General features: G+C 70.6%; 53 protein-coding genes (1 of these 53 running past the window's edge). 36 read left to right on the top strand and 17 right to left on the bottom strand.

Annotated elements, in window-relative coordinates; genetic code table 11:
• Positions 1 to 666 carry the 5' portion of a MerR family transcriptional regulator gene (locus ABEA24_RS06790; protein ID WP_345429793.1) on the bottom strand. The gene continues 111 nt to the left of window position 1, outside the view, so the window shows 666 of its 777 coding nt (coding positions 1-666); the start codon lies at positions 664 to 666; its stop codon lies beyond the left edge, outside the window.
• A 171-nt stretch (positions 667 to 837) separates the two neighbouring features.
• Here ABEA24_RS06790 and ABEA24_RS06785 point away from each other — a divergent pair, with 171 nt between their 5' ends.
• From ABEA24_RS06785 to rox, 11 genes are all read left to right on the top strand, one after another.
• Complete coding sequence (locus tag ABEA24_RS06785; RefSeq protein ID WP_345429792.1) at positions 838 to 1479, top strand: class I SAM-dependent methyltransferase; 642 nt, start codon at positions 838 to 840, stop codon at positions 1477 to 1479.
• A gap of 46 nt (positions 1480 to 1525) precedes the next feature.
• Positions 1526 to 1900, top strand: a complete 375-nt coding sequence (locus ABEA24_RS06780; RefSeq protein ID WP_345429791.1) for a helix-turn-helix domain-containing protein — start codon at positions 1526 to 1528, stop codon at positions 1898 to 1900.
• A 3-nt stretch (positions 1901 to 1903) separates the two neighbouring features.
• On the top strand, positions 1904 to 2869 hold the full coding sequence (locus ABEA24_RS06775; RefSeq protein ID WP_345429790.1) for a threo-3-hydroxy-L-aspartate ammonia-lyase: 966 nt from the start codon (positions 1904 to 1906) through the stop codon (positions 2867 to 2869).
• 87 nt (positions 2870 to 2956) lie between these two features.
• A complete protein-coding gene (locus ABEA24_RS06770; protein WP_345430626.1) occupies positions 2957 to 3550 on the top strand; it encodes a TetR/AcrR family transcriptional regulator in 594 nt (197 codons plus the stop codon).
• Positions 3547 to 4377 (top strand): alpha/beta fold hydrolase, encoded by an 831-nt coding sequence (locus ABEA24_RS06765; RefSeq protein WP_345429789.1) that lies wholly within the window; start codon positions 3547 to 3549, stop codon positions 4375 to 4377. The genes ABEA24_RS06770 and ABEA24_RS06765 overlap by 4 nt, the downstream gene beginning before the upstream one ends.
• Before the next feature lie 92 nt (positions 4378 to 4469).
• Entirely contained in the window at positions 4470 to 5561 is a 1092-nt protein-coding gene (locus ABEA24_RS06760) for an NAD(P)/FAD-dependent oxidoreductase (protein ID WP_345429788.1), read from the top strand.
• A gap of 145 nt (positions 5562 to 5706) precedes the next feature.
• A complete protein-coding gene (locus ABEA24_RS06755) occupies positions 5707 to 6621 on the top strand; it encodes an LLM class flavin-dependent oxidoreductase (RefSeq protein WP_345429787.1) in 915 nt (304 codons plus the stop codon).
• 139 nt (positions 6622 to 6760) lie between these two features.
• The gene (locus ABEA24_RS06750; RefSeq protein WP_425551163.1) at positions 6761 to 7210 is read left to right on the top strand and encodes a helix-turn-helix transcriptional regulator; all 450 of its coding nucleotides are present in this window, start codon (positions 6761 to 6763) and stop codon (positions 7208 to 7210) included.
• Positions 7211 to 7224: 14 nt separating this feature from the next.
• Positions 7225 to 7635 carry a VOC family protein gene (locus tag ABEA24_RS06745; protein ID WP_345429785.1) on the top strand — a complete coding sequence of 137 codons (411 nt, stop codon included), beginning with the start codon at positions 7225 to 7227 and terminating at the stop codon, positions 7633 to 7635.
• A gap of 247 nt (positions 7636 to 7882) precedes the next feature.
• Complete coding sequence (locus tag ABEA24_RS06740; protein WP_345429784.1) at positions 7883 to 10273, top strand: ATP-binding cassette domain-containing protein; 2391 nt, start codon at positions 7883 to 7885, stop codon at positions 10271 to 10273.
• Between the two features lie 400 nt (positions 10274 to 10673).
• Positions 10674 to 12098 carry a rifampin monooxygenase gene (gene rox / locus ABEA24_RS06735; protein ID WP_345430625.1) on the top strand — a complete coding sequence of 475 codons (1425 nt, stop codon included), beginning with the start codon at positions 10674 to 10676 and terminating at the stop codon, positions 12096 to 12098.
• 187 nt (positions 12099 to 12285) lie between these two features.
• Here the strand turns inward: rox and ABEA24_RS06730 are convergent, their stop codons facing one another.
• Entirely contained in the window at positions 12286 to 12801 is a 516-nt protein-coding gene (locus ABEA24_RS06730) for a hypothetical protein (RefSeq protein WP_345429783.1), read from the bottom strand.
• Positions 12802 to 13013: 212 nt separating this feature from the next.
• On the opposite strand from ABEA24_RS06730, the gene ABEA24_RS06725 reads away from it, so the two are divergent.
• Positions 13014 to 13694: a Tn3 family transposase gene (locus ABEA24_RS06725; protein ID WP_345429782.1), complete on the top strand. Its 681-nt coding sequence runs from the start codon at positions 13014 to 13016 to the stop codon at positions 13692 to 13694.
• Between the two features lie 152 nt (positions 13695 to 13846).
• Here ABEA24_RS06725 and ABEA24_RS06720 read toward each other — a convergent pair whose 3' ends face one another.
• The gene (locus ABEA24_RS06720; protein WP_345429781.1) at positions 13847 to 15010 is read right to left on the bottom strand and encodes an epoxide hydrolase family protein; all 1164 of its coding nucleotides are present in this window, start codon (positions 15008 to 15010) and stop codon (positions 13847 to 13849) included.
• A 97-nt stretch (positions 15011 to 15107) separates the two neighbouring features.
• On the opposite strand from ABEA24_RS06720, the gene ABEA24_RS06715 reads away from it, so the two are divergent.
• From ABEA24_RS06715 to ABEA24_RS06705, 3 genes are all read left to right on the top strand, one after another.
• Positions 15108 to 15707 carry a TetR/AcrR family transcriptional regulator gene (locus tag ABEA24_RS06715; protein ID WP_345429780.1) on the top strand — a complete coding sequence of 200 codons (600 nt, stop codon included), beginning with the start codon at positions 15108 to 15110 and terminating at the stop codon, positions 15705 to 15707.
• A 521-nt stretch (positions 15708 to 16228) separates the two neighbouring features.
• Positions 16229 to 16603, top strand: a complete 375-nt coding sequence (locus ABEA24_RS06710) for a DoxX family protein (RefSeq protein ID WP_345429779.1) — start codon at positions 16229 to 16231, stop codon at positions 16601 to 16603.
• A 115-nt stretch (positions 16604 to 16718) separates the two neighbouring features.
• Positions 16719 to 17642 (top strand): RNA polymerase sigma-70 factor, encoded by a 924-nt coding sequence (locus ABEA24_RS06705; RefSeq protein ID WP_345429778.1) that lies wholly within the window; start codon positions 16719 to 16721, stop codon positions 17640 to 17642.
• Positions 17643 to 17743: 101 nt separating this feature from the next.
• Here the strand turns inward: ABEA24_RS06705 and ABEA24_RS06700 are convergent, their stop codons facing one another.
• Positions 17744 to 18946, bottom strand: a complete 1203-nt coding sequence (locus ABEA24_RS06700; protein ID WP_345429777.1) for a coiled-coil domain-containing protein — start codon at positions 18944 to 18946, stop codon at positions 17744 to 17746.
• Positions 18947 to 19303: 357 nt separating this feature from the next.
• On the opposite strand from ABEA24_RS06700, the gene ABEA24_RS06695 reads away from it, so the two are divergent.
• Positions 19304 to 20035 carry an isochorismatase family protein gene (locus ABEA24_RS06695; protein WP_345429776.1) on the top strand — a complete coding sequence of 244 codons (732 nt, stop codon included), beginning with the start codon at positions 19304 to 19306 and terminating at the stop codon, positions 20033 to 20035.
• Here the strand turns inward: ABEA24_RS06695 and ABEA24_RS06690 are convergent.
• A complete protein-coding gene (locus tag ABEA24_RS06690; RefSeq protein WP_345429775.1) occupies positions 19916 to 21517 on the bottom strand; it encodes an MFS transporter in 1602 nt (533 codons plus the stop codon). The two genes, ABEA24_RS06695 and ABEA24_RS06690, sit on opposite strands and share 120 nt — an antisense overlap.
• 131 nt (positions 21518 to 21648) lie before the next feature.
• On the bottom strand, positions 21649 to 21906 hold the full coding sequence (locus ABEA24_RS06685; protein WP_345429774.1) for a hypothetical protein: 258 nt from the start codon (positions 21904 to 21906) through the stop codon (positions 21649 to 21651).
• A gap of 96 nt (positions 21907 to 22002) precedes the next feature.
• On the opposite strand from ABEA24_RS06685, the gene ABEA24_RS06680 reads away from it, so the two are divergent.
• Together ABEA24_RS06680 and ABEA24_RS06675 are read left to right on the top strand one after the other, a co-directional pair.
• The gene (locus ABEA24_RS06680) at positions 22003 to 22596 is read left to right on the top strand and encodes a helix-turn-helix domain-containing protein (RefSeq protein ID WP_345429773.1); all 594 of its coding nucleotides are present in this window, start codon (positions 22003 to 22005) and stop codon (positions 22594 to 22596) included.
• A gap of 127 nt (positions 22597 to 22723) precedes the next feature.
• Entirely contained in the window at positions 22724 to 23575 is an 852-nt protein-coding gene (locus tag ABEA24_RS06675) for a class I SAM-dependent methyltransferase (RefSeq protein WP_345429772.1), read from the top strand.
• Positions 23576 to 23706: 131 nt separating this feature from the next.
• Here the strand turns inward: ABEA24_RS06675 and ABEA24_RS06670 are convergent, their stop codons facing one another.
• Entirely contained in the window at positions 23707 to 24408 is a 702-nt protein-coding gene (locus tag ABEA24_RS06670) for a TetR/AcrR family transcriptional regulator (protein ID WP_345429771.1), read from the bottom strand.
• A 111-nt stretch (positions 24409 to 24519) separates the two neighbouring features.
• Between ABEA24_RS06670 and ABEA24_RS06665 the strand changes: the two genes are divergently transcribed.
• A complete protein-coding gene (locus tag ABEA24_RS06665) occupies positions 24520 to 25644 on the top strand; it encodes an FAD-dependent oxidoreductase (protein ID WP_345429770.1) in 1125 nt (374 codons plus the stop codon).
• 214 nt (positions 25645 to 25858) lie between these two features.
• On the opposite strand, the gene ABEA24_RS06660 is transcribed toward ABEA24_RS06665, so the two are convergent.
• The gene (locus tag ABEA24_RS06660) at positions 25859 to 26881 is read right to left on the bottom strand and encodes an aldo/keto reductase (protein WP_345429769.1); all 1023 of its coding nucleotides are present in this window, start codon (positions 26879 to 26881) and stop codon (positions 25859 to 25861) included.
• Between the two features lie 263 nt (positions 26882 to 27144).
• Between ABEA24_RS06660 and ABEA24_RS06655 the strand changes: the two genes are divergently transcribed.
• Positions 27145 to 27987, top strand: coding sequence for a helix-turn-helix transcriptional regulator (locus ABEA24_RS06655; protein WP_345429768.1), 843 nt, complete (start codon positions 27145 to 27147; stop codon positions 27985 to 27987).
• 16 nt (positions 27988 to 28003) lie between these two features.
• Here the strand turns inward: ABEA24_RS06655 and ABEA24_RS06650 are convergent, their stop codons facing one another.
• Positions 28004 to 28444 (bottom strand): MarR family winged helix-turn-helix transcriptional regulator, encoded by a 441-nt coding sequence (locus tag ABEA24_RS06650; protein WP_345429767.1) that lies wholly within the window; start codon positions 28442 to 28444, stop codon positions 28004 to 28006.
• 87 nt (positions 28445 to 28531) lie between these two features.
• On the opposite strand from ABEA24_RS06650, the gene ABEA24_RS06645 reads away from it, so the two are divergent.
• On the top strand, positions 28532 to 28945 hold the full coding sequence (locus ABEA24_RS06645) for a nuclear transport factor 2 family protein (RefSeq protein ID WP_345429766.1): 414 nt from the start codon (positions 28532 to 28534) through the stop codon (positions 28943 to 28945).
• A 300-nt stretch (positions 28946 to 29245) separates the two neighbouring features.
• Here ABEA24_RS06645 and ABEA24_RS06640 read toward each other — a convergent pair whose 3' ends face one another.
• Positions 29246 to 29653 (bottom strand): Hsp20/alpha crystallin family protein, encoded by a 408-nt coding sequence (locus ABEA24_RS06640; protein WP_345429765.1) that lies wholly within the window; start codon positions 29651 to 29653, stop codon positions 29246 to 29248.
• 147 nt (positions 29654 to 29800) lie between these two features.
• On the opposite strand from ABEA24_RS06640, the gene ABEA24_RS06635 reads away from it, so the two are divergent.
• Complete coding sequence (locus tag ABEA24_RS06635; protein ID WP_345429764.1) at positions 29801 to 30637, top strand: universal stress protein; 837 nt, start codon at positions 29801 to 29803, stop codon at positions 30635 to 30637.
• Positions 30638 to 30758: 121 nt separating this feature from the next.
• Here the strand turns inward: ABEA24_RS06635 and ABEA24_RS06630 are convergent, their stop codons facing one another.
• Positions 30759 to 31634 carry a helix-turn-helix transcriptional regulator gene (locus ABEA24_RS06630; RefSeq protein WP_345429763.1) on the bottom strand — a complete coding sequence of 292 codons (876 nt, stop codon included), beginning with the start codon at positions 31632 to 31634 and terminating at the stop codon, positions 30759 to 30761.
• Positions 31635 to 31791: 157 nt separating this feature from the next.
• Here ABEA24_RS06630 and ABEA24_RS06625 point away from each other — a divergent pair, with 157 nt between their 5' ends.
• Both ABEA24_RS06625 and ABEA24_RS06620 read left to right on the top strand, forming a co-directional pair.
• On the top strand, positions 31792 to 32655 hold the full coding sequence (locus tag ABEA24_RS06625) for an alpha/beta fold hydrolase (RefSeq protein WP_345429762.1): 864 nt from the start codon (positions 31792 to 31794) through the stop codon (positions 32653 to 32655).
• A gap of 161 nt (positions 32656 to 32816) precedes the next feature.
• Positions 32817 to 33416, top strand: coding sequence for a hypothetical protein (locus ABEA24_RS06620; RefSeq protein ID WP_345429761.1), 600 nt, complete (start codon positions 32817 to 32819; stop codon positions 33414 to 33416).
• Positions 33417 to 33435: 19 nt separating this feature from the next.
• Here ABEA24_RS06620 and ABEA24_RS06615 read toward each other — a convergent pair whose 3' ends face one another.
• A complete protein-coding gene (locus tag ABEA24_RS06615) occupies positions 33436 to 34194 on the bottom strand; it encodes an IclR family transcriptional regulator (protein ID WP_345429760.1) in 759 nt (252 codons plus the stop codon).
• Between the two features lie 250 nt (positions 34195 to 34444).
• On the opposite strand from ABEA24_RS06615, the gene solA reads away from it, so the two are divergent.
• From solA to ABEA24_RS06555, 12 genes are all read left to right on the top strand, one after another.
• A complete protein-coding gene (gene solA, locus ABEA24_RS06610; RefSeq protein WP_345429759.1) occupies positions 34445 to 35578 on the top strand; it encodes an N-methyl-L-tryptophan oxidase in 1134 nt (377 codons plus the stop codon).
• A 38-nt stretch (positions 35579 to 35616) separates the two neighbouring features.
• Positions 35617 to 36618: a M14 family metallopeptidase gene (locus ABEA24_RS06605; RefSeq protein ID WP_345429758.1), complete on the top strand. Its 1002-nt coding sequence runs from the start codon at positions 35617 to 35619 to the stop codon at positions 36616 to 36618.
• Positions 36619 to 36754: 136 nt separating this feature from the next.
• Positions 36755 to 37864 (top strand): ABC transporter substrate-binding protein, encoded by a 1110-nt coding sequence (locus ABEA24_RS06600; RefSeq protein WP_345429757.1) that lies wholly within the window; start codon positions 36755 to 36757, stop codon positions 37862 to 37864.
• Entirely contained in the window at positions 37857 to 38987 is a 1131-nt protein-coding gene (locus ABEA24_RS06595) for an ABC transporter ATP-binding protein (protein ID WP_345429756.1), read from the top strand. Before ABEA24_RS06600 ends, ABEA24_RS06595 begins: the two co-directional genes overlap by 8 nt.
• 3 nt (positions 38988 to 38990) lie before the next feature.
• The gene (locus ABEA24_RS06590) at positions 38991 to 39911 is read left to right on the top strand and encodes an ABC transporter permease (protein WP_345429755.1); all 921 of its coding nucleotides are present in this window, start codon (positions 38991 to 38993) and stop codon (positions 39909 to 39911) included.
• Positions 39908 to 40768, top strand: a complete 861-nt coding sequence (locus tag ABEA24_RS06585) for an ABC transporter permease (protein WP_345429754.1) — start codon at positions 39908 to 39910, stop codon at positions 40766 to 40768. The genes ABEA24_RS06590 and ABEA24_RS06585 overlap by 4 nt, the downstream gene beginning before the upstream one ends.
• Complete coding sequence (locus ABEA24_RS06580) at positions 40765 to 42162, top strand: aminotransferase class III-fold pyridoxal phosphate-dependent enzyme (RefSeq protein WP_345429753.1); 1398 nt, start codon at positions 40765 to 40767, stop codon at positions 42160 to 42162. The genes ABEA24_RS06585 and ABEA24_RS06580 overlap by 4 nt, the downstream gene beginning before the upstream one ends.
• Positions 42163 to 42184: 22 nt before the next feature.
• Positions 42185 to 43165: a succinylglutamate desuccinylase/aspartoacylase family protein gene (locus ABEA24_RS06575; protein ID WP_345429752.1), complete on the top strand. Its 981-nt coding sequence runs from the start codon at positions 42185 to 42187 to the stop codon at positions 43163 to 43165.
• Complete coding sequence (locus ABEA24_RS06570) at positions 43162 to 44658, top strand: aldehyde dehydrogenase family protein (RefSeq protein WP_345429751.1); 1497 nt, start codon at positions 43162 to 43164, stop codon at positions 44656 to 44658. Before ABEA24_RS06575 ends, ABEA24_RS06570 begins: the two co-directional genes overlap by 4 nt.
• On the top strand, positions 44633 to 45598 hold the full coding sequence (locus ABEA24_RS06565; RefSeq protein WP_345429749.1) for an aldo/keto reductase: 966 nt from the start codon (positions 44633 to 44635) through the stop codon (positions 45596 to 45598). The genes ABEA24_RS06570 and ABEA24_RS06565 overlap by 26 nt, the downstream gene beginning before the upstream one ends.
• A 20-nt stretch (positions 45599 to 45618) precedes the next feature.
• Positions 45619 to 46284, top strand: coding sequence for a haloacid dehalogenase type II (locus ABEA24_RS06560; protein ID WP_345429748.1), 666 nt, complete (start codon positions 45619 to 45621; stop codon positions 46282 to 46284).
• 15 nt (positions 46285 to 46299) lie between these two features.
• On the top strand, positions 46300 to 47583 hold the full coding sequence (locus ABEA24_RS06555; protein ID WP_345429747.1) for an NAD(P)/FAD-dependent oxidoreductase: 1284 nt from the start codon (positions 46300 to 46302) through the stop codon (positions 47581 to 47583).
• A gap of 68 nt (positions 47584 to 47651) precedes the next feature.
• Here the strand turns inward: ABEA24_RS06555 and ABEA24_RS06550 are convergent, their stop codons facing one another.
• Genes ABEA24_RS06550 through ABEA24_RS06530 form a run of 5 tightly spaced genes read right to left on the bottom strand, consistent with a single transcriptional unit; the run spans position 47652 to position 56481 of the window.
• A complete protein-coding gene (locus ABEA24_RS06550) occupies positions 47652 to 49784 on the bottom strand; it encodes a WD40 repeat domain-containing serine/threonine protein kinase (protein WP_345429746.1) in 2133 nt (710 codons plus the stop codon).
• Between the two features lie 49 nt (positions 49785 to 49833).
• Positions 49834 to 50826, bottom strand: coding sequence for a D-2-hydroxyacid dehydrogenase (locus ABEA24_RS06545; RefSeq protein WP_345429745.1), 993 nt, complete (start codon positions 50824 to 50826; stop codon positions 49834 to 49836).
• The gene (locus ABEA24_RS06540; protein ID WP_345429744.1) at positions 50823 to 52310 is read right to left on the bottom strand and encodes an NAD-dependent succinate-semialdehyde dehydrogenase; all 1488 of its coding nucleotides are present in this window, start codon (positions 52308 to 52310) and stop codon (positions 50823 to 50825) included. The genes ABEA24_RS06545 and ABEA24_RS06540 overlap by 4 nt, the downstream gene beginning before the upstream one ends.
• Positions 52307 to 55231, bottom strand: coding sequence for an FAD-binding and (Fe-S)-binding domain-containing protein (locus ABEA24_RS06535; RefSeq protein WP_345429743.1), 2925 nt, complete (start codon positions 55229 to 55231; stop codon positions 52307 to 52309). Before ABEA24_RS06535 ends, ABEA24_RS06540 begins: the two co-directional genes overlap by 4 nt.
• The gene (locus ABEA24_RS06530; RefSeq protein ID WP_345429742.1) at positions 55228 to 56481 is read right to left on the bottom strand and encodes an aspartate aminotransferase family protein; all 1254 of its coding nucleotides are present in this window, start codon (positions 56479 to 56481) and stop codon (positions 55228 to 55230) included. The genes ABEA24_RS06535 and ABEA24_RS06530 overlap by 4 nt, the downstream gene beginning before the upstream one ends.
• Between the last annotated feature and the right edge of the window lie 170 nt (positions 56482 to 56651).

Genomic DNA, 56651 nt, shown 5'->3' with positions numbered 1-56651 from the left:
CCCCGTACGACGTAGCTCTTCCATGACCGATCGGATCCGCGGCAGGGGATAGTGGCTCTGGCGCAGGACCGCGATGAGGCGTGCGTCCCGGACGTCGGCGGCCCCGAAGCGGCGGTACCCCGTGGCCGGGTCGCGGCCCGGAGCGAGCAACCCGGCGGCCTCCCACACCCGCAGCGCGGAGCTGCGCACTCCCAGGCGGGCGGCCACCTCCCCGACGCTCAGTCCGGTTCGCGGCAAGGCCTCGGTGTCGGGGGCCTGCCGGGCGATCGCCTCGAGGGCCTCGCTCGCCGCCTCCAGGGACAGCCGGTTCTGGTGCAGCGTCGCGTGCTCGGCGTCGACGAGCGTGAGCGCCCGGGGGAGGTCCCCCGCATGCACCGCGCGCATGATCGCCTGTGCGGCACGGGAACCGTATCCCTTGAGGAGGGCCCGGTAGGTGACCACGGCGCGGCGGTGCCGCTCCTCGAATCGGCGGTAACCGGCGAGGGTCCGCGCCGCGGGCGGCAGGATGCCCGCCTCCTCGTAGTTGCGGATCTGCTGGGTCGAGACGCCGGCCACCCGCGCCAGGTCGACGGGGCGAAGCCCTGCCCCCTCCCGGACCGCCGATCCGTCTTGGAACCGCACCGCGTCCGCGGCGGCCACGAAGGTGCGTACAGCGTCGGGATCCACACCGACCATGGTGGTGCACAACGCTTGGTTGTGCGCTGCCGGCGGTTCGGTTGTTCGAGCACGAGCGCGAACTGGCCCCGAGCCACACCTGACACACCGCGGCTCGCGCGAAGGGTTCGCGCCCGCCCCGATGTCCTTCCCGGGGCGGGCGCCGTGCGATGCTGTTTCGCCGTGGGAGATCATGAAGGTCACGCCTCTGTCCGCCGCGGCTACGACACCGTCGCCGAGGAGTACGCGGCCGGGTTCCGCGACGAACTGTCCGGCAAGCCGCTGGACCGCGCGCTGCTGGCGTGCCTCATCGAGCAGACCGAGCCGGGCACCGCGATCGCCGACCTGGGTTGCGGTCCCGGCCACGTGGCGGGCCGGCTCGCCGAGCACGGCGTGCGCACGGTCGGCATCGACCTGTCCGCGGGCATGGTCGCGGTGGGCCGCCGGGAGTTTCCGGCCGTGGAGTTCCGGGAGGGAGACCTGCTGGCGCTGCCCGCGGCGGACGGTGAGTTCGGATCGGCCGTGGCGTTCTACTCGATCATCCATCTGCACCCCTCAGAGCTGCGGCGGGCCTTCGAAGAGGTCCGCCGAGTGCTGCGCCCCTCCGGTCTGTTCCTCGTCTCCTTCCACATCGGCGCCGAGATGAGGCATCTCGGCGAATGGTGGGGCCACGAGGTGGACATCGACTTCCGGTTCTTCGAGCCCGGCCACGTCGCCGAGGTGCTCGGCGAGGCCGGATTCACCGTCGAGACGCGGACCGAGCGTGTGCCGTACGCCGGTGAGGTCGACACGCGCCGCGCCTACCTGCTGGCCCGACGGCCCTGATCCGCTTCCGCCTCCGTACTCTCCGGTGGGGTCAGGGGCCGGGACGGTGTTCGGGGCCCTGTGCGTCAACCTCGACATCACTGCCGTCAACCAGGCGCACGCCCTGATCGGCGAGATCGCCGGCGTCACCGGCCCGGCCGCCGTGCCGACCACCATGTTCGGCGACGACATCGGATCCGTGGTGGACGCCATCGTCGACGAGCACCAACTGCGGCAGAACAAGCCCTGGACGGACCTCGGCCGGGCCGAGCGCCTGGAGCTGTTCCGCAACCTGAACGACCGGAGCGTGTTCGCCGTACGGGGCGTGGCCCGGCAGGTCGCGGCCCGGCTCGGCATCTCCCGCGCCTCCGCCTACAACTACCTCGCCGAAGCCCGAGCCGCGCCCTCACCCGACGGCGCCACCCCCTCCACGGAAGGCTGAAGGATGACGAACACACCGCCGGTCACCCTGGACGACGTCCGCGACGCGGCAGCGCGGATCAAGGGCGTCGCGCACCGTACCCCCGTGCTGCGCTCACGCACGATCGACGCGCTCGTCGGCGCGGAGGTGTTCCTTAAGTGCGAGAACTTCCAGCGCATCGGCGCGTTCAAGTTCCGCGGCGCCTACAACGCCGCCTCCCGCCTGGCGCCCGAGCAGGTCAGCAAGGGCATCGCCGCCTACTCCTCGGGCAACCACGCCCAGGCCGTCGCCCTCGCCGCGCGAGAGCTCGGCACCACCGCGGTGATCCTCATGCCGGAGGACACCCCGCGGTCCAAGATGGACGCGACCGCGGGGTACGGCGCCGAGGTCGTCACCTATGACCGCTACACCGGCGACCGGGTCGCCATCGGCGAGGCACTGGCCGCCGACCGCGGCCTGGCACTCATCCCTCCGTACGAGCATCCGCACGTCATCGCCGGGCAGGGCACCGCCGCCCTCGAACTCCTCGAGAAGGTCGGCGACCTCGACGCGCTCCTCGTCCCGGTCGGCGGTGGCGGGCTCATCGCCGGCAGTGCCACCGCCGCCAAGGGCCTGCGCTCGGACATCCGCGTGATCGGCGTCGAGCCGGAGGCCGGCGACGACACCAAGCGGTCCCTGGAGGCCGGCCGGCGCGTCTCCATCCCCGTGCCCCGCACGATCGCCGACGGGCAGGCCGCCGACATCCCCGGCGAGTTGACCTTCTCCATCAACCGGCGGCTCGTCGACGAGATCGCCCTGGTCACCGACGACCAGATCCGCGAAGCCATGCGGCTGGCCTTCGAACGTCTGAAGATCGTCATCGAGCCTAGCGGCGCCACCCCGCTGGCCGCCCTGCTGTCCGGCCGCATCGCCCCCGTCCCGCCCCGCATCGGCGTGATCGTCTCCGGCGGCAACATCGACGCCCGGCGTTTCGCCGAACTGTGCGCCTGACCGCGACGGCCCCGGCGGCATCCGGGCGGCCAACTGGCTAGTGATGCTAGGCTGATTCCTAGAGCCTCTAGGGATTGGAGGGTGCGGATGGGACGCGCCGGTCTCAGTGCCGCGAAGCTGACGGAGGCCGCCGCGGAGATGGCGGACGACGTCGGGTTCGAGCAGGTCACCGTCTCCGCGCTCGCGCGACGCTTCGGCGTGAAGGACGCCAGCCTGTACTCGCACGTCAAGAACCTGCGGGACCTGCGCGTCCGGATCGCCCTGCTCGGCGGCGAGGAGATGACCGACCGCATCGCCACGGAGGTGGCGGGCCGGGCCGGCAAGGACGCGCTCGTCGCCTTCGCCAACGCCTACCGGCGGTACGCCCTCGACCATCCCGGCCGCTACGCCGCGACCCAGATGCGGTTCACACCGGAAGAGGTCGCCGCCGCCGCCGACTCCGCCGGAATGCGCCGCAGCATCGAGCTGACGTACGGCATGCTGCGCGCCTACGGCCTGACCGAGCCGGACCTGACCGACGCGGGCCGCCTGTTGCGCGCCACCTTCCACGGCTACGTCCACCTGGAGTTCAGCGGCGGGTTCAACCACCCTCGCGAGATCGAGGAGTCCTGGGCGCGCTCGCTCGACGCGCTCCATGTCCTCCTGGAGAACTGGCCACGACACGATCGGAAGAACGGATGACGAACCCGCCCATGACCGGCACGCTCAGCGTGCCCGGCGCGACGCTCCATTACGAGAAGCGCGGCAGCGGCCCGGTCCTGCTGCTGATCCCCGGCGGCGGCGCCGACGCCGGGCTGTACGCGGGAATGGCCGCAGACCTGGCCGCCCGGTACACCGTGGTGTCCTACGATCCGCGCGGCCTGTCCCGCAGTCGTCTCGATGGACCTCTCACCGACCAGCGGGTGGACGTGTGGAGCGACGACGCCCGCCGGCTGCTGGACCTGGTCGCCCCGGACGACGAGGCCTTCGTGCTGGGTTGCAGCTCAGGTGCCATCGTCGCGGTCGACCTGCTGGCCCGGCATCCCGAACGCCTGCGCCGGGTGGTCGCGCACGAGCCGCCGCTGCTGGAACTCCTGGAGGATCCCGCCCCGCACCGGGCGCTGTTCGCCGAGGTCCGCGAGATCTTCCGCGCCGAGGGGGTCGGCCCCGCGATGGCCCGGTTCAGTGAAGGGCTGGGGGACCGGCCGGCGGAGCAGGCCACGGATCTGCCGCCCGAGATCCAGGAGATGGCCCCACGGATGCACGCCAACCTCCCGGTCTTCCTCGAGCACGTGCTGTGCCCGTTCTCCTCGACCGCGCCGGATCTCGCCGCGCTCCGTCCCGTCGCCCACAAGCTCGTGCCGGCGGCCGGGCGGGACTCGCGTGCGCAGGTGCCGCTCTACGGCCCGCCTGCCCGGCTGGCGGAGTCGCTCGGGTGCGACCTCGTCGAGTTCCCCGGCGGGCACGTCGGGGCCGTCGAATTCCCGAAGGAGTTCGCCAAGCAGCTCCTGGCGGTCCTCGACGGGTGAGGAGCGCTCGGGTGGGCGCGAGTTGCAGTTCGTAGTACGAACTAATATAGTTCGTACTACGAACTCAACTCTCGTCTGGGGGAGCGGAACTCATGACTCGTACGGTCGCGATCATCGGCGGAGGCTACGGCGGGGCGGCGGTTGCCAAGGCGCTGGACTCCGAAGCCGACGTCGTTCTCATCGATCCCCGCGACGCGTTCGTCAACGCCGCCGGGTCGCTGCGGGCGCTGACTCAGCCCGACTGGGCGCCGAACATGTTCTTTCCATTCGACACGCTGCTCACGCGGGGCACGGTGATGCGCGACCGCGCCGCCTCGGTGGACCCGGCCGGCGTCACCCTGGCCTCAGGCCGTCGTGTCGAGGCCGACTATCTGGTCCTGGCAACCGGCTCCAGCTATCCCCACCCGGCCAAGCCCGGTGCCGAGTCGACCGCCGAAGCGCTGGACGACCTCCGCCACACCCACAAGGAGCTGGCCGGCGCCGAGCGCGTGCTGATCCTCGGCGCCGGGCCGGTCGGTCTGGAACTGGCCGGGGAGATCAAAGAGGTCTGGCCGCACAAGCACGTGACCATCGTCGACCCGGCCGAGCAGCTCCTGGCCGCCTACCGGCCCGAGATGCGCCAGGACCTGCACCGCCAGCTCGACGAACTGGGCGTCGAGCTGCGGCTGGGCACCGCCCTGACGGCGCCACCGGCGACCGGGCCCGGCCGGGCCGGGGCCTTCACCGTCACCACTTCCAGCGGCGATGAGATCACCGCCGACATCTGGTTCCGCGCCCACGGCGTGCAGGTCAACAGTGACTACCTCGCCGACGGCCGGCTCACGACCCCCACGACGCAGGGACAGGTCCCCGTCACCGAGAGCCTCAACGTCCACGGGTACGACCACGTCTACGCGATCGGCGACATCACCGATGTCGCCGAGGCCAAGAGGGCCGGGTACGCGATGCAGCACGCCGAGGTCGTGGCGCAGAACATCATCGCCCAACTGCGCGGCGAACGGCCCACAGCGATCTACGCCCCCGCATCCGACCCCATGATCCTGCTCCCGCTCGGACCGCGAGGCGGTGTCGGCCAACTGCCCACACCCGATGGCCCGGCCGTCATCCCCGCGGCGACGGTCTCCGAGTACAAGGGCGCCGACCTGTTCACCGGCCGTTTCGCCCAGCTGTTCGGCTCCGCCTGAAGGGTCGGAACCCGCGGAGCCCCTCAGCCGCCGCCCGAGGCGTACGCCTGGTGATCAGGCGTCGGCGCTCACGTCCAGGGCGTTATCGCATTCGCCGCACCGAAACGCTTCCTGGTGCGAATTCCCGCTAATGGAAGGCAACACATTGTCCGTACAACAAGTCGTCTTCGGGTTCGGTGCGCACAGCGGCATCGATGACGGGCCGGAGCTGCTGCGCATGGCCGAACAGGCCGACCGCGACGGGCTCGACATCTTCTCGCTGTCGGACCATCCCTACATCGGTGAGCGCCTCGACGCGTACGCCTCCGTCGGTTTCATCCTCGGACGCACGCAGCGCCTCGCCGGCTTCGCCAACGTCACCAACCTGCCGACCCGGCCCGCTCCCATGCTGGCGCGGACGGTGACGTCGCTGTCGGCACTGTCCGGCGGCCGCATCGTGCTCGGCATGGGCGCGGGCGGGCTGTGGGACCGGATCGTCGGCATGGGAGTGCCGCGGCTCTCGCCGAGTGAGGCCGTGGACGCCTTCGAAGAAGCGATCGTCCTGGTCAAGAAGCTGTCCGGCGGCGGTCCGCCGGTCACCTACCGGGGCCGCCACTACCAGGTGAACCAGATCGAACCGGCTCCGGTGGCCGCACCTCCGGTGTGGACCGGATCGGTCGGCCGCAAGTCCCTTGCCGCCACCGGCCGGGTGGCCGACGGCTGGATCCCCGGCCACGCGGCGGATTGGCTCAGCGAACGATACCGGACGTCGCGGCCGATCATCGACGAAGCGGCGGCGGCCGTCGGCCGCGACCCGCGCCAGATCCGCACGGTCTTCAACTTCCCCGGCCGCATCACCGACCGGCCACTGCCCGCAACACGCGACCGCGACGGCCGTTGGATCGGCGGTTCCGCCGGCCAGTGGGCCGAGGAACTGACCGGAGCCGTCCTGGAGCACGGCGCATCGGGCTTCATGCTCTTCTCACCCGAAGGCGGCACGCCGGACCTCGTCTCTCTCGGCCGCTGGGCCGCGGAGATCGCCCCGGCCGTACGCGAAGCGATCGCGAAGGAGAACGGCTAAGCGTTCTAGCCGGATGGCCGCGCGAGCGGCGGGTGCCGCTGCCCGGGGCGGCCGGGGGGAACGGCGTCGAACGAGCTGGCCAGAGCGGAGTGCGGTGGGACGCCGGCGGCGCTGGCCAACCTCGGTATGACGTGGCACGATTTCGCAGGTGACCAGCAGACCCGCCGCGACGCAGCGCCTGAACGACCTCGCGCGGCTGCGTCGCGTCCGGGACCGGATCGACCGGGAGTACGCGCAGCCGCTGGACGTCGAGGCACTGGCCCGCGGGGTGAACATGTCGGCCGGGCATCTCAGCCGGCAGTTCCGGCTCGCCTATGGTGAGTCGCCGTACGCCTATCTGATGACGCGGCGGATCGAGCGCGCGATGGCGCTGCTGCGGCGGGGTGATCTCAGCGTCACCGAGGTGTGTTTCGCGGTCGGCTGCTCGTCACTGGGCACCTTCAGCACCCGCTTCACCGAGTTGGTCGGCGTGCCGCCCACCGTCTACCGGCGCCGGTCGGCGGGCACGACGGCGGGGATGCCGCCCTGCGTGGCCAAACAGGTGACCAGACCGATCAGGAATCGAGAAGCCCTGGTCAAAGGGTCGTAAGTAGCCTGACCTCCATGGATATCACCATTCACGCGTGCTTCCTCCCGCATGACGACCCGGACGCCTCGCTCGCCTTCTATCGCGACGCCCTCCGCTTCGAGGTCCGCAACGACGTCGGGCAGGGCACGATGCGCTGGATCACGGTCGGCCCCAAGGACCAGCCCGGCACGTCCATCGTCCTGCATCCGCCGACCGCCGACCCCGGCATCACCGACGACGAGCGTCGCACCATCGCCGAGATGATGGCCAAGGGCACCTACGCCCGCATCATCCTGGCCACCAAGGACCTCGACGGCGTCTTCGCGCGACTGCAGGCCGACGACGCCGAGGTCGCCCAGGAGCCGACCGACCAGCCGTACGGGATCCGCGACTGCGCCTTCCGCGACCCCGCGGGCAACCTGATCCGCATCCAGGAGTTGCGCTGAGCCGTCCGGCGACCCCATTCATGACCTGGACAGACGGCCCGTGATCGGCTGCGGCTGGGCCATGCCCGCGAGCTTTCCATGATCGAGGGCGTAGCCGAGGTCCGCGAGATCGACGCACCGCCGCAGAGGTAGGGTGACCGATTCGTCGCGCACACCGGCTTCGACCGCGTGCGCCGACCGCGCCGTACCGCTGGTTCCGCATCTCCCCGCGCCGTAAGGGCGGCCCCACCTGACAGATGGAGACACGATGAGCATGGCCCCGAGGACGGATACACAGCCGCCTGCGCCGCACGTTGCCGACAGCCACGATCTGATCCGCGTGCAGGGCGCGCGGGAGAACAACCTCAAGGACGTCAGCGTCGAGATCCCGAAGCGCCGGCTGACGGTGTTCACCGGCGTATCCGGCTCGGGCAAGAGCTCGCTGGTGTTCGGCACGATCGCCGCGGAGTCGCAGCGGCTGATCAACGAGACCTACAGCGCCTTCGTGCAGGGTTTCATGCCGACGCTGGGGCGCCCTGAGGTCGACGTGCTCGATGGGCTGACCACGGCGATCATCGTCGACCAGGAGCGGATGGGCGCGAACTCCCGCTCCACGGTGGGCACCGTCACCGACGCCAACGCGATGCTGCGCATCCTGTTCAGCCGGCTCGGGCAGCCGCACATCGGCTCGGCCCAGGCGTTCTCCTTCAACGTCGCCTCGATCAGCGGGGCGGGTGCGGTCACACTCGAGCGCGGCGGGAAGACCATGAAGGAGCGGCGCGAGTTCACCATCACCGGCGGCATGTGTCCGCGCTGCGAGGGCATGGGGTCGGTGACCGACATCGACCTGTCCCAGCTGTACGACGACTCCAAGTCGCTCGCCGAGGGCGCGATCACCGTCCCCGGCTACAAGGCGGACGGCTGGATGGTGCGGTCGTTCACGGAGTCCGGTTTCCTCGACCCCGACAAGCCGATCCGCGACTTCACCAAGGAAGAGCTGCACGACTTCCTGCACCGGGAACCGGTCAAGGTCAAGATGAAGGGGATCAACGCCACGTACGAGGGCCTGGTCCCGCGGGTCCAGAAGTCGTTCCTGTCCAAGGACGTCAACGCGCTGCAGCCGCACATCCGGGCGTTCGTGGAGCGGGCGGTCACCTTCACCGACTGTCCCGAATGCGGCGGCACCCGGCTCAGCGAGACCGCCCGGTCGTCGAAGATCAAGGGGATCAGCATCGCCGACGCCTGCGCGATGCAGATCAACGACCTGGCCTCGTGGGTGCGAAGCCTGGACGAGCCGTCGATGGCGCCGCTGCTCGCGAAGCTGCAGCACTCCCTCGACTCGTTCGTGGAGATCGGGCTGGGCTACCTCTCGCTCGATCGGCCGTCGGGCACGCTGTCGGGCGGGGAGGCGCAGCGCACCAAGATGATCCGCCATCTCGGGTCGTCGCTCACCGACGTGACGTACGTCTTCGACGAGCCGACGATCGGTCTGCACCCGCACGACATCCAGCGGATGAACGACTTGCTGCTGCGGCTGCGGGACAAGGGCAACACCGTGCTCGTCGTCGAGCACAAGCCGGAGGTGATCGCGATCGCCGACCACGTCGTCGACCTCGGTCCCCGCGCCGGCACCGCCGGTGGCGAGGTGGTCTTCGAGGGCACCGTCGACGGTCTGCGGGCCAGCGGCACGATGACCGGACGGCACCTGGACGACCGGGCCAGTCTGAAGCCGTCGATGCGGACACCGTCGGGAGTTCTGGAGGTACGCGGCGCCGGCACCCACAACCTGCAGCACGTCGACGTCGACATCCCGCTCGGTGTGCTGGTCGTCGTGACCGGGGTTGCGGGCTCGGGCAAGAGTTCGCTGATCCACGGCTCGGTGTCCGGACGGGACGGAGTGGTGTCGATCGACCAGGGCGCGATCCGCGGCTCGCGGCGGAGCAACCCGGCGACCTACACCGGACTGCTCGAACCGATCCGCAAGGCGTTCGCCAAGGCCAACGGCGTGAAGCCGGCGCTGTTCAGCGCCAACTCCGAGGGCGCCTGCCCCACCTGCAACGGCGCCGGCGTCATCTACACCGACCTGGCGATGATGGCCGGCGTCGCCACCACCTGCGAGGAGTGCGAAGGGAAGCGGTTCCAGGCATCGGTGCTGGAGTACCACCTCGGCGGCCGCGACATCAGCGAGGTGCTCGCGATGTCGGTGACCGAGGCCGAAAAGTTCTTCGGCGCCGGCGAGGCGCACACGCCGGCCGCGCACGCCATCCTCGACCGGCTCGCCGACGTCGGGCTCGGCTACCTCACCCTCGGCCAGCCGCTCACCACGCTGTCCGGCGGCGAGCGGCAGCGGCTCAAGCTGGCCACCCACATGGCCGCCAACGGCGGCGTCTACGTCCTCGACGAGCCGACCACCGGCCTCCACCTCGCCGACGTCGAACAGCTGCTCGGCCTGCTCGACCGGCTCGTCGAGTCCGGCAAGTCGGTCATCGTCATCGAGCACCACCAGGCGGTCATGGCACACGCCGACTGGATCATCGACCTCGGCCCAGGCGCCGGCCACGACGGCGGCCGGATCGTCTTCGAGGGCACACCCGCCGACCTCGTCGCCGCCCGCTCCACCCTCACCGGCGAGCACCTCGCGGCCTACGTCGGCACATGAGGTGCCGACGGCCTGGTCGCGGCCGGCGATGGCGGGGCCAGCCTGCGCGAACAGTAGGGCCAGTAGCAGGGCGGCACCGATTCCGCACGCCGTCGCGGTAAGGATTGGACGGCGTGATGCTCGGGCTTGTAGCTTGCAGTTGACCGTGACACCGCCCGAGGAGGTGAGACCCATGAACGCTGTATCGATGTGGGTGCTCCCTCTTCCCGTCACGGTCGGGCGATTGACATAGGTGTCGCCGGGAGTGCCTCGCCAACAAGGGCACTCCCGAAAGGCAACACCTATGCACTCTCAGTTCACCGCCGAGCCGTCGTCGAACGATATGGCCGAGCGCGACTTCACCGTGGGCGACGTCCCCGGACCCTGGTCGCCGGCCTCCGGTGCCGATCGCGCGCCCCTCATGTTCGACGTGATCATTGCCGGGTGCGGGCCGACCGGTGCGACGCTGGCCGCCGAACTGCGGCTGCACGATGTGCGGGTACTCGTTCTGGAGAAGGAAACCGAGCCCGTGTCGTTCGTCCGCATAGTCGGTCTGCATATTCGCAGTCTCGAGCTGATGGCAATGCGCGGACTGCTGGAGCGCATTCTCGAACACGGAAGACAGCGTCCGGCCGGCGGTCTCTTCGCCGCCATCACCAAACCCGCGCCCAAGGGCCTGGATTCCGCGCACGCCTATGTGCTGGGCATCCCGCAGCCGAGCATCGATCACCTGCTCGAAGAACATGCGATCGAACTGGGTGCGCAGGTCCGGCGCGGTTGTGCGGTGGCCGATTTCGAGCAGGACGACGAGGGCGTGACCGTCGAGCTGGCCAACGGGGAACGGCTGCGTTCACGCTATCTCGTCGGCTGTGACGGCGGGCGCAGTACGGTGCGCAAACTGCTCGGCGTCGGCTTCCCCGGCGAGCCCTCACGGTCCGAGACGCTGATGGGCGAGATGGAAGCGGGTGTGCCGCAGGAGGAGATCGCCGCCAAGGTGGCCGAAATCCGCGAGACCAATAAGCGATTCTGGCTCAGGTCCTTCGGCGAAGGGGTCTATCAGGTCGTAGTCCCCGTCGCGGGAGTCAGCGATCGCGCGGAACCGGCCACCCTCGAGGATTTCAAACAACAGTTGCGCACCATCGCCGGAACCGATTTCGGCGTGCACTCGCCGCGCTGGTTGTCCCGCTTCGGGGATGCCACCCGGCTGGCCGAACGTTATCGGGTCGGGCGGGTGCTGCTGGCCGGCGATGCGGCACACGTCCATCCACCCACCGGCGGACAGGGCCTCAACCTGGGCGTTCAGGACGCATTCAACCTCGGCTGGAAACTGGCCGCACAGATCCGCGGCTGGGCGCCGGAAACACTGCTGGACACCTACCAGGCCGAACGTCATCCGGTCGCCGAGGACGTGCTGGACAACACCCGCGCCCAGATGGAACTGCTGTCCACCGAACCGGGCCCGCAGGCCGTGCGCAGGCTGCTCACCGAACTGATGGACTTCGACGAGGTGAACCGCTATCTGATCGAGAAGATCACCGCGATCGGCATCCGCTACGACTTCGGCGCAGGCCCCGACCTGCTCGGCCGCCGTATGCGCGACATCGACGTGAAACAGGGCCACCTCTACGGTCTGCTGCATCGCGGCCGCGGCCTGCTGCTGGACCGCACCCAACGCCTGACCGTCGGCGGCTGGTCAGACCGGGTCGATTACCTCGCGGATCCCACTGCGGTACTGGATGTTCCGTGCGTCCTGCTACGCCCCGACGGCCACGTCGCCTGGATCGGCGACGATCAGCAGGACCTGGACGACCACCTCTCCCGCTGGTTCGGCAAGCCCGCCAACTGATTTCGCCTGAGCAACCGAAAAGGCCCATGAGGATGATCGGAACGGCCAGTAGCGACTGACCATCGGAAGGCTGGAGGCAGCATCAGCCCTGGCGCTCTGGCGCCAGGGTCGGCCTGCGGGGAGGGTCGGCCCTCCGAGTGACGACCGGAAGACGGCGGAAGAGCACCGAACCTGTGCGGTCACAGTCCTAGCTGTTGAGTGAGAGGGCTGTCGTGTCGCGGCTGCCGCCCAGCGCGCCGAGCGCAGTCCGGACGAGCAGGTTGACCTTTGCATCGGTCTCGTCTCCGGTGGCCGAGGAGGCCAGGGCCGGAGAGTCCGCTGGCAGGTCGTGGACCTCGTGCAGAAGGGCGAGGTAGACCCGGCGACACCAGGCGGGGTCCACCACGGTGATTGCTCCTGCGCCTCGCAGGCGAGCGAAGAGCAGGTCAAGGCCGTCGAGAACTGCCGGCGTGAGGACCGTGGTGAGCTGGACGGCGAAGCGGTGGCTGAGCTTGCGATCGAAGACGATCTCCGTGAGACGGTGCAGCACGATAAGGGGCGGCGCGGTCTTCACTCGTGCTTCTGCCAGTCCGAGCAGGTAGCGCTGGCTGAGCTGCTCGGTGACCGCGGGCCTGGACCGGCTGTCCGGCGCGCTCGCGGACGGCTCGGCGGGCGGGGTGAAAGTCACCATCCGCAAGGGCGAGCCATGGATCACCGTGCCCAAGCTGGAGCCGCTGGCCGAGCCCACCGGCCTGGCGGCGCTCAAGGAGGAGGTCGCACGTCGCTGGGGCGTCCTCGACCTCCTGGACGTGCTGAAGAACGCCGACTTCCTCACCGGTTTCACCGAGGAGTTCTCCTCGGTGGCCGCGTACGAGCGCATCGAGCGCCGTCCTCCAGCGCCGCCTCCTGCTGGCCCTCTTCGCGCTGGGCACGAACATGGGCATCCGTGCCATCGTGGCGACCGGCGAGCACGGCGAGAGCGAGGCCGCGCTGCGGCACGTGCTGATCGAGGGCCTGCTGCGGCACTGCACGGACGCCGAGATCGAGTCCAACTACGTCGACACCCACGGCGCGAGCGTCGTCGGGTTCGCCTTCACCGAGCTGCTCAACTTCCGCCTGCTGCCAAGGTTGAAGAACATCAGCAGCATCCGTCTGTACCGCCCGGACGACACTCCGCCCGGCTGGCCGGCGCTCGGCGGCTCGCTGACCCGGCCGATCCGCTGGGAGCTGATCGCGCAGCAGTACGACCAGATGGTCAAGTACGCCACCGCGCTCCGCCTCGGCACCGCCGAGGCCGAGCAGGTCCTGCGGCGTTTCACCCGCGGCGGTCCCAAGCACACCACCTACGCTGCGCTCGAAGAACTGGGCCGCACCGTACGCACCATCTTCGCCTGCGACTATCTCGCCAGCCCCGACCTGCGCCGGGAGATCCATGGCGGGCTCCAGGTCGTGGAGAACTGGAACAGCGCGAACACCGTGCTGCACTACGGCAAGGAGGGCGCCCTGACCGGCCCGGACAAGGAGCACGCCGAGACCTCGATGCTCGCCCTGCACCACGGCTCACTGATGTTGAGGCCAAGACGGTTGTCGAGCGTCTCGTACGTTTCGAGGAGGTAGAGCCCCTCGTCGCGAGATTCCACCAGAAACTCGGCCCCCGGAAACGTGATGGACCTCACGCCTTTGATAAGGCATGCTGCACCCCCAGCGCCTTTGGTCGATTCAGTGAAGCCCGAGTGATACGCGTGCGCTCCTGAGCTCGCGCGTTGGCGTCAGGAACGAAGGGTGCGCAGGCCGGTGCGGATTTCGCTGACCAGGATCTCGGGCTGTTCCAAGGCCGCGAAGTGCCCGCCCTTGTCGGCCTCGCCGTAGTGGATCAGATTGCTGTAGGTGTCTTCGATCCAGCTTCGTGGCAGGCGTGGGATGTCCCTCGGGAAGACGGTCACCGCGACCGGAAGCGTCAGCTTCGGGCCGGCGAGAGTGGCCGATTTGTTCTCCCAGTAGATGCGGCCGGACGACGCTGCGCTGTTGGTGAACCAGTAGAGGGATATCGCGTCGAGCATGTCGTCCATGCTGAGGGCGTCCTCGGCGAGCCCGTGGTTGTCGGTCTTGGACTGGAACTTCTCGTAGATCCAGGCTGCCTGACCAGCGGGAGAGTCCGCCAGGGCGAATCCGACAGTCTCCGGCTTCGTGCGCTGAAGGTGGTTCGACCCACCGAGATCGCCGGTGTAGAGGGCGAGGGCCTCCACGGCGTAGCGCTGTTCGGGCGACAAGGTGTCGGGTATCTGTGCGGGAAAGGCGTACTGGGTGTTCAGATGAATTCCGAGAAGCCCCTCAGGTTGCATGGCCCCGAGGGCGGTGGTGACGACGGCACCCCAATCGCCGCCTTGCGCGGCCCATCTTGTGTAGCCGAGACGCTTCATCAGCTCCACCCACGCGCTTGCGATGCGCGATACAGTCCACCCGGTCTCCGTGGGCTTCTGGGAGAACCCGAACCCGGGGAGCGACGGGACGACGACGTCGAATGAATCGGCGGCGTCTCCTCCGAACGAAACCGGATCGGTCAGCGGGCCGATCAGCTTCAGGAACTCGACGATCGAGCCCGGCCATCCGTGCGTGAGTACCAGCGGCATCGCGTTGGGATTCTTGGACCTGACATGGATGAAGTGGATGTCCAGCCCATCAATCTCGGTCAGGAATTGGGGGAAGCGATTGAGCTCGGACTCGAAGCGCCGCCAGTCGTAGCCGCGCTCCCAGTAGTCGACCAGAGATCTGGCGTTCTCTACGCGAACCCCTTGCGACCAGTCGCCCACCGTTTCCGGATCCGGCCATCGAGTCCTGGCCAGTCGCTGCTTCACGTCGTCGATCTCCGAATCCGGGATCGAGACGGTGAACGGGCGGACGAGAACCGAGGTCGGCGGCGTCGGTGCGGTCATTGCCTTCTTCTCCTGGGCTTCGAAGCGCAGCGCAACTCTCCGTTGCACACCAGTGTGCAATCTACTTCACTGCACACTGGTGTGCAACAATGGTGTCGTGCCCACCGAGTCCTCCCGTGTGCGCTCGATGAACGAGACACGCGATCGCATCCTCGACGTCGCCCTCGACGTGCTGGGAGAGAACCCCGACGCCGGCATGGGCGACATCGCCTCCGCTGCCGGCGTCGTCCGTCGCACCGTCTATGGTCATTTCCCCTCGCGCCTCGACCTGGTTCGGACACTCACGGAACGGGCCGTCACCGAGATGACAGCCGTGCTCACCGAAGTCAACGCCTCCGACGCAGAAGCGGACGCGGCGTGGGCCGAATTCATCGCCCGCCTCTGGCCGGTGGCGCACCGGTACCGAGTGCTGCTGGCGCTGCGCCGTGGCGAGTACGGCGAGGCGATCCACGGCCTGCTCGGGCCAGTCGACGAACTCCTCGCCGACCTCGTGAAACGGGGCCAGGACACCGACGTGTTCGCACAGCACCTGTCGGCGGGCATTCTGAGCCAGGTTGCCTACGGCGTCGTGTTCGCCATCGCGGACAGCGACCTGTCGAACGGGACCCTCGGCGCCCGAGCGGCGACGATCACGAGCCTGCTGATGCTGGGAGTTCCCGAGACGCGCGCAATCGCTCTCGTGGGCGACCAGCCCTGACCCGCAGCACTCGAGCGGAGCCGCGGATCGTCCTGCTCCGGACACGACATCGACACCGCACCCCGCCAAGAATCCGGTGAGAACAGTGTGATCGCGACGATGTGAGTGGCACGGCGCGGCTGGAGAGTGTGCCCGCGCAGACTGCCTCCCTCTCAGGCCCGTCGCCGACTTCTCACAAATGACCGGTTGCGAGAGTCTGTTTCATGTTCTGGGCGAAGGATCTCCGCCTCCAGGAACGGAGGGACCTCGGCCGCGAGCGGCCGGGCCCCGGGCCGGCGGCGGGCATCCCGCTGTACACGCCGCTTCTTGATCCGCCCCATCGTCGTCCTCCGCGTCGGCGTCTCTCACCACAACGGCACCAGAGCCGGTGCTCCCGGCCGGAAGCGACGACGCCGAACCCGACCTCCTCCCAAACCCTGCGCGCCTACCGCGGCGACCTCCTCCAGTTCAGGAGATGTCACAGGCGGGGGCTGCTGTCTCGTCGTACGGGGTGCAGGCAATCCTCGATCAAGGAGTGGATGATGAACCTCGCGCTGTGGATCGCTGCCGGGCTCCTGGCCGTAGTGGCCCTGAGCGGCGGCATCAGCAAGACTTTCGTGCCCAAGGAGAAATTGGCCGCGTTCCACGGTGGGGGATGGACCGGAGACGCCGGCGTCGGCTTCGTCAAGACCCTCGGCGTCCTCGAGCTCCTGGCCGCGGCCGGCCTGATCCTGCCCGCCGCGCTCGACGTCGCACCGGTACTCATGCCGGTGACCGCCGTCTGCTGGATCCTGCTGATGGTCGGCGCGATGATCACCCACGGCCGCCGCGGCGAATCCACGTTCGTGGTGCTTAACCTGATCTATCTCGCGCTCGCGGCGTTCATCGCGTGGGGCGGCTTCGGGACATGGCGATGACGATGATGACCGAGGAGCGTGGCTCCGCCGGCTCCAAGGCCAAGCGGGAACTCGGCCGGCGGCACCTCGAGTGCGTCGGCAGCCTCACAGCTACCGGGACAAGGATGGTGCACCAGTGAGCAGGACCGAGGAGTTCCAGGAGTTGCGGCCGCTGCTGTTCTCGATCGCCTACCGGATCCTGGGCAGCGTGAGCGAGGCCGAGGACGCGGTCCAGGAGGCCTGGCTGCGTTTTGAAGCCGCCCCGACACAACCCAGGTCGGCCAAGGCCTACCTGTCGGCCGTGGTGACCCGGATCTCGATCGACGTGCTGCGCTCGGCTCGCGTCCGGCGGGAGGAGTACGTCGGGCCATGGTTCCCCGAGCCGCTACTCGCCGACCCTTATGAGGATCCAGCGCGGTCGGCGGAGCTGGCCGACTCGGTGTCGATGGCGGCCCTGTTGCTGCTCGAGCGGCTCAGCCCGCTCGAGCGAGCGGTCTTCGTACTGCGGGAGGTGTTCGACTTCGGCTTTCCCGAGGTCGCGTCGGCGGTGGGGCGCACGGAGGCGGCGTGCCGCCAGCTGGCGGTGCGAGCGCGGCGCCATATGGCCGCAGGCCGGCCCCGCTTCGAAGCGGACCGCGAAGAGCGGGAGGCACTGGCGTCACGGTTCTTCGACGCCCTCCGCGAAGGCGACGTCGCCGGCCTGCGGAACCTGCTCTCCGCCGACGTATCGATGGTCGGTGACGGCGGCGGCAAGGCCCCGCAGCTGGCCAGGGCCGTCATCGGCGCCGAGAACGTCGCCCGGCTGCTCGCCTCCGTCTTCCCCCGGATCGCCCGGGTCGACGTGACGTTCGAGCCGCACGAGGTCAACGGCCAGCCGGGCGCGATCTTCCGCGACCGGGACGGCAAGGTGCTCCACACCCTGGCGCTCGACGTACTCGACGGGCAGATCCAGACGATCCGCCTGGTGATCAACCCCGACAAGCTCGGGCACATGGGCCCGGTCGCGGACGCCTGGGCGATCGACCGCGAAGTAAGACAGGCCCGCCGACCCACGCAATGACCGCGACAGCTGACCGCACGAGATCGAGGACGTCTCGAGAACCTCGAGATCGACCCACTGACCTGGGCGAGCGTCAGCACGCGTACCTCATGACAGGTTCGTCACCGACCGGCCGACTCCTCCGTCGACGGGGTCCCGTCGTCGCCGGTGGGCCGATCACGCGCGGCCAGTTCTTCGCGTACGGCCCGGGCCTGCAGTTCGGCTTGGGCGGCGCGCTCGCGCTGGGCCGCGGCGTCGGCCCTGGCGGCGTCCCGGTCATCGCGCAGTGCCTCGCTCTCCGCGGCCAGGCGATGGACCTCGGCGCGCGCGCGTTCGGCCTCGCGCCGTAGCTCCTCGACCTGCAGCGTCAGTGCCCGGCCGTCCCGCTCGGCGCGGTCGTTGAGCGCGGCCATCGCCGCGGCCTTCTGCTGGGCCTCGGCGGCCTGGCGTTCGGCGGCCTCGACGCGCTGCCAGGCGGCTCGCGCGTCGCCCTGGGCGGCCTGAGTCGCGGATTGCGCCGCAGCCAGTTCGGCGCGGCACTGGGCCAGCCGGGCGGTGAGCTGCTCGCGGGCCTGTCGTTCTTCCTCCAAGTCGTCGGTGGCCGCCTCCAGTCGCACGGCCAGGGACTGTTCGGCCTGGCGGGCCAACGCGGCCGCGCGTTCGGCGTTCACGGCGGCCTGCCGGTGGGCGGCGATCGTCTCGGCGGCCTGCTGCTTGGTCTGCGCCGCCTCGGTATGCGCCTGGGCGGCCGCCTGTTCGGCGTCGGCACGTGCCGCCCGGTCCTGGTCACTACGGGCCTCCGCCTGGGTGGCCCGTTCCTCGGCCTGATCGGCGTGGCGGCGCGCGGCCTCGGCCTCCTGACGAGCGGATTCCACCTCGGCCTTGGCCTCGGCGACCTGCGCGGTGGTGACACCGGTGATGGCCGCGAAGCCCTCGATGGCCTTGGCCAGGACCGCCTGGGTCTCGGTCATCGCCGGGACGGCCTCCTCGGCCACCGCCGCCACCAGCCGCAACGGGTCGCTGAGCGCCTCGGCGAGGCGGGCGTCGCGCATGGCCTGGGCGCGTTCCTTGCAGTCCTTGGGCGGCGGGCAGTACAGGCGGCGCCGGCCGCCCTTGTAGCGGCCGTCGGGGCGGCGAACCGGCTCGGGCAGAGGGGACCGGCACACCTGGCACCTCCCGTGCGGGGCCGCCTCCTCCGGTTCCCGGCTCGCCGCGTCGGCGTCCTCCTGCCGACCGCCGGAACCTGGCGGGGGAGCGGGGGAGGAGCCGACGGCGGTGTCGCCGTCCGGCGTGGACTCTCCGGCACTGGTCAAGGCGTCAGTCACGGGGAAACACTAGCAGGATTCGTTTTGCGATACTCGAAACTCGTTTCACGTTGGCCACAACTCAATGATGTGACACTCGATGAGTGAATGAGAATGACTGTTATCAACCATTCGCGGGCAGAGGCCCGCGGTTCACGGCCCCAGCAAGGTGTCCCGGCTCGCCGCATCTGATGCCGGCTCAGTGAAAGTGATGCGAGACCTGCGGGGGCCCTGCCACGATCGTGCGCGGGTGATGACGCCTTACGCGGATCAGGGGGAGCCTTGCCGTTGGATGCCGAGGCGTGGCAGCACCAGTGGTGGATCGATCCTCGGGAGTACGCCCGGCATGAGGCTCGCCGTGGCCGCCGGTTCGCGTTCGTGAACCTCGTCCCGACCCGCACCGCGCTCGTGGTGATCGACATGGTGCCGTTCTTCGTGTCCGAGAACCCGTACTGCCGCGGCATCGTGCCGAATATCGGCCGCATCGCCGATGCCCTTCGAGGAGCGGGCGGTACGGTCGCCTGGGTCCTTCCCGCAGTCGGCGAAAGGACGCCGGTGCTCGATGAGTTCTTCGGGCCGGAGACAGCCGAGGCCTACCGCGCGTCCGGCGGGACGGGGCCACTGCCCGAGCGGCTGTGGCCGGAACTGGTGGTCCGTCCCGGTGATGTGCTGGTGGAGAAATCCGCTCCCAGCGCGTTCTTCCCCGGCCGTTGTGTCCTTCCGGGACTGCTGGAAGAGCGCGGGGTCGACACCGTTCTGATCAGTGGAACCGTCACTAACGTGTGCTGCGAGTCCTCCGCTCGCGACGCCGCCACTCTCGGACTGCGGGTCATCCTGGTCGCGGATGCCAACGCGGCACGATGCGATCGGGACCACAACGCCACGCTGCACACCGTCTACCGTTCCTTCGGCGACGTGCGCTCGACGTCCGACCTGCTCGAGATGATCCAAGTTGTACCCGGTGGCCGGGCGGACGACGAGCTTGGACGGTCATCGGGCGGGGGCGGGCTCGCTGGCCTCTGCATCGTGAGAGGGTGCTGCGGGGGTGGTCTTCTTCGGGCCGCGCAGGGCGACGTAGACGAAGAGTGCGCCCATGACGGCGACGCCTGACCACATGGCCTGCTGCCATCCGTCGACGAAGGACTGCTGGGCGGCATGAAGCAGGCTCTGTGCGTGCGAGCCGGTGCTGGGCGCCACCTCGGCGGCGTTGGCGATGCCTTCGCGTGCGGTGTCTGCGGCACCCCGCGGGATGCCGTCGAGCCTGTCGTCGATGGCGTTGCGGTAACCGGCGGACAGGAGCGCGCCGAGCATGGCGACGCCCAGTGCGGTGCCGAGTTCGCGGGTGACGTCGTTGAGGGCGGAGGCCACGCCCTGCTTCTCGCGCGACAGGGAGCTGGTGATGGCCTCGGTGGAAGGCGTCATCGACAGGCCCATGCCGGTGCCCATGGCGAGCATGCCGGGCAGGATGGACAGATATCCGCCGTCGACGGAGACGAACATGGCCATGAGGGCCAGACCGAGGGCGGCCAGCGCGATTCCGGTGGCCATCGTCGAGCGGGCGCCGATACGGGCGGCGAGCGTGGGGGCCAGGCCGGAGGTCATCATCATCATGACGGCCATGGGCATCATCGCGACCGTGGACAGCAGACCGGACCAGTCCAGGACAGCCTGGAAGAAGGGAAAGAGGACCACGGCGATACCCGCCTGCACGCCGAAGACGACCAGCAGCGTGATCGACCCTCCGGCCAGGCCGCGCTCACGGAACAGACGCACGTCGAGCAGGGAGGCATCGCGGCGGCGCAGCTCCCAGACGACGAAGCCGATGCCGGCGATGAGGCCGACAGCGAGGCTGATCAGCGTCACAGCGGCAGTCCAGCCGCGCTCGGGGCCCTCCTGCAGGACGAAGATGAGCCCCACCACGGCGACGGCGGAGATCAGCGCGCCGACGGTGTCGAACGCGTGGCCGGACCTCTCACGGGAGTTGGGAACCGACCTCAGCGTCATGGCCAGGGCCACGACGACCAGGGCCACCGGCAGGACGAACAGCCAGCGCCAGTCGGCGACGTCGACAAGGAGCGCGGAGAGGAACATGCCCAGAATGCCGCCGCCTCCGGCGACACCGGTCCACACCCCGATCGCCTTGCCCCGCTGCTCTTCGGGGAAGGTGGAGGTGATGACGGCCAGGGTGATCGGCATGATCATTGCCGCGCCGATACCGCTGACCAGGCGCGCGGCGATCATTACCTCGGCCGTCGGGGCCAGACCCGCCGCGACGCTCGCGACGCCGAAGACGCCCAGCCCGGCGATCAGCGTGGGCTTGCGGCCCAGGCGGTCACCGATCGCTCCGAGGGGGAGCAGCAGCGCGGCCAAGGCGAGGGTGTAGGTGTTGATGATCCACAAGATGGTGCTCTGTGAGGCGCTGAACTCCACCGCCATGTGGGTCTGGGCGACGTTCAGCCCGGACACCGAGGCGATGACGGCCATCAGCGCGATCGAGACGGCGATCAAGATCGTGCGCAGCTGGCGTGCGTCCGGCGTGCCTTCGCCTCTTGCGTGTTCGGCTGCCCCCGGGGCGGGCTGGTTCGTACTCATCGTTTCCTCTCAAAAAGGGCATGCGAAGTCAGCGCCGGAGTAGGGCCGGTCGCCGTGAAGGTGTGGGCTGGCCGCCGCGCGCAGCGCCGGCTGCGCTCGCGCGTCGGGTTCAGCGGCTGAAGAAGGGCGAGTCAGGCGATGGCGATGTCGCCCTGCGCTGCGGCGAGGGCCGCATCGGTGTCCGCGGTGGCCAACAGGGCGTTGATGTGGGAGCCCGCCAGCGTCCCGGCTGCGGCGGAGGCGTCGACCTGGGCCGTGAGGTCGGTGGCGTTTCCGGCCACCCACACGCCCGGAATCTCGGTGGTGCCGGTGACTTCCTGGACCGGAGTGTCGATGACGCGGATGTTGCGGTGTGCGTCGCTCGTGTACGCGGACGTTGCCTCAGACATGGCACCACCCCTTTCTTCGTAAGCGGTCCTCGTCGTTCCGGACGGTCTACGAACGACGCTAACCCCAACTTGCATCAAGGGCATACCATGTTGCCTATGAAGCAAGAAGATGGAGAGCTGGACAGCCTCGTACGCAAGCGGATCCGCGCTTTGCGGGTCGCGCAGGGCTGGTCCCTGGAGGAACTGGCCACTCGCGCGAACCTCAGCCAGTCCTCGCTGAGCCGGATCGAGAACGGTCAGCGCCGCCTCGCCCTGGACCAGCTCGTCACCCTCGCCCGCGCCCTGGACACCACCCTCGACCAGCTCGTCGAGACGGCCGCCGACGATGTCGTCACCAGCCCGATGATCGACGGCGCCCACGGCCGGATGCGCTGGCCCGTCAAGGGTGACCCCGGCATGAGCGTCGTGCGCCAGCGAATGACCGAACCGCCCCCGGACAACCCCGCCCGCATGCGCGCCCACCCTGGCCGCGAATGGCTCGTCGTCCTGTCCGGCACCGCCGTTCTCATGCTCGGCCACCGCCGCTTCCGCATCGAGACCAACCAGGCCGCCGAGTTCCCCACGATGATGCCGCACGCCATCGGCGCCGAAGGTGGTCCATGCGAGATCCTGGGCATCTTCGACCGCGACGCCCGCCGCGGCCACCAGAAAGAGGGCCTCGACCGCGACGCGCAGGGCAACAGCGACTGACCGTGCGGCTCGCCCGGCGAAGCCGAACATCGCGTGATCTTGCATGTCAGGCAGCACATCGGGGCATTTTCTTGCGTTAGCGGAAAGAGGTCGTGCCGCACGCGCATGACTGTCCTACGGTGCCGGTATGACCCAAGCCCACCAGCAGCACGGCCACCACCACGAGCACAGCGACGGCGGCCAGGCAGAGATCCTCGACCTGGACGCTGAGGTCCTGGCCGAGCACATGGCCTCCATCACCGCGTGGCTCCCGCTGAAGACCGACCCCCGCCAGATCGTGGACCTGGGCTGCGGCACGGGAGCGGGGACCTTCGCCCTCCTCGACCGTTTTCCCGAGGCGCACGTCACCGCCGTCGACACCTCGGCCGGACACCTCCAGCACCTGCGCGAGAAGGCTTGCGCCCGCGGCGTGCAGGAACGCGTGCACACCGTGCAGGCCGACCTCGACGCCACCGAATGGCCCGACCTCGGCACACCGGACCTGGTGTGGGCCTCGGCCTCGATGCACCACATGACCGACCCCGACCGGGTCCTGCGCAACGTCCACGAACTGCTCGCACCCGGCGGCCTGTTCGCCGTCATCGAGCTGTCGGGCTTTCCCCGCTTCCTGCCAGAGGACGCCCCCGAGAACAGGCCCGGCCTCGAAGAGCGCTGCCACACCGCGACCGACAGCCTCCAGGCCGAACACCTACCCCACCGCGGAGCCGACTGGGGACCGATGCTGACCACCGCCGGATTTTCCGTCGAAGGCGACCGCACCATCACCGTGAACATCGAAGGCGACCGCGGTGACGCGATCGGCCGCTACGCCCACGGAGGTCTCCAGCGCATCCGCGGCGCCGCCGCAGCGGAACTTGACCCCGAGGATCTCGCCGCGCTCGACGAACTCCTCGACACCGACAGCCCACACAGCATCCTGCGCCGCAACGACCTTGCCCTGCGCACCGAACGCACCGTCTGGGCCGCCCGCCGCGCCTGACATCCAACCCTGGTCGCGTACTCACCAACGAGGACCGACGCGGCCTGACCGCGCTGTTCTGGTCGAACATCGACCCGTACGGCACCTTCCGTCTCGACATGGTTCGGGAGCGGAGGGCCCGATCGAGGTGGCTACGTGGTGGGCGGGTGGACCGCTGTGATGCCGGCGAGGATGAGATCGATCCCTGCGAGGAACTCCGCCTGATCGTCATGGGCGCGCATCTGGTCCGCGACGGCCCGGGTGAACGGGAAGTCGTCGGGGTCGAGCTCTTTCCACGCCCTCGACGTGGCGTCGAGGAACTCGCTGCGATCCACGCCAGGGCCGAGTACGCGGCCGTTTGCGGCGTTCTGGCCGGCGGCGCCGAGGATGTAGTGCATCAACGCGGAGGTCGCTGTGAACTGGCTGCCCTCGGGCACACCCAGGGCACGGACCTGCCGACCGATGCTTTCGAGGATCCGCGGCGCCACCGCCCCCCAGGGGCTGCGGGAGAGCTGCGTAGCGAGCTGCGCGGCGAGCCACGGGTGTTCGTCGATCGCGTCGAACAGGCCGAGCGCGACGGCGCGGATCTCCCCCTGCGGCGAGTCCGCAGACTCGGCGGGCTCGATGGCCAGAGCGGCGGCGACGACGGTGTCGGTCGCGGCGTCGAGTAGCTCGCCCTTGTTCGCCACATGCCAATAGATCGCCCCGGGCCCGGTGACAAGGCGCTCGGTCAGCGCCCGGAACGTCAGCCCGCCCTCACCGGTCGCGTCGAGCAGCTCGACGGCAGCCTCGAGGATGCGCTCGCGGGTGAGCGCCTCTGTACGCCGCTCCGACTTGCGCGTCCGTGATGCCATGCCACCATTTTGACATGTCTGGAACGTTGTTCCAACATGGCGACTGGAACAACATTCCAGAGATGGTCCGCCGGGCCTCACCCGGCGGCCTCGATCCCGAGAGGGGCCACCATGCACACCCCCGTCACGATCATCGGCGCCGGCCTCGGCGGACTCACACTGGCCCGCGTCCTGCACGTCCACGGCATCCCGGCGACCGTCTACGAGGCGGAGCCCTCCCCGACGGCGCGCGCGCAGGGCGGGATGCTCGACATCCACGACAACAACGGCCAACCGGCTCTCCAGGCGGCGGGCCTGATCGACGAGTTCCACGGCCTCATCCTTGAGGGCCGCGAGGCGATACGGGTCCTCGCCCCGGACGGGGCCGTTCTGCTCGACGAAGCCGACGACGGCACGGGTGGACGCCCCGAGGTGCAACGCGGCGAGCTGCGACAGATCCTGCTCGACTCACTACCGGCCGGCACCGTCCGGTGGGGCCACAAGGCCGGCAGTGTCCGTGCCCTCGGCGACGGTCGCCACGAGGTGACCTTCGCCGACGGCACCACCGTCGTCACGAGCCTGCTGGTCGGCGCGGACGGCGCGTGGTCACGGGTCCGGCCGCTGCTCTCCGACGCCACACCCGAGTACGCCGGCATATCGTTCATCGAGACCTACCTGCTCGACGGCGACACCCGGCACCCTGCCAGCGCGAAAGCGGTCGGCGGCGGATCGCTGTTCGCGCTCGCGCCGGGGAAGGGGATCCAGGCTCACCGGGAGAGCGGCGGGACCCTCCACACCTACGTGGCGCTCCGCAAGCCGCAGGACTGGTTCGCCGGTATCGTTTTCCCCGATTCCGCCACGGCCGCCGCGCGGATCGCGCAGGAGTTCGACGGCTGGGCACCGGAGCTCACCGCGCTGATCACCGACGGTGAGACCGCACCGGTCCTGCGCCCCATCAACGCTCTGCCGATCGAGCACCAGTGGGATCGGGTGCCGGGGGTGACCCTGCTCGGCGATGCCGCCCACCTCATGCCCCCGTCCGGCGAAGGCGCCAACCTGGCCATGTACGACGGCGCCGAACTCGGCAAGGCCATCGCCGCGCACCCCGACGACGTCGAGGCCGCGCTCACCGAATACGAGCGGGCCCTGTTCCCCCGCAGCGCCGCGGAGGCCACCGAAGCCGTCCGCCTCCACGAGCTCATGTTCGGCGACAACGCACCTCAGGGCCTGATCAACATGTTCACCGGACACGAGTAGCCCCAATAAGGCATTCGCCGTCGTGTGGGTCTCGGGACATCGATGAACCGGCCAAGACGAGGCGCGATCTCGGTCCGCCTCGCAGCATCATGGCCGTGAGGTGCTCCTCCTCGGTCGCCGGTCTCGGGAGCCCCCGGCTGTCCGGGCCGCCGCGCGGCACGGCGAAGCGGCGACCCGGACCGGTCGGCGGTCCTGCCGTCGGTGGCGGGACGCGTCAGGCGGCGGTGCGTTCGCTGATGGGTCGGCGGCGGAGGCTCTCCTGCTGGAGAGCCGGCGGCACGTATGCCTGGTCGAGCCTGCCGACGTCGGTGCCGGGCGGGACGATCTCGTCGATCCGGTCGAGGACGTCGTCGGTGAGTGCCACGTCGATGCCGGCGAGAAGGTCGTCGAGGTGGCTCATCGTGCGCGGCCCGACGATCGCGCTGGTCACGCGGGGATGAGCGATCGCGAACGCCATGGCGAGGTGGGTCAGCGGCAGGCCCGCCTCCTCGGCGAGCGAGATGAACTGCTCGACGGCGTCGAGACGGCGCTCGTCGTTCAGGTGCTTGACCAGGCCGGCGCGGCGGAGTTCGTTCTGCCGCCCCTTGCGGACGCGCCCCGTGAGCAGCCCCTGCCCGAGCGGACCCCACACCAGCGTGCCCACCCGATAGCGCTGAGCGACCGGCAGCACCTCGCGTTCGATGCCGCGGTTGAGCAGCGAGTACGGCGGCTGCTCCGTGTGGAAGCGTTCCAGACCGCGCCGCTCGGCGACCCACTGGGCTTCGATGATGTCGGACGCCGGCATCGCGGACGTCCCGATCGCACGGACTTTCCCGCTGTGGATCAGGTCAGATAGCGCGGAAAGCGTCTCCTCGACGTCCGTGGCGGGGTCCGGCCGGTGGATCTGGTAGAGGTCGATGTGGTCGGTCTGCAGGCGGCGCAGCGAGTTCTCGACCGCGGTCACGATCCAGCGCCGCGAGGCGCCCTGTTGATTGGGGTCGTCACCCATCGGGCGGCTCACCTTGGTCGCGAGGACGACGTTGTCCCGTCGCCCCTTGAGCGCCTTGCCGACGACCTCTTCGGAGTCGCCGTACGCGTCGGCGGTGTCGATGACGTTGATTCCCGCGTCCAGCGCCCTGTGGATGATGCGGGCCGAGTCGTCGGGGTCGGCGTTGCCGATGGACGTGGCGAACATCAATGCGCCGAGCGCATAGGGGCTGACCTTGATACCGGTCCGGCCGAGCGTGCGGTACTGCATGCGAGATCGTCCTTTCTCCGCAAAAAGATCTAGATGGTCGGCGACGCCGGCAAATCCACGGAAGGCGGATGTAGCTGTCGTGCGGGGCCCGCATGGGGCACGCGACGCCTCTCCGGTGCTCGTCTCGTCGCACCTGCGGGGCGCCGCCGATCCGCCGAGTCGGCTTCCAGCGTGCGGCGGTGCGGGCGCCGGCGGGAGAGACGTCCTTATCCGGGGACGGGCCGTCCCTGGCTGCGTCCGGCGTCCCGGGGCATGGTGAAGGTGTGGACAGAACCGAACTGGCCGACTTCCTGCGCCACTGCCGTACCCGACTCGCCCCTGCCGACGTGGGGTTGTCGCAGGGCGCGCGGCGCCGCACGCCGGGACTGCGCCGCGAGGAGGTGGCGCAGCTGGCAGGCATGTCCACCGACCACTACACGCGACTGGAGCAGGCCAGGGGCTCACGCCCGTCCCGCCAGATGCTCGCCGCGGTCGCCCGCGCGCTGCGGCTGACCGGCGACGAACGGGACCACCTCTTCCATCTGGCCGGCGAGGAGCCCCCACGCAACCGGCCGACCACGGAGCACGTCCGCCCCGGCCTGCTTCTCGTCCTCGACCGGCTGACCGACACTCCCGCCCAGGTGGTGAGCGACCGCGGCGACATCCTCGCGCAGAACGCGATGGCCAAGGCGCTCCACGGTGACGCGTCCGCCCGCCCCGAGGCGGAGCACAACGTCGTCTGGCGCTACTTCACGGACCCCTCCGCACGGGAACGCTTCCCGGCCGAGGACCGTGACCGTGCCGCCCGCGTAGCAGTGGCGGACCTGCGCGCCACACTCGCCCGCCGCCCGGACGACTCGAGGCTGGCAGGGCTCGTACGCCGGCTCCGCGCCCGCAGCGAGGAGTTCTCGGCGCTGTGGGACACCCACCACGTCGCCGTACGCCGTGCCGACGTCAAACGCTTCCTGCACCCGGTCGTCGGCCTACTGGAGCTGGACTGCGAGGTACTGCTGAACCCGGAGCACGACCAGCGGCTGATCGTCTACACCGCCCGTGCGGGCGGCAGGTCGTACGAGCGCCTGGAACTGCTGCGCGTGGTCGGCCTCCAGGATCTGACCCGCGGCTGAACCGCTCCGCCGGGTCTCAGCCCCGTTGGTGGTGCGTGAGCAGTTGAGTGAGCAGGCGGGTCAAGGTCTGCCTGTCCTCGGCCGGAAGCGGTCCGAGTAGGTCGTCCTGCACCTTGTCGAGTGCTCGGTCCATGCGTCGCAGTTGCCGAGCACCCGCCGTGGTGAGGGTCACCATGTTGCGCCTTCGGTCATCCGGGTCCGGCGTCCGCTCGACGAAACCCTGCTCGGCCAGTTCGTTGATCGCCGCCACCACGTCGCTGCGGTCCATGCTGCACCGGCGACCGAGCTCGGCCTGACTGGCCACCCCGAACTCGTCCAGCGCGGCCAGGATCCGGTAGTGGTACCCACGCGCACCCACCTCGCCGAAGCCGTCGGACGCCAACCGGTGGGCGTGCACTGCCAGCTGGCCGAGGAGCCAACTCGGCTTCGCGGTCAGGCGTGCGGGGGTCTCTTCCACGACAGTCACCATACATCGTTGGCGCGGCCAATGAATCTATGTATAGTTGGCAGCGCCAATGTTGGAGTCACCAACGAAAGGAACGTCATGTCCACCGACACGCTGACCGCCGACCGTATCGAGATCGCCGACCTGTTCACCCGCTTCGCGCGGCTGCTGGACGAGGGGCGGTGGGAGGATCTGGACACCGTCTTCACCGACGATGTGGCGGTGCACTCGCCGCGTGGGGGCGAACTCCGCGGCATCGACAAGGTCCTCGACTTCATGCGACAGGCTGAGGTCGAGGGGGAGCACACCCAGCACACGACCACTGACCTACTGGTGGACGTCGACGGCGACCAGGCGGCTGCCTCGGCGAACTCGATCGTGTACTACTACCGCGACGGCCAGGCACCCCACTTCACAGGCGGCCTGCGACAGCACTTCACCGCGGTACGGACGCCGGCGGGCTGGAAAATCCGCGAGGTACGGATCATGCCCGCCTGGACACGCGAGAACTGATCGCTCTCCGGGAAGCGGCAGAAGCACGCGCTCGACGACGCCGTCTGCTCGTTTGCGGCTCGTGACACGGTCCTTACCGGCACCCCATGTTCGTGGGCGCCGTGCCGTTCGTGTGACGAGCCGGTTGAGCGACCAGCCCGTACGGTCACGGCCGCCCCGCCATGGCGGGCTCTGCGAACAGTCGTATCTCGGACAGATCGGTGATCACGACATCCGCACCGTGTTCGCGGAGCGCGGCGGCGGCCTGGCCGGCTCGCGGGATCGCCCCACGTGCCTCGACGGCGCCCGGCCAAGCGGGCCTCAGCGCTCGATGGCGATCCTGCGGGTGGCCTCCTTGGCCTCCTGGAGCGGCACGGTGATCGTCAGCACGCCCTTGTCGTAGGTGGCCTTGATGTCTTCTTCCCGTGCGTTCTCCGGCAGCCGGATGTGACGTTCGTAGGTGCCGTACCGGAATTCAGAGTGACGGCGTCCCTCGTGTTCTTCCTTCCGCTCGGCGCGGATCATCAGGATGCCCCGCGAGACGCTGATCTCGACGTCGTGGTCCGGGTCGATGCCGGGAAGCTCGGCCCGGATGACGTACTTGTCCTCGTCGACGTAGTCCTCGATCCGGATGGCCTGGGCGGTGAAGGGCCGCAAGGTGGTGAACGGCATCTCCAGCAGATCGAACAGATCAGGAAGTCTGGCCTCTCTGCGCGCTGGTGTTCCCATGGGAACCTCCTCACCTCGACTCGCACCTTCATTTCAGACGAATCGCCGGCAGGACCCTAGGGGCCGATGGCGGCCGCTTCGGGGCCGTTGGTCCCTGCCCATACGGGGCCGCCGCTGATGGGGTGGAGGTGATCTGAGGAGGTTGAGATGGACGCAGAGTCGGCGGTTAAGCCTGTGGTCGTCGGCGTGGACGGTTCGGAATGCAGCCTTACTGCGGTCGATTGGGCGGCGGACGAGGCGGAACTGCGCCGTTGCCCGCTCCGGATCGTTTACGTGTTCGCCTGGCCGTTGCTGTACACCCCCCTCGGCGCGCCGTTGCTGAGCTCGCAGCTGGACGAGCTGATGGAGACCGCCAGGCAGGTCGTTCACACGGCGGAACGTCGTGCGCAGGCCCGCGTCCATGAGATCGGCGTCGAGTCAGCGGTGATCGACGGCGGGCCCATCCCCGTTCTGCTCGAAGAATCGGCCAGGGCGTCTTTGGTGGTGGTCGGCTCGCGTGGCCTCGGCGCCGTCGGAGCGCTGTTCCTGGGGTCCACCGGTGTGGAGCTGGCGGCACGAGCCGCGTGTCCGGTGGTCGCCGTACGCGGACGAGAGCACAAGGCACAGCGGGTCGTCGTGGGCGTGGACGGTTCCGACACCTCGCTGATGGCCCTGTGGTGCGGGTTCGAGGAGGCGGACCTGCGTGCGGCGGGACTCACCGCGATCCATGCCGTCCACCGTCAAATGGACGAGGCGGACGGCCACATCACCGACGCGGTGAACCGCCTGCGCGAACGCTTCCCCGGCGTCCCCGCCGAGCTGACGACCGTGATGGCGCACCCGGCCGAGGCCCTCATCAACGCATCCGCCGACGCCGATCTGCTCGTGGTGGGCTCTCGGGGCCGGGGCGGCTTCCGGGGCCTGATGCTGGGTTCGGTGAGTCAGGCCGTGCTGCACAACGCGGACTGCCCGGTAGCCGTCCAGCGAGCGGGCAAAGCCCGCTGAGCGCTCGGTGACCCCGTACCGCGCGGCGGCGGGTCAGCGGCTGTCGTCGTCCGGGCCGATGCGTTCGTGTGTCACGCTGCAGGCCCCTGTGCTGGGGAAACGCCGGTCGGCGCGGAGTGTCTCATGAACGATCGTTCGCGGACGTGCGCGTCGCGGCGGTGTCGTGCCGATGCTGCGGGCCGAGCACGCGCAGCATGTCGAGCGCCTCGGTCCCGCCCGGCGGCGGGGTGAAGATCCGCAGTCGCTGGTCCGCTGCGGGCGTCGCCAGCACCTCACAGTCGAACTCGATCATGCCGAGCTCGGGATGCATGAGCCGGTACGGGTGTGACCTGCGCACCGCGACCTCGTGCCGGTCCCAGAGCGCCGCGAACTCGGCGCTGGCCGCGCGGAGCCGCGTGACGAGCGCGCGGGATGCCGCGTCGTCCCCGCGGTGGGCGACCGCAGCGCGCAGGTCGGCGACCAACTGCCGGGCGTGCTCCTCGTGCTCCTCGGCCGCGAAGTGGCTCCGCACATCCGGCTCGGTGAACCAGCGCAGCACGATGTTGCGGTCCTCCTGGGCCACCGTGCACACGCACCCGAACAACGCCTTCGCCATGTCGTTCTGCGCCAGCAGGTCGCCCAGATCGCTCAGGATCTGGACCGGAACGCTGTCCAGCCGGTCGAGGAGGTACAGCATGCTCGGCCGCAGGTACTCCCCGGCTCGTGCCCCCTCCGGCGGGCGGTGCCCGGCGAGCAGGTACAGGTGGTCCCGCTCGTCGGTGGTCAGCCGCAGCGCGCGCGTCAGCGCGGCCAGCATCTGAACCGAGGGCTGCGGGCTTCTGGCCTGCTCGAGCCGCATGTAGTAGTCGGCCGACATCATGGCGAGCGCCGCGACCTCCTCGCGGCGCAGTCCCGGCGTACGCCGCCTCGGCCCCTCGACCAGACCGACGTCCCGTGGACTCAGCCGCTCTCGGGACCGGCGCAGGAAATCGGCGAGTTCGTCGCGGTGCATCCCCATATCGGTAGTGATATCACCGCTCGTCGAACACGGCGGCGTCACCGTGGGACCGTCGATCCTAGGGAGACCGCTCCGTTCCTGAGCCGCCGCCGACGAAGGCATAGTCGCGGTGTGGCCGTCAAGGGCCTGTTCGAACGAGGAGAACGGTGGTCTCACGATGAAGGAATCCGTGCTGGAAGTGCCCGGCGCGCGGCTGCGCCATTTCGTGCGTGGCACGGGCCCCCTGCTGGTGCTCATCGCCGGAGGCCATGGGGACGCGACCGTGAACGAAGCTCTCGCCACCCACCTCGCCGACCGGTACACCGTCCTCACCTACGACCGCCGTGGCCTGTCGGGAAGCACCACCGATGAGCCCGGACTGACGCTGGCCACGCATGCCGACGACGTCTCCCGCCTGCTCTCCGCTCTCACCACGGAACCCGCCTACGTCTACGGCAGCAGCCTCGGCGCCCTGATCTCGCTGGAGCTCACCATCAGGCACCCCGGGCAGGTCGGTGTGGTCGTCGCGCACGAAGCGCCCACCACCCAGCTGTTGCCGGAGCCCGAGCGCGCTCTCGCCATCCAGGACCTGCTCGCAGCCGAGGAGGCGTTCAAGGCGGAGGGCGCCGTCCCCGCCCTGCGCAGGTTCGCGAAGTTCGCCGGCATCGACCCGACAGACCGTGAGCCCGACGTCGAGGTGCGCAGCCCGGGGCCGGAACAGCTGCGGAACGTGGAGTTCCTCCTCACGTACGACGTGCCGGCCATACGGACTCATGTTCTCGACCTGACCGAGCTCAAGGGCTCACCCGCCCGTATCGTGCCCGGTGTCGGTGAGAACTCAAGCCACATCTGGCCGCACAGGTGCGCCAGGTTGCTCGCCGAGGGATTGGGGACCGCCTACGAGACGTTCCCCGGCGGGCACAATGGATACGTCTTCCGCCCACGCGCGACCGCGGAGCGGCTTCACCAGGTGCTCAACGACCAGAGGCCTGCCGGACCCTCGGGTCTTCGGTCCGGGGGCTCATCCGGGGCTCGATCGTGATGCCCTTATCCAAGCTCGCGCCCGCCTACCAGTCCTAAGCCGGTGGCGCTCATATGCCGCCGGAACGCCCAGGACGAGCGCCGGCGGGAAGCCGCTGGTCTCGACATGCGATATCGTCCCGGGGCCATGGAGATCGCTGGCGCCGTCATGACGGAGACGGCATGCGGACGGCCATGACCCGCGCACTCGTGATTCTTGCCGTTGGGGTCATCGTCATCACCGGATTTGCCGCGTGGAACCCACTGAAATATGTGTACCTGCAGCCGGTGGGAACAGCGTTTCCGGTCCTGCCCGTCGGTGTCGCCCTGCTGCTCGCCGCACCAGCGCTGAGATCCGCCTCCCGGCAAGGCCACAGCGACCTGAGGAAGACACTGGCTCCTGCCGGTGTCATCGTCGGCATTGTCCTGCTCGTCATTTCGCTGCTTTACATCGTTGTGACCCGGGAGCCGGCAAGGACCGTCGGCCGTGTCGTCTCGCCGGATCACCGGTACACAGTGCTCATCCGAGAAGATGTCGCCGACGGGTCCTTCCTGCACACCGTGGCGGTGCTGCGGACCACGGATGGCCTGCTGTCGAGGCAGACCCCGGTCCTGTTCAGCTGCCCGAACGGCTGGAGCTACTCGACCCCCGACATCAGATTTGCCGGCCCCAACATCATCGACCTGAGATATCCCAACGGCGACGTCAGGCAAGCGACACTCGACCGAACATCCTTCACCGTTCACCCGGTGACCCGGCTGGGTTGCGACCACGGCCCTTGAGGCGGCGTCGAGCGGCCTGTCAGGTCCCGGTCATTCCACCGAGGCGGCGGGTGCTGATCTCCGTGGCCGTGTCGGCGATCAGCCGGCCGAGCTCCGGCAGCCGGTCCGGTTCGAACCGGGAGTCGGGCATCGAGACCGCGAGGGTGGCCAGGGGAGTGTCGTCGGCGTCGAGGATGGGTGCCGCGATCGCGGCGACGTCGGGCCGGTACTGGTTGCGGTTGAGCGCGTATCCGTCCCGTCGCACGCGCTCGAGCTCGGCACGCAGCTCCGCCGGGTCGGTGATGGTCGCCTCGCCGTAGCTTTCCAGCCCGTGGGCGATGAACTCCTCCACCTCCGCGGCGGTGAGGTGGGCGAGGATGGCGCGTCCGGTCGCGGTGGCGTGGAGCGGTGAGGTGTCGCCGATCTCGTGGAAGGTGCGCACCGTCCGGTCGCAGTCGACCCGGTCGACGACGACCATGCAGTCCAGCCCGTCCGGGACGGAGAGGTGGATCGTCTCGTTGAGCGCCTGCCGGAGCCGGACCATGGGCTCGCGGGCGGCGGCGAACAGGCTCGCTCCCTGCAGGGCGGCCGGACGGACCGCGAGCACGCGCGCGCCGATCTCCCAGCGGGTCGTGTCGCCCCGGCTCGCCCGCAGCCATCCCGCCTCGTGCAGGGTCACGAGGGTGCGCTGGACCGTCGACTTGGGAATCCCGTAGAGCTTCGCGAGCTCTCCCACGGTCACCGGCTGATGCTGGGCGACCGCCTCCAGCAGCCGCAGGCTGCGAGTGACGCTTTTCATTTCCACGAGGTTTCCCCAGTTAAATCCCGGTCTCCGGCGAAGAGACCTCTTGACTTGATCTCTGGCAACCCTCAAGCTTGTGCCAAATAATAGCACGGCATGCCACATAGTGGCACGGACCTTCGGGTGACACACCTTCGTCTCCGGGCTCCCGGCGCGGCGAACCCGCGCGCGTTCCCCTTCGAATACGCCTCTTCCCACGACACGAGCAAGGCTCTGTCCACCTCTCGAGACGATGAGGAGTCCCTCCGTGGTACCCAGGAAGCGCGTCGCCGTGGTCGGTGTCGGGACGATGGGCAGCCAGGCCGCCTGGCGGCTGGCGGCCCGCGGGGCCGAGGTCGTCGGCTTCGACCGCTTCGCTCCGGGCCACGACCGCAGCGCGGCCGGCGGCGAGACGAGGATCTTCCGCAGCGCCCATTTCGAGGACTCGCGTTATGTGCCGCTGCTGAAGCACGCCGACACGCTGTGGCGCCGGTTGCAGGACGAGAGCGGCCGGGAGCTGCGCCGTCTGACCGGTTGCCTGCTGATGGGACCGGCCGAGCATCATCAGATGCGCACGGTGCTCGAGTCGATCGCCGAGCACGGGCTCGAGCACGAGGTGCTGGACGCCGAGGCCCTTGCCAAGCGGTTCCCGCAGTTCCGGCTCGAGGACGGCGACGCCGCGGTCCTCGACCGGGGCGCCGGGTACGTCCGTCCCGAACTCACCGTCGTCACCGCCGCCCGCCAGGCGGAGCGGCTGGGCGCGCGCATCCACCGCTACACCCCGGTTCGCGAGATCGTGCCCGCGGGCGGCGGCGTCGACGTCCGTACGGACGACCGCACCGAACGCTTCGACGCCGCGGTGGTGACCGTCGGCCCCTGGGTCAACGAACTGCTCCCCGGCCTGCCATGGGAGGTGGACGTCCGCCGGCTGATCAACGCCTGGTACGTGCCCACCTCCGACGCCTGGTCCGGCACCGAACGGCCCGCGTTCATCCGGACCGCGCCGACCCACTGCTACGGCCTGCCCTCACCCGACGGGATATCGGTGAAGATCGGCCTGTCCCGGGCGCTGCACCGGCCGGTGGACGATCCGAACCAGGTGGACCGGACGGTGCGGCCGGAGGAGCTGGAGGTGTTCACCGGCCTGCTGCGGCGTCACCTGCCCGACCTGCACCCCGATCCGATCCGGCTGTCGGTCTTCATGGAGGGCTACACCGACAGCAGCCGGCCCCTGGTCGGGCCGCTGCCCGGCGCCTCGAACGTCGTGCTGCTGGCCGGTTTCTCCGGTCACGGCTTCAAGCTGTCGCCCGCGATGGGCGACATCGCCGCGGACCTCGCGCTGACCGGGACCACCGACCAGCCGATCGACTTCCTGTCCACCGTCGGCCGCGCGGCGGCCTGACCCGTCCCGCCGCGAGCAGACCCGAGAAGAGGAGTGAGATGACGACCTCAGCGCACGCGACCGGCCACGGCGATCTGACCGTCGGCCCGCTGCGCGCCGAGCCCGGGGCCAAGGTCCGCGGCAGCGTACGGGCCGACCTCGGCTCCACGGCCGTGGACGTGCCGGTCACGCTGGTGAACGGGGCACAGCCCGGCCCGACCGTGGTCATCACAGCGGGTGTGCACGGCGGTGAGTTCACCGGAGTGGACGCCGCGACCCGGCTCGGCGCCCTGGTCGAGCCCGACGAGGTGCACGGCCGGCTGGTGATCTGCCCGGTGGCCAATCCTCCGGCGGTCTACCACGGGCGTCTCGGCGTGTCCCCGCTCGACGGCGTCAACATCAACCGGGTGTTCCCCGGCGACCCGGAGGGAGGACCGACCGAGCGGCTGGCCGCCTGGATCTTCGGCACGCTGATCGCCGGCGCCGACGCCTACGTCGACCTGCACAGCGGAGGAATCGACGAGACGCTCCGCGACTTCGTCGGCTACCGGCTCACCGGCGACGCCGACCTGGACGCCAGGACCCGGGCGATGGCGCACGCACTCGGGATCGAGGACGTCATCCTCGGCCTGAACGCCGAGGGCGGCAACAGCCACGCGGCCGCCGCCCGCAAGGGCGTTCCCGCCGTCCTCGTCGAGACCGGCCGGCTCGGCGAGCGCGGCCCGGACGTGGCGCGCTCCCTGACCGAGTCCCTGTACCGGCTGCTGCGGCACCTGGGCGTGCTGCGGCGGGACGCGGCCCCCGAGCCGCCGCCGGTCCGCGAATGGGTCTGGGGCGGAGCCGTGACCGCCGAGGTCACCGGCCTGTGGTACCCCGATTCCGGGACGGGGGACGACGTGAGCGCCGGTCAGGTCATCGGCCGCGTCATCGACCCCGCCGACGGCCGCGAGCACAAGGTCACCGCCACGGCGACCGGCCGGATCTTCTACGGCATGCACGGCCTCACCGTCGCGCCCGGCGCCGAACTCGCGGCGATCGCCGCCCCGTACAAAGGCGCGTGACCATGGCCCGCTTCCTCCCGGCAGGCGGCCGGTGCCCGCCTCCCGCCTTACCCCGCCCGCACACCACGCGCGACCACGGCAGGGACCACATCGGGGACAGATCGGGACAGACGACAGCAAGCCGGAGGTATCAGCGATGAAAGAACCACGGATCGACCGGAGGGCGTTCCTCCTCGGAGTCGGCGGAGTCGCGGCGGGCATCACCGCGACGTCGCTGACCGGATGCGGCACCGGCACGAGCCGTTCGGCGGGCGCCGCAGCCGGCGGTGGCGGCGGTAAGAAGACGATCGTCGTCCGCAACAGCGGCGGTACCTACGGCGACGCGAACCAGAAGGCGATCTACGACCCGTTCACCAAGGAGACCGGCATCACCGTCAAGGTGGTGAACATCGAGTACGCCCAGATGCTCGCCCAGATCAAGCAGGGCCGGCCGCAGTTCGACGTCATCGACGACTCGATGGCCGACTTCGTGCTGTTCGGCAAGGAGAACGCCCTGCAGAAGCTCGACCAGGATCGGCTGAAGAACTTCAAGGGCGCCGGCATCGCGACCAACCTCGTCACGCCGAACGCCATCGGCAAGAACTACTGGGCCAGCGTGATGGCCTACCGGACCGACGCGTTCGGCGGGAAGAGTCCGCAGTCGTGGGCGGACTTCTGGAACGCCAAGACCTTCCGCGGCAACCGGTCGCTGCAGAGTCAGGACGCGGACCTGCCGGAGCTGGAGTTCGCGCTGCTGGCCGACGGCGTGCCGCTCGACAAGCTGTACCCCATCGACGTGGACCGCGCGTTCAAGGCCATGGACCGGATCAAGGGCTCGGTCAAGAAGTTCTGGGACACCGGCGCCCTTCCCGGCGTCCTGCTGGGCCGCAAGGAGGTCGTCGCCTCCAGCGTCTGGCACGGCCGGCTCGACGCTCTGATCAAGCAGGGTCAGCCGCTGGCGTACCAGTGGAACGGCGCGCGGCGGCAGAGCAACGGGTGGGGGATTCCGAACGGGGCCGCCAACACCGACGCCGCCTACCAGCTCATCGACTTCTCCCTGCGGCCCGACGTGCAGGCGCACTTCGCCACGATCTACCCGATGGGGCCGGTCGTCCAGGCGGCGTACAAGCAGCTGCCCGCCTCCGTGAGCGCCAACCTCGCCAGTTCCCCGGAGCACCTGCACACCGGGTTCGACCTCGACGTCGACTGGTGGATCAAGAACCAGGACGCGGTCATCAAGCGCTGGCGGGGGTGGGCGCGTGGCTGAGGCCGGAGTGATGTCGCAGCGCGGGCCACGCGCCGGCGCCGGGACGCTGGCGGGAAGCGGCAAATCGCTGTCCGCCAGCGGGCTGCGCAAGACGTACGCGGGCGTCGTCGCGGTCGACGAGGTGTCAATGGAGATCGAGGCGGGGGAGTTCGTCACCTTCCTCGGGTCTTCCGGTTCGGGCAAGACCACGACCCTCATGATGATCGCCGGGTTCGTCGAACCGGACGCCGGCGTCATCAAGGTCGGCGACCGTGACGTCACCCGCCTGGCCCCGCAGAAACGAGGGCTCGGGTTCGTCTTCCAGCAGTACCTGCTGTTCCCGCACATGACCGTCGCGGAGAACATCGCCTTCCCACTGCAGCTGCGCGGACTGTCCAAGGCCGAGATCCGCCGTCAGGTCGGGCAGGTCCTGGAGATGGCCGGGCTCACCGGCTACGGTCGCCGGCGCCCGCGCGAGCTGTCCGGCGGGCAGCAGCAGCGGGTCGCCCTGTGCCGGGCGCTGGTGTACCGGCCGCCGGTGATCCTCATGGACGAACCGCTCGGCGCCCTGGACAAGAAGCTGCGCGACCAGCTGCAGACCGAGATCAAGAACATCCAGCGCGAACTGGGCCTGACCGTCATCTACGTGACCCACGATCAGGAGGAGGCCCTGGTGCTGTCCGACCGGATCGCGGTGATGCGCGACGGCCGCATCGACCAGTTCGACACTCCGCGGGAGCTGTTCGAGCGGCCGCGGACCGCGTTCGTCGCGGACTTCCTCGGCGCGGCCAACTTCCTGTCCGGCCGCCTGGAGGAGCACACCGCCGAGCACACCCTGGTCCGGCTCGACCACGGCGGGATCCTGATGGCACGGTCGCATTCGTACGCGCCCGGCCATCGGGTCCAGGCCGCGGTCCAGCCCGGCCGGGTGGGCCTGTGCGCGCCGGCCGACGGGTTCTGTACCGGCACCGTCGAGACGGTCACCTATGTGGGCACGCTGGTCCGGGTCGGGGTCCGGCCGCACGGCGCCGAGAGCCTCGTACGGCTGGAGCTCCCGGCGGGCCGCGCCCCCGTCGCCGGAGAACAGGTCGGGCTGACCGCCGAGGCCGGCGACGTGACGCTCTTCGCCGAAGAGAGCGGGTGAGCCGTGGCCGGATCCGTTCTCGCCCCCGTGCCGACCTCCGCCGCGCCCACCGCCAAGGGCCGCCTGCGCCGCTCGCTGCGCAGCCGCCGCACCCGCTCGGGCCTGCTCAACGGCGCGCCCATCGTCGTCTACCTGCTGGTCCTGTTCGTCTACCCGATCCTGAGCACGCTGCTGCTCAGCGTCAAAGGCGCACGCGGCGGCCTGACCCTGCACTGGTACGCCGACGCCCTCAGTGGCGCGAACCTCGGTGTCCTGCTCACCACCCTGCGGATCTCCGCCGAGACCTCGCTGATCAGCGTGGTCATCGGGTTCCTGCTCGCGTACGCGATGTCGCGTCTGCGTCCCCTGTGGGCCGGCCTGATGATGCTCATCGTCGTCGTGCCGCACTTCATCAGCGCGCTCGTGCGCACGTACGGCTGGATCATCCTGCTCGGTGACCACGGCGTGGTGAACGGTCTGCTCGTCGACCTGCACGTTCCCGGCGCGCCGTTCCAGCTGCTCTACAACGAGATCGGCGTCATCATCGGCACGACGTCCGTGATGCTGCCCTACACGGTCCTGCTGCTGTACGCCGTGATGCGCGGCGTGGACCGGCGGCTGCTCGCCGCCGCCGCCAGCATGGGCGCGGGCCGTCTGGTGACGTTCCGCCGTGTCTACCTGCCCCTGGTCGCGCCCGGCCTGGTCAACGCCGCGGTGCTCAGCTTCATCCTCTGCCTGGGCTACTACCTCACCCCGGCGCTGATGGGCGGCACCAAGCAGACGGTCGTCGCGGCGCTCATCGACGACCAGGTCATGAAGCAGAACCAGTGGAACGGCGCGGCGGCGCTCGGCGTCATCCTGCTGCTGCTCACCTTCGCGGGGCTGTCGCTGCTCCGCCTGGCCAGGGCGATCGGCGCGAACGCCAGGCAGCGAGGTGCGGCATGATCGGGCTGCGTAGCACCTGGACTGGGCGGATCTGCCTCGCCGTCGCCTCCACCGTCATCCTGCTGTTCCTGGTGATGCCGATCGTGGTGATCGTCGTGACCTCGTTCGGCAACGACGCCCTCGGCTCCTTCCCCCCGCACTCCTGGACGCTCAACTGGTACCACCAGCTGTTCGCCCCCGGCAGTAAGTGGCCCGGAGCGCTGTCCCTGAGCGTGCTCGTCGCCGCGATCACCACGGTGTTCTCCCTGGTGCTGGGCGTCACCGCCGCGACCGCGCTGGTCCGCAGCGACCTGCCCCTGCGCTCGGCGGTCTACGGGCTCGTCCTGGCGCCGCTGGTCATCCCGCAGGTCGTCATCGCACTCGGGCTGTTCCTGCTGTTCGACCCCGCCGCGATGCTCGGCAGCCCGATCGCGATCGCCCTCGGCCACACCGTGCTGGCCTCGCCGATCGCGGTGCTCATCCTGATGGCGACGCTGCGCGGCATCGACGAGCGGCTGGAGGACGCCGCGGCGAGCATGGGCGCCGGCCGGCTGACCATCTTCCGGCGCATCACCTTCCCGCTCGCCGCTCCGGGGATGGTGGCCGCCGCGGTGTTCTCCTTCATCACCAGCTTCGACGAGTTCTTCATCTCCCAGTTCCTGTCCTCGGTCGACACGACCACCCTGCCGGTGCAGGTGTTCAACGTGCTGCAGTACGACGTCGATCCGACGGTCACCGCGATCAGCGCCGTCCTCATCGCCGTCGCCGTCCTCGCCCTCGCGCTGGTCGGCGTGGTGCGCCGGCTGGGCTCGGGCCGGGAGAACGGCCTGCTCCCCGTCGACTCGGCCGCGGCCCTCCCCGGAAACGAGGTTCCATGACCGGCCCCGCAACCGAATGGCCGGCCATGGCCGCCCGGCACCTGCTGCTGAACATGACGCCGAACGGCTCGCTCGGTCGAGGCACGGAGGTGTTCGTCCTGCGCCGGGGCGACGGGCCGTACGTCGAGGACGCCGACGGACGGCGCTACATCGACGGACTGTCCGGCCTGTACTGCTGCCAACTCGGTTACTCCTACGCCGACGAGTTCGCCGACGCCGCGAGCCGGCAGGTCCGCGAGCTGGCCTTCAGCCCGCTGTGGTCCGCCTCGGCGCATCCGGCCGCCATCGAACTGGCGGAGCGGCTCGCCGCGCTGGCCCCCGACGGCATCGGCCACGTCTTCTTCAGCGGCGGCGGCGCGGAGGCCGTGGAGACCGCCTGGAAGATGGCGCGCCGGTACCACGCGCTGCGCGGCGAGCCAGGCCGCACGAAGGCGATCGCCCGGCGTGGCGCCTACCACGGCCTGACGCTCGGCGCGCTCGCCCTCACCGACGACCCGGGACTGCGCGAGCCGTACGGCGCCCCGGCGATCGAGACCCGGTTCGTGGCGAACACGAACCGCCACGGGCTGACCGATCTGGCCGACGACGCGGCCTTCACCGCGTACCTGCTCGCCGACACCGAGGCCGCGATCCTTGCCGAGGGCCCGGAGACGATCGCGATGCTGATCGCCGAGCCCGTCCAGAACCGCGGGGGGTGCATCACACCGCCCGACGGCTACTGGCAGGGCCTGCGGAGCCTGGCCGACCGATACGGCTTCCTGCTGGTCGCGGACGAAGTGATCACCGCGTTCGGCCGGCTCGGCGAGTGGTTCGGCGGCACCCGGTACGGCGCCCGGCCCGACATCGTCACCGTCGCCAAGGGCCTCACCGCCGGATACGCCCCCATGGGAGCCACGCTCGTCGGCGACCGGGTCGTGGAGGTGCTCAACCGCCCTGGCGCGGTCTTCAACCACGGCTACACCTTCGGTGGTCACCCCCTGAGCGCGGCGATCGCGCTGCGGGCGATCGACATCATGACGCGCGAGCGGGTCCTGGACAACGTGCGGGACCTGCAGGGCCACCTGGCCGAGCGGATGGCGGCGCTGGCCGCGCTGCCGATCGTCGCCGACGTACGCGGCGCCGGGTTCTTCTACGCCGTCGAGCTGTCCGGTGACCTGGAGGACGGCGGCTTCAGCGACACCTGCCGCGCCGAGCTCGTCGGCGACCTGATCCCCCGCGCCCTGCGCGAGTCCGGACTGCTGGCGAGGGTCTACAACCGCGCCGCGCCGCTGGTGCAGATCGCGCCGCCGCTGGTCGGCGACCGGGATCTGCTCGACCGGATCGTCGACGTCATCGCGGACGCCCTGGAACGCGCGTCCGTGCGGCTGACGTCCCCGGCCGTCCCCATCCACTGACGACGAGAACGAGGAGACGAACATGACGGTGGCAGGCGACACCACGACCGCGTACACCATCGGCCCGGTGACCTGCGCTCCCGGCGAACGCGCCGAGGGCCTGATCCCGGTCGGTGTCAGCTCGTACGGCGTCGAGCTCGGCATGCCGGTGATCGTGGTCAACGGCACCGCGCCGGGACCGGTGCTGTGCGTGGACGGCGGTGTGCACGGCGACGAGTACGACGGGATGGAGGCGGTGCGCCGGGTCGTCGCCGAGACCGATCCGGCCACGCTGCGCGGCACGCTCGTCGGCATCCCCTGCGTGAACACGCCCGCCTTCGAGGCCGCCGCTCGCGCGAGCGGCCTCGACCACGCCAACCTTAACCGGATCTTCCCCGGGGACCCCGACGGCTCCTTCTCGCTCCGGCTCGCCGCGACCTTCGTCGAACAGGTCATCCCCGCCGTCGACGCGCTGGTCGACCTGCACACCGGCGGGACGTTCGGGGAGATCGCCCCGCTCACGATCGTGCAGGGCGGATACGAGGACCTGGCGACCCCGATCGGTCTGGCGGCGGGTCACGAGCTGATCTGGAAGGGCGGCTCCTGGGGTGGCACGGCGCGCCTGTCGACGCTGCAGGCGGGCAAGCCGGCCATCACCATCGAGGCGGGCGGCGGCACCTACCGGGAGGGGACCGTCGACCTGCACGTCGGGAGCGTCCGCAACATCATGCGCCGGCTGGAGATGATCGACGGCGAGGTCGCACTGCGCGACCACTACACGGAGGTCACCGGGACGTTCGCCCGCTCGGCCGCCGGTGGTTTCTTCCTCGGTCACGCCGGGCCGGGCGACCAGTGCAAGGCCGGCGACCTGCTCGGCCGCATCGTCGACCACTACGGCCGCGTCCTGGAGGAGGTCCGCGCCCCGGAGGACGGCATCGTGCTGTGGCAGCGCAGGATCCGCACCGTACGTCCCGGCGACGAAGTGGTGATCTTCGGTGCGGTGCGCGGGGAGATCCGGCCGTGACCGGCGAGCAGGCGGCGGGCGTTCGCGGGCTGCTCATCGACGGTGAGCGCGTCCCGGCCGCGGACGGCCGCACCTTCACGGTCGTCGACCCGTCCTGCGGCACTCCCGTCGCGGAGGTGTCCCGGGCCGCCTCGGCCGACGTGGACCGGGCGGTGGCCGCCGCGCGGACCGCGCTCGTCTCCCCGGAGTGGGCCGGGATGCGCGCCGCCGACCGCGGGCGCCTGCTGGGCCGCATCGCCGCCGAGATCCGCGCGCAGGGCGAGGCGCTGGCCCGGCTGGAGAGCCTGGACGTCGGCAAGCCGCTGCGTGAGGCCCGCGCCGACGTCGAGGCCGCGGCCCGCTACTTCGAGTTCTACGCGGGTGCCGCCGACAAGCCGGCCGGCACGACCATCCCGCTCGGGCCCGGCCTGCTGGACTACACCGTCCGCGAGCCGATCGGTGTCTCCGGGCAGATCATCCCGTTCAACTATCCGCTGCAGAACACCGCGCGCGGTGCGGCGCCGGCCCTCGCCGCCGGATGCACCGTGGTCCTCAAGCCGTCGCCGGAGGCGCCGCTGAGCCCGCTGGAGATCGGCCGGATCGCGGTCGAATGCGGGCTGCCGTGGGGCGTGCTCAACGTCGTGCCCGGATACGGCGAGGACGCCGGGGCTGCGCTGGCCGGCCATCCCGGCATCGACCAGGTCACCTTCACCGGCTCGGTCGCGACCGGCGTCAAGGTCGCCCAGGCCGCCGCCGCGAACGTCGTGCCCTCGGTCGTGGAGCTCGGCGGCAAGTCCCCGGTCGTCGTCTTCGCCGACGCCGACTTCGACCGGGCGCTGGCCGCGGTGGCGGGCTCGGCGTTCGGCAACGCCGGGCAGACCTGCTCGGCGGGCACCCGGCTCCTGCTGCAGCGCGGCGCGGAGGAGTTCCTCGACCTGCTGGTCAAGCACGCGGAGGCGCTGCGGCTCGGCCCCGGCCTGTCGGACCCGGACATGGGCCCGCTGGTGTCGGCCCGGCAGCGCGACCGGGTCGAGCAGTACCTGGCCCTGGCCCGCGAGGAGGGCGCGGTCGTGCGCACCGGCGGCGGACGGCCGGCGGACCCGGCCCTGGCCGGCGGGTACTTCATCGAGCCCACCGTCCTGACCGGGCTCACCAACGACGCGCGCACCGCCCGGGAGGAGATCTTCGGACCGGTCATCACCGTGCTCGAGTTCGACGACGCCGACGAGGCCCTTGAGATCGCCAACGACAGCCCGTACGGCCTGTCGTCTTATGTGTGGACCCGCGACGTCGACCGGGCGATGCGCCTGGCGACCGGAATCCGGGCCGGGCAGGTGTACGTCAACGCCACCGGCGTCGGCACCGGCGTCGAACTGCCCTTCGGCGGCTACAAGCACAGCGGCTGGGGCCGGGAGAAGGGCATGGAGTCCCTCGCGAGCTACACGCAGGTCAAGAACGTCTGCCTCGGCTTCGCGAGCGGAGGTGACCATGCGCTACCGGCGGCTCGGCCGTGACGGCCCGCTCGTCTCGGCGGTCGGCCTGGGCGGCAACAACATCGCCTCCCGGCTCGACGAGGACGGCACCCGCGCCATCGTGCACGCGGCGCTGGACGCCGGGATCACCCTGTTCGACACCGCCGACATCTACGGCGCGTACGGCGGCGCGGAGGCCGGCGACGGTGAACGGCTGCTCGGCGCCGCGCTCAAGGCCCACCGCGACGAGGTCGTGCTGGCCACGAAGTTCGGCATGAGCATGGGCGAGCAGGCCGACCGGTACGGCCCGCGCGGCGCCCCGCGGTACGTGCGGCACGCCGTGGAGGAGTCGCTGCGCAGGCTGGGCACCGACCGCATCGACCTGTACCAGTACCACGAGCCCGACGGCGTCACTCCGATCGAGGAGACGCTCGGCGTGCTCGGCGAGCTGGTCACCGAGGGCAAGGTGCGCCACGTCGGCTGCTCCAACCTGCCCGCCTGGACGCTGGCCGACGCGGCCTGGCAGTCCCGCACGGCAGGCCTGCCCGCGTTCGCCGCCGTGCAGGCGCGGTACCACCTGCTGGACCGCTCCGCCGAGACCGAGCTGGTGCCCGCCTGCCGGCGGTTCGGCGTCGGCCTGCTGCCGTACTATCCGCTGGCCAACGGCCTGCTCAGCGGCAAGTACCGCAAGGGCGAGGCACCGCCGCCCGGCAGCAGGCTGTCGTGGCGAGAGGGCTGGCTGACCGACGCGGCGCTCGACCGGGTCGAGGCGCTGCGCGCGTTCGGCGCCGAACGCGGCCTGACGCTCCTGCAGGTCGCCGTGGGCGGTCTCGCCGCCCTGCCCGCGGTCGGCTCGGTGATCTGCGGCGCCATGACCCCCGAACAGGTCGCCGCCAACGCCGCGGCGGCCGACTGGACACCCGACGCGGCCGACCTGGCCGCACTCGACGACATCGTGACCCCCGGCGAGCGGGTGGTCTGAAGACCATGAGGTTGGAGAACATGCGGCAGATCGTCACCTTCGACGCCTACGGCACCCTGATCGACTTCCAGCTCGGCCCGACCACCCTGAAGGTGCTCGCGGACCGGCTCGACCTGGACGGGCTGAACGTCGAGGAGTTCCTCGACGACTTCCGCGTCATGCGGTTCCAGGCCGTCCTGGAGGCCTACCGCCCCTACGACGAGGTGCTGCACTCCAGCATGGAGAAGGCGATGCGCCTGCACGGCCTGGAGTACCGATCCTCCGACGGCGACGCCCTGGTCGCGGCGGTCCCGACGTTCGGGCCGTTCCCCGAGGTGCCAGACGCGCTGCGAGCCCTCAAGAGCCGGTACGAGATCGCGATCATCTCGAACACCGACGACGACCTCATCAAGCACAACGTCGCCAACATCGGCGTGGAGTTCGACCACGTCATCACCGCCGAGCAGGCCAAGGCCTACAAGCCGTCACGGGAGACCTTCGAGTACGCGCACAACGCCATGGGCGTCGAGCCGTCCTCGGTCATCCACGTCGCGCAGGGCTGGGAGTACGACCTGATCCCCACCCGTGACCTGGGGCTGCGCCGCCGGGTGTGGATCAACCGGTACGGACGCCAGGGGAGCACCGACTACCGGCCCTACGACGAGCTGTCCGACCTGTCCGCCCTGCCGGCGCTGCTCGGCTGCTGACCCCCGGAGACCCGCATGAAGCAGATCCCGTACTGGCTCGACACCGCCCCGCCGTTCCCGGACCGGTCCGGCCGGGACCTGCCCGGCGAGGCGGACGTCGTGGTCATCGGCGGCGGCCTCACCGGCCTGTCCACGGCGCTGCACACCGCCCGCAAGGGCGCCGACGTCGTCCTCGTCGAGAAGGACAAAGTCGGGTCGGGCGCCTCCGGGCGCAACGGCAGCATGTGCACCCAGGGCATCACGATCGGCGTCGGCGAGGCCCGCAAACGCTACGGTCAGGAGCGTGCCCGCGAGCTCTACGGCGCCTTCCGCGAGGCGGTCGACGTCGTGGAGAAGCTGACGGTGGACGAGGGCATCGACTGCGATTTCAAGCGCTCCGGCCGGCTCGGTGTCGCGTTCAAGCCCGAGCACTTCGCGGCCATGAAGGCGCAGCAGCGCGTCCTCGCCGACGACTTCGACCACGAGACCGTCCTGCTCGACAGGACGCAGCTGCGGTCGGAGCTGGGCTCGGACTACTACCACGGCGCGCTGCTCGACCCGCTCAGCGCCGGCCTGCACGTCGGCAAGTACGTCCACGGCATGGCCGACGCCGCCGAACGCGCCGGCGCGCTGATCTGCGAGCGGAACGCGGCCACCGCCGTGACCCGCGGCGCGGACGGCCGGTTCCTCGTGGAGACCCTGCACGGCACGATCCGGGCCCGGCAGGTCATGGCCGCCACCGACGCCTACACCGACCGGTCCATGCCGTGGTTCCGGCAGCGGCTGATCTGCGTCGGGAGCTTCATCATCGTGACCCAGCCACTGGGCGACGACCTCGCCCGCGAGATCATCCCGCGGGCCCGCCTGGTCGTCGATTCCAAGAACATCGGGCACTACATCCGGCTGACGCCGGACAACCGCCTGGCGTTCGGCGGGCGGGCCCGGTTCGCCCCGTCCGACCCGGCCTCGGACCTCAAGAGCGGCCAGGTGCTGAAGCGGGAGATGGCGGAGATCTTCCCGCAGCTGGCCAACGCGCGGATCGACTACGTCTGGGGCGGCAGCGTCGGGTTCAGCTACGACCGGATCCCGCACGCCGGCGAGACCGGCGGCGTGTACTACTCGATGGGCTACTGCGGCCACGGCGTCCAGATGGCCACGTACATGGGCCGGGCCATGGCCGAGGTGATGGACGGCCATCCGGAGGCCAACCCGCTTCGGGGTCTCGGCTTCCCGAAGGTCCCGGTGCCCTTCTACAACGGCACCGCCTGGTTCCTGCCCTTCGCCGGGGCCTACTACCGGGCGAAGGACCGGCTGCGCTGAGCGCGGCCGGTCCCGGCCGGCGCCCCTTCCGGTCGCGCCGGTCGCGCGTGGACCGTGGGGTCGCCTGCCTAACGTGTGGGTACGCGCGTGACCAGCCGGTGAGTCCTCAGGTCCCAAAGGTCGACGGTCCGGTGCAAGCCGCCGACCGCGAGGAGTCTCCCGTCCCCGCTGAAGGCCAGCGCGCCGACCAGATCGGAGTCCCCCGGATCGAGGGTGGCGACCTGGCGCTGCGTCGCGACATCCCACAGAAGGACGGCGCTGCCGCTGGCGCTGGTCGCGAGCGTTTTGCTGTCGGGGCTGAACCCCAGTGTGACGCTGTCGGTCTGGATGGACGGGAGCGTGAACGTCCCGACCTTGTTCCGGGTCGCGGCGTCCCACAGGTCCACGGTCCCGGGGGCGTTTCCGGTGAAGGTCTCCTCAGAGGCGGCGAGGGTCTTACCGTCGGGGCTGAACACCGGTTCGGCGACGCCGTCACTGACGCCCGGCAGATCGCCCAGCTTCCGATGCCGGGCGACGTTCCACAGGCCGGGCCCGGACCCGATGGTGTCGCAGACGACGCTCGTGCCGCCGGGGCTGAAGTCCACGCATTCGGCGTCATCTCCGGAGATGGACCTGACGGTCTGCTTCTCGGAGTCGAGTCTCCAGATTCCGTACTGGCCGTTGTCGGTCGCGCTGAAGAGGGTCCGGCCGTCGTGGCTGAACTCCAGGGCTTCGACGTTGTCGATGCTGCTGTCCCTGCGGAGGGAGAACCGGGCGGTGGCGATCTGCTTGCGGCGGGCGATGCTCCACAGGCCGACCTTCCCGTCGGCGCCTCCGACGGCGAGTGATCTGCCGTCCGGGCTGAAGGCCAGCGTCACGGGGTCGTCCATGCCCGTGAAGGTCATGAGCAGCCGGTGCGTCGTGCGGTCCAGCAGTTCCACGGTGCCGTCGCTCACGGCCCGTGGCTTCACCTCTCCCACCGCCAGGATCTTCCCGTCCGGGCTGAACGCCAGTGATCCGACCTCCTTCGAACCAGCCGCGTACGAAGCGCTGGGCACGCCACCGGGCGGGCCCGCCGTGCCCCAGGGCGGTCCGGCCGGCGCCGACCCCGGGAGGCCTCCGGTGCCGGTCGCACCACTCACCGGAGCGCCACCGGCGTTGCACGCGTAGACCAGGGCGCCGACCACCGGTACGAGGGCGAGAAGGCCGAGAGCCGCCCTGCCGGACGGCCGCGTGCCGGCACCGGACCGCGCGGCCGGTCGGGCGGCCGTCGGCGCGGCCCGCGCCGGTCGTTCCGGCCGGCCCGCCGCGGAGACCGTGACCTTCCGGGGGACCGGGGGAGGCGACGGCGGTGCGGCGGGGGCTGCGGGTGCCGGCGGGAGGGGACGGGCGGCGGGGGTCTCCTCGGGGTTCAGTGCCCGGTCCAGGGCGGCGGCCGCGTCCTCCGCCGTCGCGCGCCGGGCGGGATCCTTCTGCAGGAGCGAGACGATCAAAGGGGTGAGCGGGCCCGCGGAGCGGGGAGGCTCGGGCTCCTGGGTGAGCAGGGCGAGCAGAACGGTGGCGTAGTCGCCGCCCTGGTAGGGCGGATGCCCCTCGAGGGCGTTGTAGAGGGTGGCGCCGAGGGACCACAGGTCCGCGGCGGGACTGGCGGCCGCGTTCTGCGCCTGTTCGGGGGAGACGAACGCGGGCGTGCCGCTCATCTCTCCGGGTTCGGCGATGGTGGTCTCGCCGATGCGGCGGGCGATCCCGAAGTCGGTGACGATGACGCGCCGGTCGCTGATGAGGACGTTGGCCGGTTTCAGGTCGCGATGCACGATGCCGGCGGCGTGCGCCTCGCGCAGAGCGGCCAACACGGCGGCGCCGATCTCGGCGACGCGTTCGGGGAGAAGGCGTACCTCCTCTCGGAGGATCTCGGCGAGGGAGCGGCCTTCGATGAGCTCCATCACGATCATCGGGGCGCCGTCGTGTTCGATGACGTCGAAGATCGTGATGATCCCGGGGTGGCGGAGCCGGGCGGTGGATCGGGCCTCATCCATCGCGAGGGCGCTCAGCTCGGCTCGCTCCTGGTCGTCCATCTCGGGTGGGAGCAGGACCTCTTTGACGGCCACCTCGCGGTCGAGGGTCTCATCATGGGCGCGCCAGACGGTGCCCATGGAGCCTTGACCGATGACTTCGAGCAGTCGATAGCGGTCGTTGACCGAAGATCCGGCGGCTTCCCCCATGATCGGCACAATAGCCACCGGAAGCGCGCACGCGCCGGGAAGCGGCGGGTCAGGCGCTCCCGGGCACCGGCGCTCCGGGCACGTAACCGGTCCTCTTGTCGACGACGTTCAGCAGCGGGCGGCCGTCGAGCCTGCGGTGGAGGTTCTCCAGGAAGATCGCGGCCACCTCGTCCTGCCACCCGTGGACGTCGCCCGCGATGTGCGGGGAGACGATGACGCCGGGAAGGTCCCACAGGGCGGAGCCGTCGGGCAGCGGCTCTTCGGCGAAGACGTCGAGCGCGGCGCCGGCCAGGTGCCCGCCGGTGAGCGCGCCGATCAGCGCGTCTTCGTCGACGAGCGCTCCCCGGCCGACGTTGACCAGCCGCGACCCCGGCTTCATCGCCGCGAGTACCGCCGCGTCGACCATGCCCCGGGTGGCCGGGACGAGCGGCGCGGCGAGCACCACGTAGTCCGCGCCGCCGAGCGCGGCGGTGAGGGTGGCCGGGCCGTGCACGGTGCCGAAGTCCGGATCGCCGGTACGTGCCGTCCGGCCGGCTCCGGACACCTTCATGCCGGTCGCGCGCAGCAGCCGGGCGATGGCCCGGCCGATCGGGCCGGTGCCCCACACCAGCGCCGTGCGGCCGCCGATCCGCTCGCCGTCACGCGGCCGCCACTCGCGTCGCCGCTGGTGTTCGACCATGCCGGGCAGGTCCTTGGCCATCGCCAGGATGAGGCCGAGGACGTACTCGGCGATCGGCTGGTCGTAGACGCCGCGGGAGTTGGTGAGCACCACGTCCGGGTCGTTCACCAGGGCGGGGAAGAGCAGGTTGTCCACCCCGGCGGCGCCGACGTGCACCCAGCGCGGCGCGGCGTGCCGGTCGGCGGGCCAGGCGCCCGCGACGGCCGTGGACAGCGTCCGCCAGGTGAACAGCGCGTCGGCGCCCGGTAGGGCGCGGGCGAGTTCGTCCCCGGTGACGTAGACCGTGTCGGCGAGCCGTTCGATCCGCTCCGCGTTGGGAGGCGGGGCGTGCTCGTAGAGGACGACGAGGCGCTTGACCGTCATGCCCGGTTCCGCACGGGGATCGCGACGTACTTGTACTCCAGGAACTCCTCGATGCCGACGCGGCCGCCCTCCCGGCCCAGGCCGGACTGCTTGACCCCGCCGAACGGCGCCGCCGGGTTGGACACCAGACCCGTGTTCAGCCCGACCATGCCGACCTCGAGCCGCTCACCGACCCGGAGCGCCCGGTCCACGTCGCGGGTGAACAGGTAGCCGACGAGGCCCCACTCGGTGTCGTTCGCGGCACGGACCACCTCGTCCTCGTCGTCGAACGTGGTGATGGCGGCGACCGGTCCGAAGATCTCGGTCCGCATCAGCGCGGCGTCGCGGGAGACGTCCGTCAGCACGGTCGGGGGGTAGAAGTAGCCGGGGCCGTCGGGCGTGGTGCCGCCGGTGACGACCTTCGCGTCGCGCCGCAGGGCGTCCTCGACCAGTTCCTCGACCTTGCCGCGTCCGGCGGCGTCGATCAGCGGGCCGACGTCGCTGCCGGGCTCGGTGCCCGGCCCGACCGTGAGCGCGGCCATCCGCTCGGCGAAGCGCGCGGCGAACTCGTCGGCGACGGAGCGGTGCACGAACATCCGGTTGGCCGCGGTGCACGCCTCGCCCATGTTCCGCATCTTGGCGGTCATCGCGCCGTCGACCGCGACGTCGAGGTCGGCGTCGTCGAAGACGATGAACGGGGCGTTGCCGCCCAGCTCCATCGAGGTGCGTACCACGGTGTCGGCGCACTGGGCGAGCAGGATCCGGCCGACCTGGGTGGAGCCGGTGAACGACAGTTTGCGCACGTCGCCGCCGCGCAGCAGCGGCTCGACGACGCCGGCGGCGTCCGTGGTGGTGACGACGTTGAGCACGCCCGGCGGCAGGCCGGCCTCGGTGAGGATCCCGGCGAGCGCGAGCGTGGACAGCGGTGTCTGGGGCGCGGGCTTGAGCACCATGGTGCAGCCGGCCGCGACGGCCGGGCCGATCTTGCGAGTGCCCATGGCGAGGGGGAAGTTCCACGGGGTGATGAGCAGGCAGGGGCCGACCGGCCGGCGCATGATGAGGATGCGGTTCGCGCCGTCCGGCGTCGTGCCGTAGCCGCCGTCGACGCGCACGGCCTCCTCGGAGAACCAGCGGAAGAACTCGGCGGCGTAGGCGACCTCGCCCCGCGCCTCCTTCAGCGGCTTGCCCATCTCCAGGGTCATCAGCAGCGCGAGCTCGTCGGTGCGGGACAGGATGATCTCGTACGCCCGGCGCAGGATCTCGCTGCGGGCCCGGGGCGCCGTCGCGGCCCATTCCTCCTGGGCGGCGACCGCCGCGTCCAGGGCCCGCCGCCCGTCGGCGGGGGCGGCGTCGGCGACCTCGCACAGCACCTCGCCGGTGGCCGGGTCGCCCACCGCGAAGGTACGGCCGCCGGTCGCGTCGGTCCACGCGCCGCCGATGAAGAGCTGCTTGGGCACGGCGGCCACGGCGGCCACGACGGCGGGCCGGGTGACGTCCACGGTCATGAGTTTTCGCCTCCTGATGGGTTCGGGTCGAGGAGCTCGGCGAGGTGCCGGGCCCGGGTGCCGGTGAGGTGGTCGATCTGGGTGCGGCAGCTGAAGCCGTCGGCGAGCACGGCCGCATCGTCGCCCGCGCGGCGCAGCCGTGGCGCGAGCGACAGTTCGGCGACGGCCATGGAGGTGCCGTAGTGCCCGGCCTCGAAACCGAAGTTGCCCGCCAGCCCACAGCAGCCCGTCGATTCGTCGATCGTCTCGACGCCGAGGCGGCGGAGCAGCGCGGACTGCGTCGCGGCGCCGAACACCGCGCGCTCGTGGCAGTGCGGCTGCAGCGTGACCTGGCGTGGAGCGTTCCGGGGGCGCCAGCCGGCGTCGGCGAACTCGTTCAGGGCACCGGCGAACGTCCGGATCCGCGCGGCCACGCGGCGGGCGGCCTCGGTGCCGAGCAGCGCCGGCGCGTCGTGCCGGAGCGCCGCGGCGCAGCTCGGCTCGGGCAGCACGACCGGCAGGCCGGCGTCCGGGCCCTCGTCGAGTGCGCGGACCGTGCGGGCCATCACGCGGCGGGCGATGCCGAGCTGACCGGTGCTCACCCAGGTGAGCCCGCAGCACAGTCCGCTGCGGACGGCGACGGGAACACCGGCGTCGGCGAGTACGCGCCCCGCCGCACCGGCGACCTCGGGCCGGAAGGCGCGGGTGAACGAGTCGACCATGAGCAGCGCCGCCGGCCGCCCGTCCGGGCGCCCGCCGGAGGCCGCCCGCAGCGCGTCGCGCAGTGCCCTGCGGGGCGCGAAGCGCGGCAGGGCCCGCTCCGGCGTCACCCCGCCCAGACGCGCCATCAGCCGCCCGGCGGGGCTCGCCAGGACGGCGTTGACCGGAGCCGCGGCGAACCCCGCGGCAGTGGCCCACCAGGGCAGCCAGCCGAGCGTGTAGTGCCCGCGCGGGCGCAGCCGCCGCCGGTAGTGGTGGTGCAGGAACTCGGCCTTGTAGGTGGCCATGTCGACGCCGACCGGGCAGTCGGACGCGCACGCCTTGCAGGACAGGCACAGGTCGAGCGCGGCGTGCACGTCGGCGGACCGCCAGCCGTCGGTGAGCGTGCCGTCGGCGCCGCCACGCAGCATCTCCTGCAGCACGCGGGCGCGCCCGCGGGTCGAGTCGCGTTCGTCGCGGGTGACCTGGTAGCTCGGGCACATCGCGCCGCCGTCGCTGCGGCAGCGGCCGACGCCGATGCAGCGCCGGGCGGCCCCGGCCTGCCCGTCGGGGTCGTCCGGGAAAGCGAACCCGGTGCGTGAGGGCGCGGGCCGGGCCGGCGCCACGTCGTACAGGGCCAGGTCGGCGTCGATCGCCGGCGGGTCCACGACCATGCCGGGGTTGAGCAGCCCGTCCGGGTCGAAGATCCGTTTGTACGCGGCGAACGCGGCGAGCATCCGCGGCCCGTACATCGTGGTGAGCAGTGCGCTGCGGGCCCGGCCGTCGCCGTGCTCCCCGGACAGCGTCCCGCCGTGCCGGACGACGAGGGCGGCGGCGTCCCGCAGGAACGCCCGCATCACCGCGATGCCCGCCGGCGTGGTCATGTCGAAGTCGATGCGCACATGGACGCATCCGGCGCCGAAGTGCCCGTACAACACCCCGGTCAGGGAGTGCTCGGCCAGGAGCGCGCGGAAGTCGGCCAGGTAGCCGGCGAGGTCCTCCGGGGCGACGGCGGCGTCCTCCCACCCGGGCCAGGACTCCCCGCCGCCCACGAGCCGCGCGGCCAGGCCCGCGCCGTCCTCCCGCACCCGCCACAGCGAGCGCCGCTCAGCGGTGTCCTCGATGACACGTCCCGCGACCATCCGGCCGTGAGCGCGCAGCGCGCCGAGCAGGGCGGTGGCGCGGCGGTCCGCGCTCTCGGGGTCGTCGCCGTCCAGTTCCACGTAGAGCCATGCCGTGCCGTCCGGCAGTCCGGTCACCGCGTCCGGTCCCCGCCGGTGCCGCATCGTCGCGACGATCGCCTCGTCCATGCCCTCCACGGCGGTCGGGCGATGCTCCAGGATCGCCGGCACGTCGGCGGCCGCGTCGACGACGTCGCGGTACCCGATCGCGAGCAGCGTGGTCGCCGCCGGTGCCGGCTGCAGGCGCACGGTGGCCCGGACCACGATCGCGCAGCCGCCCTCCGTTCCCACCAGGGCGCGGGCGGCGTGCCGGCCGTGCTCGGGCAGCAGGTGGTGCAGTTGGTAGCCGGAGACCTGACGGGGGATCCGGCCCAGCTCGGTGCGGATCTGGGCGAGGTTCGCGGTGACGAGGCCCTCGAGGGCCGCGTTGAGCTCGGCGACGCGCCGCACCGCCCGGTCGTCGGCGGGGTCCGCCGGCCGCAGCCCGCCGGCCTCCGCGACGGCGTGCACCCCGTCCGCCGTGACGATCTCCAGCGACTCGACGTGCTCGACCGTGCGGCCGTACCGGACCGAGTGGTTGCCGCACGCGTCGTTGCCGATCATCCCGCCGAGTGTGCAGCGGCTGTGCGAGGACGGATCCGGGCCGAAGAACAGCCCGTACGGTGCGGCGGCGCGCTGGAGCTCGTCGAGGACGACGCCGGGCTCGACGACCGCCGTGCGGGTCTCGGGGTCGACGTTCAGGACACGGTTCATGTGCCGGGAGAAGTCGAGCACGAGCCCGGGCCCCACGGCGTTGCCCGCCATGCTGGTGCCCCCGCCCCGGGCGACGATCGGGACGCCCAGAGAACCGCAGATCCGCACGATGGCGGCGACCTGAGCCGCGTTCGTGGGGAAGGCCACCGCCAGCGGCGGCACCCGGTAGTTCGAGGCGTCGTAGGCGTACTGGGCGCGTCGCCCGGCGCCGGCGTCGACCTCCACCCCGGGGACGCCGTCGCGGAGCGCGGCCAGGAGTTCGCGCGGGGAACGGCGTCCGGGGGCAGGGGAGCGGTCTCGCAGGTTCACGACGTGCCGGCGCGCACCGCCGCCGCCCACGCCCGGAGCGCCTCGTCGATCTGCGCCTCGTCGACGACGAGCGCCGGGATCATCCGGACGACGTTGTTCCAGGGGCCGCAGGTCAGCAGGAGCAGTCCCTCGTCGACGGCGGCCCGGTGCACGCGGGCCGCGGTCTCCGGGTCGGGTTCGCCGTCCGCCGTCGTGAACTCGCTGGCGAGCATCAGGCCGAGCCCGCGTACGTCGCCGATTCCGGGATTCCGCTCCGCGACCTGCTCGAGCCCGGCGCGCAGCCGGTCTCCCATCGCCTGCGCGTTGGCGACCAGCTTCTCCTCCTCGACGACCTCCAGCGTCGCGATCGCCGCGGCGCAGGCGACCGCGTTGCCGCCGTAGGTGCCGCCCTGCGAGCCGGGCCGGGCCTTGCTCATCAGTTCCTCGGACGCGGCGATGCCGGACAGGGGGAAGCCGCTGGCCAGTCCCTTGGCGGTGATGAGGATGTCGGGGCGGGCCCCGAAGTGGTCGTGGCCCCAGTACCGGCCGGTGCGCCCGACGCCGGTCTGGATCTCGTCGATGATCAGCAGGATGCCGTGCCGGTCGGCGCGTTCGCGCAGGCCCTGCAGGAAGCCCTCGGTGGCCGGGACGTAGCCGCCCTCACCGAGCACCGGCTCGACGATGATCGCGGCGGTGTCCTCCGGAGCGGACACCGTCTGCAGGAGATGGTCGAACTCCCGCAGCGCGAAGCGGGTCGCCGTCTCCTGGTCCCATCCGTAGTGGAAGGCGTTCGGGAACGGCGTGATCACAACGCCGCCCATCAGCGGGCCGAACCCGGTCCGTACCTTGGTGTTGGACGTCGTCATCGAGGCGGCGGCGACCGTACGGCCGTGGAACCCGCCGTGGCAGACCACGATGTTGGGGCGCTTCGTCGCCTGGCGGGCGAGCCGCACCGCGGCCTCCACCGCCTCGCTGCCGGAGTTGACGAAGAACAGGCTGTCCAGGCCTTCCGGCAGCACCTCGCCGAGCTTCTCGGTCAGCCGGCCGATCGGCTCGTGCAGGACGGTCGTGTACTGCCCGTGGATCAGCTTCGCCACCTGCTCCTGGGCGGCGGCGACGACTCGCGGGTGACAGTGGCCGGTGCTGGTGACGCCGATGCCCGCCGTGAAGTCGAGGTAGCGACGGCCGTCCGTGCCGTACAGGTAGACGCCCTCGCCGCGTTCGGCGACGACCGGGGTGGCCTGGCGCAGGTGCGGGGACAGGTCGGTCATGTGGGGATCTCCTGTGTGGTGCGAAGCGGTGCGTACCGCCTGGTGGCGCTGCGTACACGGCCACACTGGTCACCCGGGGACCGAGGGTCAATGTGCACACTGTGCGGTCACCGGCCGCGATGTGGACGATCTGTCCATCGCCCTCCGGAGCGCCGCTTTCGCGCGGTTCG

This window comes from Actinoallomurus vinaceus (assembly GCF_039542055.1).
GTDB classification, from domain to species: domain Bacteria; phylum Actinomycetota; class Actinomycetes; order Streptosporangiales; family Streptosporangiaceae; genus Actinoallomurus; species Actinoallomurus vinaceus.
This window is presented reverse-complemented; position numbering and strand designations above follow the sequence as displayed.

Coding starts and splice junctions, on each gene's coding strand:
- ABEA24_RS06775 (WP_345429790.1), top strand. CDS start 1,904: ATGACGAACACACCGCCGGTCACCCTGGACGACGTCCGCGACGCGGCA.
- ABEA24_RS06770 (WP_345430626.1), top strand. CDS start 2,957: ATGGGACGCGCCGGTCTCAGTGCCGCGAAGCTGACGGAGGCCGCCGCG.
- ABEA24_RS06765 (WP_345429789.1), top strand. CDS start 3,547: ATGACGAACCCGCCCATGACCGGCACGCTCAGCGTGCCCGGCGCGACG.
- ABEA24_RS06760 (WP_345429788.1), top strand. CDS start 4,470: ATGACTCGTACGGTCGCGATCATCGGCGGAGGCTACGGCGGGGCGGCG.
- ABEA24_RS06745 (WP_345429785.1), top strand. CDS start 7,225: ATGGATATCACCATTCACGCGTGCTTCCTCCCGCATGACGACCCGGAC.
- ABEA24_RS06740 (WP_345429784.1), top strand. CDS start 7,883: ATGAGCATGGCCCCGAGGACGGATACACAGCCGCCTGCGCCGCACGTT.
- rox (WP_345430625.1), top strand. CDS start 10,674: ATGTTCGACGTGATCATTGCCGGGTGCGGGCCGACCGGTGCGACGCTG.
- ABEA24_RS06725 (WP_345429782.1), top strand. CDS start 13,014: ATGGGCATCCGTGCCATCGTGGCGACCGGCGAGCACGGCGAGAGCGAG.
- ABEA24_RS06720 (WP_345429781.1), bottom strand. CDS start 15,010: ATGACCGCACCGACGCCGCCGACCTCGGTTCTCGTCCGCCCGTTCACC.
- ABEA24_RS06710 (WP_345429779.1), top strand. CDS start 16,229: ATGAACCTCGCGCTGTGGATCGCTGCCGGGCTCCTGGCCGTAGTGGCC.
- ABEA24_RS06690 (WP_345429775.1), bottom strand. CDS start 21,517: ATGAGTACGAACCAGCCCGCCCCGGGGGCAGCCGAACACGCAAGAGGC.
- ABEA24_RS06685 (WP_345429774.1), bottom strand. CDS start 21,906: ATGTCTGAGGCAACGTCCGCGTACACGAGCGACGCACACCGCAACATC.
- ABEA24_RS06680 (WP_345429773.1), top strand. CDS start 22,003: ATGAAGCAAGAAGATGGAGAGCTGGACAGCCTCGTACGCAAGCGGATC.
- ABEA24_RS06675 (WP_345429772.1), top strand. CDS start 22,724: ATGACCCAAGCCCACCAGCAGCACGGCCACCACCACGAGCACAGCGAC.
- ABEA24_RS06670 (WP_345429771.1), bottom strand. CDS start 24,408: ATGGCATCACGGACGCGCAAGTCGGAGCGGCGTACAGAGGCGCTCACC.
- ABEA24_RS06665 (WP_345429770.1), top strand. CDS start 24,520: ATGCACACCCCCGTCACGATCATCGGCGCCGGCCTCGGCGGACTCACA.
- ABEA24_RS06660 (WP_345429769.1), bottom strand. CDS start 26,881: ATGCAGTACCGCACGCTCGGCCGGACCGGTATCAAGGTCAGCCCCTAT.
- ABEA24_RS06645 (WP_345429766.1), top strand. CDS start 28,532: ATGTCCACCGACACGCTGACCGCCGACCGTATCGAGATCGCCGACCTG.
- ABEA24_RS06640 (WP_345429765.1), bottom strand. CDS start 29,653: ATGGGAACACCAGCGCGCAGAGAGGCCAGACTTCCTGATCTGTTCGAT.
- ABEA24_RS06635 (WP_345429764.1), top strand. CDS start 29,801: ATGGACGCAGAGTCGGCGGTTAAGCCTGTGGTCGTCGGCGTGGACGGT.
- ABEA24_RS06630 (WP_345429763.1), bottom strand. CDS start 31,634: ATGGGGATGCACCGCGACGAACTCGCCGATTTCCTGCGCCGGTCCCGA.
- ABEA24_RS06625 (WP_345429762.1), top strand. CDS start 31,792: ATGAAGGAATCCGTGCTGGAAGTGCCCGGCGCGCGGCTGCGCCATTTC.
- ABEA24_RS06620 (WP_345429761.1), top strand. CDS start 32,817: ATGCGGACGGCCATGACCCGCGCACTCGTGATTCTTGCCGTTGGGGTC.
- ABEA24_RS06615 (WP_345429760.1), bottom strand. CDS start 34,194: ATGAAAAGCGTCACTCGCAGCCTGCGGCTGCTGGAGGCGGTCGCCCAG.
- ABEA24_RS06605 (WP_345429758.1), top strand. CDS start 35,617: ATGACGACCTCAGCGCACGCGACCGGCCACGGCGATCTGACCGTCGGC.
- ABEA24_RS06600 (WP_345429757.1), top strand. CDS start 36,755: ATGAAAGAACCACGGATCGACCGGAGGGCGTTCCTCCTCGGAGTCGGC.
- ABEA24_RS06585 (WP_345429754.1), top strand. CDS start 39,908: ATGATCGGGCTGCGTAGCACCTGGACTGGGCGGATCTGCCTCGCCGTC.
- ABEA24_RS06580 (WP_345429753.1), top strand. CDS start 40,765: ATGACCGGCCCCGCAACCGAATGGCCGGCCATGGCCGCCCGGCACCTG.
- ABEA24_RS06575 (WP_345429752.1), top strand. CDS start 42,185: ATGACGGTGGCAGGCGACACCACGACCGCGTACACCATCGGCCCGGTG.
- ABEA24_RS06565 (WP_345429749.1), top strand. CDS start 44,633: ATGCGCTACCGGCGGCTCGGCCGTGACGGCCCGCTCGTCTCGGCGGTC.
- ABEA24_RS06560 (WP_345429748.1), top strand. CDS start 45,619: ATGCGGCAGATCGTCACCTTCGACGCCTACGGCACCCTGATCGACTTC.
- ABEA24_RS06555 (WP_345429747.1), top strand. CDS start 46,300: ATGAAGCAGATCCCGTACTGGCTCGACACCGCCCCGCCGTTCCCGGAC.
- ABEA24_RS06550 (WP_345429746.1), bottom strand. CDS start 49,784: ATGGGGGAAGCCGCCGGATCTTCGGTCAACGACCGCTATCGACTGCTC.
- ABEA24_RS06545 (WP_345429745.1), bottom strand. CDS start 50,826: ATGACGGTCAAGCGCCTCGTCGTCCTCTACGAGCACGCCCCGCCTCCC.
- ABEA24_RS06540 (WP_345429744.1), bottom strand. CDS start 52,310: ATGACCGTGGACGTCACCCGGCCCGCCGTCGTGGCCGCCGTGGCCGCC.
- ABEA24_RS06530 (WP_345429742.1), bottom strand. CDS start 56,481: ATGACCGACCTGTCCCCGCACCTGCGCCAGGCCACCCCGGTCGTCGCC.